Origin of the sequence: Bradyrhizobium lablabi, from assembly GCF_001440475.1 — a bacterium.
Classification (GTDB): domain Bacteria; phylum Pseudomonadota; class Alphaproteobacteria; order Rhizobiales; family Xanthobacteraceae; genus Bradyrhizobium; species Bradyrhizobium lablabi.
Map to the genome: position 1 here is coordinate 66,932 of NZ_LLYB01000090.1, position 56,746 is coordinate 123,677.

A 56,746-nucleotide genomic window follows, 5' to 3' on the forward strand; every position below is an offset into this window, starting at 1 on the left:
ATTGCCGAAATCGCGCAGCAGGATTTGACCGAGCAGACCGATAATTCGCCGCTGACTGCGACGATCCCCGTGACCTTCACCGATGTCGACCTGACCGACACCGGCCACACTGCCGATATCACCGGCGTGGTGGCGTCCGGCACCACGTCAGGCCTTGCGCTCGACAATGCGGCGCTGATCGACTTGGTCACGCCGGGCACGGTGGCCAAGGAGGCCGGTTCGTCGTCGGGCTCGGTCAATCTGTCGTTTTCGGCGGCCTCGACCGCGTTCGATTACCTGGCCGCCGGCGAGCAACTGACGCTGACCTACACGGTCGCGATCGACGATGGCCACGGCGGCGTGACGCCGCAGACCTTTGTCGTCACTGTCACCGGAACCAACGACGCCCCGGTGTTCACCGGCGCCGATCTTGCGCCGACCTATCAGGCGGGCGAGGCGGCGGTGGCTCTCGCCGGCAGCGTCTCGGCCAGCGACGTCGACAGCAGCAATTACGCCGGCGGATCGTTCACCGCTGCAGTGACGGATGGCGGACACCAGGGCGACACGCTCACTATCGCGAACGGCGACCTCATTTCGGTCAGCGGCACCGATATCCTGTACGACGCTGACGGGGCTGCCGGTCCGGGCAGCGCGCATGTTATCGGAACGCTCTCGGACTACGACACCAACGGCCTGAAGGTTACGTTGAACGGCAGCGCCAATGATGCGGCCGTCGCCGCGCTGGCGCAGGCGATCGAATTCTCGAACCTCACGCGCGACCCTGTCGCCGGCGAGCGCACCGTGACCTTCACGCTCCAGGACGGCGGCGGAACCGCCAATGGCGCGCAGGATTCGGCCTATTTCACCACGAAGGTTGACGTCGAGGCCGCCGCAAATCCGGCTGCCCCAGTCCTCAGCGCCGAAAGCATCAGCGTTGTGGAGAACAACGACACCGCACTCACCACCACCGTGTTTGGCATCCAGTTGTCCGATGACGACCAGGACTCGGACGTGACGATCACGGCGAGCGCCGTGCACGGCACGCTCTCCTCGGTGCAGGCGGGCACCGTTTCGGAAATCAATACCCAGTTTGCCAACGGCATCATTTATACGCCGACGGGCTACAACGGCGATACCCATCAGAACGACATCGTCACGGTGACCGCAACGGACGTTAATGGCCACAGCGACACCCTGAACTTCGTGTTCCAGCAATCCGGATGGGATGGCGCCACGCTCGAAGGCACAAATGGAAAGGACGTCATTTTCGCAACCGAGGGCAACGACACGCTGACCGGCAACGCCAAGGCCGATCAGTTTGTATTTGCGCCGGCACGCCAATACGACGACCCGAGCGCCGATAAGATTACCGACTTCAAGCCGGGCGAAGATCATATCGACCTGCGCGCGTTCTCCGAGGTGGATTCGTCCAATATCGAGACGTGGCTCAGTGCCCATGCGAAGGCGAGCCCGACAGATGACGGGGACACGCTGATCACGCTCACTCACGGCGAAACCATCACCCTCAAGGGGGTCGCGGTCGCCAGCCTGCATGCGAGCGACTTCATCGTCTCGCCGCACCACTAGCATGGCTCTTCGCCATTTGGGCCGGCTCGTGGATGCCGGTGCCATCTTCCGGCTTGTCTGGCGCCCCGAGTTAGCGAACAATCCAGTGCCATGAAGCGATTACGGGCCTTACCGAGGTGGTTCAAGCGGCGCATCGGCTATGCCCGGCTGCTGTGCCTTGTGCTGCTGATCGGGTTCGCCGCGCTACGCGTCGCCGATCCGGCGCCGGTCGAGGAACTCCGCGTCCGCACTTTTGACGCCTTCCAGCGCATCGATCCGCGCAAGAAAACGGCAAGGCCAGTCACCATCGTCGATATCGACGACAAGAGCCTGGAGAAGCTCGGGCAGTGGCCGTGGCCGCGGACGCGGATCGCAGCGCTCGTCAGCGAGTTGACCGGGCTGGGCGCCGTGGTGATCGCCTTCGACGCGGTGTTTTCGGAGCCCGACCGCCTCAATCCCGGCGTCGCGGCCGATGCGATCCCGCAGCTCGACGAGGAAACCCGCGCCAAGCTGCGTTCGTTGCCGAGCAACGATCAGATCTTCGCCGATGCGATCGGCAAGTCGCGCGTCGTGCTTGGCGAGTCCGGCCTGCCGGAGGAAATCGTAGCGCTCGACAAGACGCTGCCGGTCACGGGCCTTGCGATGCTTGGCGAGGAGCCGCAGCGCTTCATGTTCGAATTTCCGGGCCTGCTGCGCAACGTGCCGGTGCTGGAGCACGCCGCCGCCGGCCGCGGCCTGTTCACCATCAAGCCCGAGCGCGACGGCATCGTGCGGCGGGTGCCGATGATCATGCTGGCGCAGGGCCAGACCATGCCCTCGCTGACCTTCGAGATGCTCCGCGTCGCCACCGGCTCCGGCACCATCCTGGTCAAGGCCGAAAAGGCCGGCATCAAGAGCCTCGGCATCAAGGGCGTCCAGATTCCGACCGACCATAACGGCCAGCTCTGGGTCCACTATGCCCGCAACGATGCCTCGATCTACGTTCCCGCCGTCAACGTGCTGGAGAAGAACGTCGCGCCCGACATGATCGCAGGCAAGCTGGTGCTGATCGGCACGTCGGCGGTCGGCCTCAACGACATCAAGACCACGCCGGTATCGCGCGCCATGCCCGGGGTCGAGATCCATGCCCAGGTGCTGGAGAGCGCGCTGACCGGCACGGTCATTTCGCAGCCGATCTACGGTATCGTCCTCGAATTTACGGCGGCGATGTTGTTCGGACTGCTGGTGATTGCGTTCGCGCCGCTGTTCGGTCCGATCTCGCTGGTCATCGTCGGCGGCGCGTTTGCAACCGTGTTGGTCGGAACATCGGCGTATTTCTACGCGCAGCACCGCTTGCTGATCGATTTCACCTATCCCCTGATGTCAACTACCGCGATCTATCTCACGCTGATCTTTTCCTCCTTCGTGCGCGAACAACAACAGCGCAAGCAGATTCGTGGGGCCTTCGCGCAATACATGTCGCCAGTGCTGGTAGAGCAGCTCGCGCAGTCGCCGGAAAAGCTGGTGCTCGGCGGCGAGGAGCGCGAGATGACCATCATGTTCTCCGACATGCGCGGCTTCACCTCGATTTCGGAGACCTACAAGAACGATCCGCAGGGCCTCACCGCGCTGATGAATCGTTTCCTGACGCCGCTAACCAACGCGATCCTCGCGCGCAAGGGGTACATCGATAAGTATATGGGCGACGCCATCATGGCGTTCTGGAACGCGCCGCTCGACGACAAGGATCATGAACTTAACGCCTGCGAGGCAGCGATCGACATGCTGGAGCATGTCGACGCGCTCAATCAGGCACGTGAGCAGGAGGCAAAGGAAGAAGGGCGGCCATTCATTCCGCTCAATGCCGGCATCGGGCTCAATACCGGCATCTGCGTGGTCGGCAACATGGGGTCCGATCTCAAGTTCAACTATTCCGTGTTCGGCGACAGCGTCAATCTGGCGTCTCGCCTGGAAGGGCAATCCAAGGAATACGGTTTTCCGATCATCGTCGGGTCCAGGACCGCGCTGGCGGNTGAAGGACAAGTTCGCCATCCTCGAACTCGACTTCATCATGGTGAAGGGCAANGAAGGAGCCGGAGGTGATCTACGCCATCGCCGGCCGCGAGGACACCGCGCGGTCCGGCCGCTTCCAGCGCCTGCGCAACCTGACCATCGAGATGCTCGCCTGCTATCGCACCCGTGACTGGGACGGCGCGCTGGCCGCGATCGATCGCGGCCGCAAGACCGACGAGGCAAATTCGCTGGAGCTGCTCTACAATTTGTACGAAGTCCGGATTCGCGACTATCTCGAAAACCCGCCGCCGGAAGACTGGAACGGCGCGTTCGCGCTGCTGACGAAATAATTCACTCGCTGTCATCACCCGCAAAAGCGGGTGCTCCGAGACGTTAGAGAATTAACCGGAAGGTCGCGGCGTACTGGATACCCCGCTTTCGCGGAGTATGACGATCTTTGTGAGGGCGCGATCGCCTTATTCAACGAAGATCCGTAGGGTGGACAAAGCGACTTGTCCGCCGTAGCTCGAAGAGCGAAGGCGGAAGCGTGCCCACCATCACGAGCGTGGAACGGAATGGTGGGCACGGCGCTGCGCGCCCTTGCCCACCCTGCAATTCCCGCTACTCCAATCCGATCTGCGTCAGATCCTGGAACCAGTGCTGCGCCTGCACGAACTTCTTCACCTTCGGCGACAGCGCGTGCGGGTTGGTGTCGTGTACCACCCAGACCAGCGTGGCGTCGTCGACGATCTCGGCATGCGCCTGCGCCAGCAGTTCGTCCTGCTTGGCGACGTCGAAAGTCTGCTTGGCCTCGTCGATCAGCGCGTCGACCTTGGGGTTCTTGTAGCCGCCCCAGTTGACACCGACGGGCGCGATCTGGCCGGAGTGGAAGAAGCGCACGATGGCGTAGAGCGGATCTGACGTGACATAGGCGATGTTGTTAGAGGTGATGCCGGCGTTCATCTCGTCGGCCGCGCCCTTGCGCCATGCCGTATATAACGTCTCGAGCTCGACCACCTTGAAGTCGATCTCGATGCCGATTTCCTTGAAACTCTGCTGCAGGAATTCGTTCATCGGCAGCGACAGCATCTGCCCGGTGCCGCCCTGTGCGATGACGAACGTGGTCTTCAGCGGCTTCTCCTTCGAGTAGCCTGCCTCCTGGACCAGCTTCTTCGCCGCCGCGACATCGTATTTGAGCTCGAACGACGGCTTGCCGAACCACGGGCTCGACGGGTCGACCTGGCCCTTGGCGGGCTTGGCCAATCCGTTCATCAGGCCGACCACCGCCTCGCGGTCGATCGCGAGATTGAGCGCCTTGCGCAGGCGAATGTCGGTCCAGGGCGAGCCGGGCAGCACGCTCAAATGATAATTCCAGACATGCGGCGTGACATTGTCGACGATCTTCATGCCGGCGGATTTGAGCTGCGGCACCGCATCAGGCGCCGGCGTTTCGATCAGGTCGACCTGGCCTGCCAACAGCGCGTTGGTGCGCGTCAGCGCCTCCGGCATCGGGATCAGCACGATCTTGTCGGCCTTCGGAAGCCGCTTCTTGTCCCAATAGTCGGCGTTCCTGGTCAGTTCCGCGAGTTCGCGCGGCACGAGCTTGGTGAGCTTGAACGGCCCGGTGCCGGAGGGCTGGCTGGCAAACTTGTCCCAGTCCTTGCCGAGCTTTTCATACTGCGCCGGGCTGGAGACCAGGAACCAGAGCATCTGGTACGGGAAGAACGAGTCGACGGTTTTGGTCGTGATCTCGACCGTGTCGTCGTCGATCTTGGCGTAGCTGGCGACCGAGGGCAGGCGGGTTTTCACCTGCGCACTCTGCCGCTTGTCGAACTGCGGTGCCTTGTCGTTGAGCACCTTGTCCAGATTCCAGATCACCGCGTCGGCGTTGAACTCGCTGCCATCATGAAACTTGACGCCCTTGCGCAAGGTGAAGCGCCATTTCTTCTTGTCCGCCTCGTCGACCTTCCATTCGGTTGCCAGCCCCGGCACCAGTTTGCCGGGCCGGTCGGACACGTCCATCTCCCAGGCAACCAGCGGATCGTAGATCGTATAGGCCGAGAATTGATAGGCGCCGGCGCCGCGGTCGGGCTGGCCGGTGGTCAGCGGAATGTCCGCCATCGATATGCCGTAGCGCACAACGGTTTCCGCCTGCGCCGAAATCGTGGGCAAGCCAAGAGGGAATCCGAGGGCTATTGCCGCGGCAGCAAGAAGCATCGAATATCGGGTGCACATGATTTAAGCTCCATCGGGCAGGGGTGGAGCTAAAAAATGCAAACTTGGTGCCAGATGGAGCATGGAAGGCGCACTTGCATGCGCACGCTCACGGGAGTTGTGCGGCTAATGGCCTCCTGCGAAGCACCATCCTTGGCACAGGCGTTGCATACCTTTGCATAAGAATTAGTCACCCAAGTAGTCGAGAAGGGATCGCTGCATATGCGTAACGAGACATCGAAGAAGACGGCCACCGCTTGGCTGCTGGCGACCGCCCTGGTGGTCGGGCTGCCGCAGCTCGCGAGCGCGGAGACCGTGCTGCGGATCGGCATGACCGCTGCCGATATTCCGCGCACGCTCGGGCAGCCCGATCAGGGGTTTGAGGGCAACCGTTTCACCGGGCTGACCATGTATGATGGCCTGACGATGTGGGACCTCTCCTCGGCCGACAAGGCGAGCGTCATGATTCCCGGGCTCGCGACCGAGTGGAAGGTCGATGAGGCCGACAAGAAGAAGTGGACCTTCAAGCTGCGTCCCGGCGTCAAATTCCATGACGGCAGCGACTTCAATGCCGACGCCGTGGTCTGGAACGTCGAGAAGGTGCTGAAGCAGGATGCGCCGCATTTCGACGCCAGCCAGGTCGGCGTCACCGCCTCGCGCATGCCGACGCTGGCCTCCGCGCGCAAGATCGACGACCTGACGGTGGAATTGACCACCAAGGAGCCGGACAGTTTTCTCCCCATCAACCTGACCAACTTGTTCATGGCGAGCCCCGCCAAGTGGCAGAAGTTCTTTGATTCCGCCGAGGGCGCCGACGCCAAGGCCAAGTCGCAGGCCGCGTGGGCGGCGTTCGCCAAGGACGCTTCGGGTACGGGCCCGTGGAAGATGTCGAAGTTCACACCGCGCGAGCGGCTCGAACTCGTGAAGAACGAAGGCTATTGGGACAAGGCGCGCGTGCCGAAGGTCGACCGGATGGTGCTGCTGCCGATGCCGGAGGCCAACGCCCGCACCGCAGCGCTGCTGTCCGGACAGGTCGACTGGGTCGAGGCACCGGCGCCGGACGCGGTCAAGGAAATCAAGCAGCGTGGCTTCCAGCTTCAGGCCAATGAATCGCCGCACGTCTGGCCCTGGCAGTTCTCGCGCATCGAAGGCTCGCCCTGGAACGATATCCGCGTCCGCAAGGCCGCCAATCTCTGCATCGATCGCGAGGGCCTGAAAGACGGCCTGCTCGCCGGCCTGATGGTGCCGGCATCCGGCACGTTCGAGGCCGGCCACCCCTGGCGCGGCAAGCCGACCTTCGAGATCAAGTATGACCTGAAGGCCGCACAGAAGCTGATGCAGGAAGCCGGCTATGGTCCGAGCAAGAAGCTGACGGTGAAGACGCAGACGTCTGCCTCGGGATCGGGCCAGATGCAGCCCTTGCCGATGAACGAATATCTGCAGCAGGCGCTGGCCGAATGCTACTTCGACGTCCAGCTCGACGTCATCGAGTGGAACACGCTGTTCACCAACTGGCGCCGCGGCGCCAAGGATCCGACCGCGAACGGCGCCAACGCCACCAACGTCACCTATGCGGCGATGGACCCGTTCTTCGCGCTGGTACGCTTTCTGCAGTCGTCGATGGCGCCGCCGGTGTCGAACAACTGGGGCTATATCAACAACCCGAAGTTCGACGAGCTGGTGACCAAGGCGCGCCAGACCTTCGACCCCGCTGCGCGTGACGCGGCGCTGGCCGATCTGCATGCGGCTTCCGTCGATGACGCGGCATTCCTCTATGTCGCCCACGACGTTTCTCCGCGCGCCATGAGCCCGAAGGTGAAAGGCTTCGTGCAGCCGAAGAGCTGGTTCGTCGACTTCTCGCCGGTGACGGTGGCGCCGTAAGAAAGACGTTTCCGCTCGCTCGTTTCCCCTCTCCCCTTGTGGGAGAGGGTGGATCGAATGAGCGAAGCTCATTCGANCTTTGTATCCGCGGAGACAGACCCCTCATCCGGCGCGGACGTTGTCCGCGCCACCTTCTCCCACAAGGGGAGAAGGAAGAAGAGAAGGTGACCTGTGCTCGTCTACGTTGCCCGGCGTATCGTCTACGTCATCCCGATCGTGATCAGCGTCGCGCTGGTGTGTTTCCTGCTCGTGCATATCACGCCCGGCGACCCGCTCGTCGCGGTGCTGCCGGCGGATGCCTCGCAGGAACTCGCCGCGCAAATGCGCACGGCTTACGGCTTCGACCGGCCGCTGCCGGTGCAGTTCGGGCTGTGGATTTGGCGCGCGCTCCATGGCGATCTCGGCGCCTCGATCGCTACCGGCCGCCCGGTGCTGACGGAAGTGTTGCGCGCCGTCGGCAACACCGTGACGCTCGCGATTGCGGCAGCGCTGATCGGCTTCACGCTCGGGCTGTTGTTCGGCTTGATCGCCGGCTATTTCCGCGACACCTGGGTCGACAAGGTCGCGACCTCCGTCGCCATCGCCGGCGTGTCTGTGCCGCATTACTGGCTCGGCATGGTGATGGTCATCATCTTCTCGGTGCAGCTCAACTGGCTGCCCGCGGTCGGCGCCGGTCCCGGCGGCTCTGGCTCCTGGGGCTGGGATTGGGAGCACATGAAATATCTTATCCTGCCGGCGATCACGACCTCGGTGATCCCGATGGGCATCGTCACCCGCACGGTGCGCGCACTCACCGGTGACATCCTTTCGCAGGATTTCGTCGAGGCGCTGCGCGCCAAGGGCCTCCGCGAACTCGACGTGTTCAAGCATGTCATCAAGAACGCCGCGCCGACCGCGCTGGCGGTGATGGGCCTGCAACTCGGCTACATGCTCGGCGGCTCGATCCTGATCGAGACCGTGTTCTCCTGGCCCGGCTCGGGCCTGCTGCTCAATTCGGCGATCTTCCAGCGCGACCTGCCGCTGCTGCAGGGCACCATCCTGGTGCTGGCGCTGTTCTTCGTCACCCTCAATCTCCTGGTCGATATCGCGCAGGCCGCAATCGATCCGCGCATCAAGCGGGGCTGATCATGGCTGTGATGTCGGATACCGCACTGCAAGCCGCACCCATCACCAAGGCGCGGGGCTATTGGGCCACCGTCGGGCGCCGCATCGTGCGCGACAAGGTCAGCATGGTCTGCGCACTTGTGCTGGTGCTGATCTTTGCCTCCGCGCTGCTGGCGCCCTGGCTGGGCCTCGCCGATCCCTATCAGGGCTCGATGATCCGAAGGCTTCGCCACATCGGCACGCCGAACTATCCGCTCGGCACCGACGAGCTTGGCCGCGACATGCTGGCCCGGCTGATCTATGGCGGGCGGCTGTCGCTGATCATCGGCATTCTTCCGGTAATCTTCGCCTTCGTGATCGGCACCTCGCTCGGCCTCGTCGCCGGCTATGTTGGCGGCCGGCTCAACACCGCGATCATGCGCACGGTCGACGTCTTCTACGCCTTCCCCTCGGTGCTGCTCGCAATCGCGATCTCGGGCGCGCTGGGCGCGGGCATCGTCAACTCCATCGTGTCGCTGACCATCGTGTTCGTGCCGCAGATCACCCGCGTTTCCGAAAGCGTCACCACCGGCGTGCGCAACATGGATTTCGTCGAAGCCGCGCGCGCCTCTGGCGCCGGGCCCTTCACCATCATGCGCGTGCACATGCTGGGCAATGTGCTGGGACCAATCTTCGTCTACGCAACAGGGCTGATCTCGGTGTCGATGATCCTCGCGGCCGGTCTGTCGTTCCTTGGTTTGGGGACAAAACCGCCGGAGCCGGAATGGGGCTTGATGCTGAACACGCTGCGCACCGCGATCTATGTCAACCCATGGGTGGCGGCGCTGCCGGGCGTCATGATCTTTGCGGTGTCGATCTGCTTCAACCTGCTTAGCGACGGCATGCGCAGTGCCATGGACATCAGGAACTGACGTGATGAGTGAAGCAAGCCCGTCAGTCGAGCTACTGGAACAGGTCGAGGACGTCGGCGGCGCGGCGCAGCCGCTGCTGCAGGTCACAGGCCTCACCAAGCATTTCCCGGTGCGGGGCGATCTGTTCAGCCCCCGCAAAACCGTGCGCGCAGTCGATAACGTCTCGTTCTCGATCGCGAAGGGCGAGACCGTCGGCATCGTCGGCGAGTCCGGCTGCGGCAAGTCGACGACCGCGCGGCTGCTGATGCACCTGATGAAGCACGACGCCGGCGATATCGTCTATGACGGCATGCAGGTCGGCCGCGCGCTGTCACTGCGCGAATTGCGCCGCGGCATGCAGATGGTGTTTCAGGACAGCTACGCCTCGCTGAATCCGCGCCTCACCATCGAGGAATCGATCGCGTTCGGCCCTAAGGTGCACGGCATGGCGGATGCCGCCGCGCGCACGCTGGCGCGCGAACTGCTCGGCAAGGTGGGCCTGCGGCCGGAAAACTTTGCCAACCGCTATCCGCACGAGATTTCCGGCGGCCAGCGCCAGCGCGTCAATATCGCGCGTGCGCTGGCGCTGTCACCGCGGCTGGTGATTCTCGATGAAGCGGTCTCGGCGCTCGACAAATCGGTCGAGGCGCAGGTGCTCAACCTGCTGGCCGATCTCAAGCGCGAATTCGGCCTGACCTATCTGTTCATTAGCCACGACCTCAACGTCGTCCGCTACATCTCGGACCGCGTGCTCGTGATGTATCTCGGCGAGGTGGTCGAACTCGGCCCGGTCGACAAGGTCTGGGACGCGCCGGCCCATCCCTATACGCGGGCGCTGCTGGCCGCGATGCCCTCGTCCGATCCTGACAACCGCACCAAGACGCCGCCGATCTCGGGCGATCCGCCCAACCCGATCGATCCTCCGTCCGGTTGCCGGTTTCACACCCGCTGTCCGTTTGCGGAGCCGCTCTGCGCAAATGCGACGCCAGACCTCAGCGATGTCGATACAATGGGCCATCAGGCGGCGTGCTACATGGCCATACCGGGCTCAGGGCACAGCCGCGCACCGACCAATAAAAGCGAGGGAGCAAGCGCCGCATGACAAGACCCGATCCCAAACAGGTCAAGGTAATGACCGACGTCGCGGGTGTGCCGCAGGATGTGGAAGTATCCGCCCGCATCGCCAATTCAATCGGACCAGCCTTCGACGGCTTTGCGCCGGTCGCCGGAACGCTGCCGATGGATCTCGAGCCTGCAAGCTTTCTTCTGGTGCAGAACGCCAAGGTGTCGAAATGAGCGGCGAACCGGCCCTGATGTCGCTGGTTGCGGTCGCCAAGGCGATCGGGGCCAGGAAAATCTCCTCGCGCGAGGCAACGCAGTCCTGCCTCGACCGGATCGCGCAGTGGCAGCCCCGCGTCAACGCCTACATGGCGATCGAGGCGGAGGCGGCGCTTGCCGCGGCCGATGCCGCCGACGCCGATCTCGCCAAGGGCAAGATTGCCGGGCCGCTGCACGGCGTGCCGATGGCCCACAAGGACATGTATTACGAGGCCGGCAAGGTCGTGACCTGCGGCTCAAAGATCAGGCGCGAATTTGTGGCGACGACGACCTCGACCGCTTTGCAGCGGCTGAAGGACGCCGGCTCCGTCAGGCTCGGCTCGCTGCAGATGGTCGAGTTCGCCTACGGTCCGACCGGCCACAATGTGCATTACGGCGCGGTGCGTAACCCCTGGAACGTCGATCACATCACCGGCGGCTCGTCATCCGGCTCGGGCTCCGCGGTCGCGGCGCGACTGACCTTTGCGGCGCTGGGTTCGGATACCGGCGGCTCGATCCGGATGCCCGCGCATTTCTGCGGCGTCACCGGTTTCAAGACCACCGTCGGCCTGATCAGCCGCGCCGGCGCGATGCCGCTGTCGCAATCGCTCGATACCGTAGGTCCGCTCGCGCAGACCGTCGAGGACTGCGCACTGTTGGTGGGGCTGATGGCGGGCGCAGATCGCGAAGACCCGACCACGTCGACGCGGCCGGTGCCGAACTACATGGCCGCGACCACAGGCTCGATGAAGGGCTTGAAGATCGGCGTGCCGACCGCCTTCTATGTCGACGATCTCGATTCCGAAGTCGCGCGGGCGCTCGACGAGACCATCGCTACGCTGAAAAAAGAAGGCGCCGAAATCGTCAAGGTCGAGTTGCCGGACCAGCGTCAGCTCACCGCCGCCTGCCAGATCGTGCTCGCAACCGAGGCTGCGGCCTTCCACAAGCGCTGGATGATCGAGCGTCCGCAGGATTACGGCGCGCAGGTGCTGATGCGCTTGCAGAACGGGCTTGCCATTCCGGCCGTGACCTATCTCGAAGCGATGCGCTGGCGCGGCCCGGCGCTTGCCGCTTACCTTGCGGCGGTCGAAGGCACCGATGCCGTGATCGCGCCGGTGGCGCCGATGCCGGCAGTGACCATCGCCGAGAGCGACGTCGGCAACAGCCTCGATGCGGAAGCCGTGATCCAGCGGATCACGCGCTTCACGCGGCCGATCAATTATCTCGGCCTGCCGTCGCTCTCAATTCCCGCGGGCTTCACCAACAAGGGCCTGCCGGTCGGCATGCAGTTGATCGGCCGTTCCTTCGACGAGGCCGGACTGGTGCGGATCGGCGCGGCGTTCCAGCGCGCCACCGACTATCATCAAAAGGTACCCAAGCTGGCATGAGCAATCTCGTCGACATTCGCGACCTCAACATCCGCTTCACCGGCGAGCGCACGGTTCATGCCGTCAACGACATCTCGCTTTCGCTGGGCGAGGGCGAGGTGCTTGGTCTGCTCGGCGAGTCGGGCTCGGGAAAAAGCGTGACCCTGCGGGCGCTGATGCGGCTATTGCCGAAGAAGCGCACGCAGATTTCGGGCACGGTGAAGGTCCTGGGCCGCGATGTGCTGGCGATGAACGACGAAGAGCTCTCGGCGTTTCGCGGCCAGACCGTCTCGATGATCTTTCAGGAGCCGGCACTGGCGCTCGATCCCGTCTACACGATCGGCCGCCAGATTGCGGAAAGCGTGATCCGACACGAGGGCAAAAGCGAAAAGGAAGCCATGGCGCGCGCGCTGGAAATGCTGGAGGTGGTCCGCATCCCCTCCGCCAAGCGCCGGCTTGAGGCCTATCCGCACGAAATGAGCGGCGGCATGCGGCAGCGCGCGATGATCGCGCTGGCCTTGGCCTGCAAGCCGAAGATCCTGCTGGCCGACGAACCGACCACGGCGCTCGACGCCACCGTGCAGATCCAGATCCTGCTGCTGCTCCGTGAACTGCAGCGTGAGTTCGGCATGTCCGTGATCTTCGTGACCCACGATATCGGCGTCGCCATTGAAATCTGCGACCGCGTTGCGGTGATGTATGCCGGACAGATCGTGGAGCAGGGCCGTTTGCGCGATATCGTCCGCACGCCCGTGCATCCTTACGCCAAGGGCCTGCTGGCCTCGACCGTCCACGGCGCTAAGCGCGGCCAGCGCCTTGAAACCATCCCGGGCACGCCGCCCTCGCTGGACAAGGCGCCCGCCAGTTGCTCCTTTGCGCCGCGCTGCAGCGTCGCTCAGCCACGCTGCAGCGAGCGCCTGCCGCCGAACGTGCAGGTGTCGTCCGACAGAACGGCGCGATGTGTTTTGGCGGAGCCGGCTGAAGTCGCTGCTTCGACCTAGGAGTTGAAGGAATTCTGCTTACCCGCCCAGCCCCGGATCGGCCCATTGCTCGATCTGGGCCGGTCCCACCACCTGCTTCGGCTGATGCGGATTGAGCGTGCCGGCGCTGGCGGACCAGCCCTTGGCCAGGATTTGCATCGCAAACAATTTGGCGTCGATCTCGGATTTGAAGGTGCGCGTCGAGCGGGCCATGCTCTCCGCAGTCTCGTCCGTCTTGTCCGGACCAAAGGTGACGTACCAAATATCGCTCTGTTTCATGCCGACATAACGCGCGTGACATAAAAAAGTTTCACTTCGCTGGCCGCATATGGAAGTCGCGCGGACGGCTCGTCACATCGGACCATGATGGACAAGCCGTCGGTGGCGTGCGCTGCGAAACCGGGGGCTTAACATGGTGATTTCCAACGAGGGCATTCTCGTCATTCTCTTCGTCGGCCTGGTGGCCGGCTGGCTTGCCGGCAAGATCGTGCGCGGCACCGGCTTTGGCATCATCGGCGATATTCTCGTCGGCATCGCCGGCGCGCTGCTTGCGAGCCTGCTGTTTCCCAAGCTCGGCATTCGTCTCGGCACCGGCCTGGTGTCCGAAATCGTCTATTCCACCATTGGCGCCATCATCCTGCTGGTGATCGTGCGGCTGCTCCGAACCGGCGGGCGGTGGTAGCGCCCATTATTTCGCGCGGCTGACCGCCTCGACGATGCAGCGCCGGACCGCGGCGATCCGGCGGTCGCGCGCCTGCTCGGTGCGGGAGACGAGATAGATCGTCTCGCTATGCGCGGCCTCGAACGCGAACGGCGCCATCAGTTTCCTGCCGAAGGAGGGCCGTGCCTTGATCAGCGGCGACATCGCGAGCGTCACGCCGAGGCCCTGTTCGGCGGCCTCCAGCATCGCCGGCACGCTGTCGAGCCACAGATGCCCGCGCGGGGTGAGGTGTTGAAGGCCGGCCTCGCGCAGCCAGACCGGCCAGGCGCGCGGCTGCGTCGTCAAGTGAATCAGGACTTCGCGCGACAGGTCCTCGGGTGCCTTCAACCCGCCCTTGACCAGCGCAGGCGCGCAGACCGGCAGGCCCTTCACCGCAACCAGCGGTTCGAATTTCAGGCCGACGGAATGTTCGCGGCCATAGCGGATGGCAACGTCGACGCGCGAGGCGTTGAAATCGGCATATTGATGCGTGGCCTCGATGCGCAGCGTAAGCCCGGGGTGGCGACGCTTGAACTCGGGCAGGGCCGGAAGCAGCACGGCCGAGGNACGGCAGCGAGCTGATCCAGAGCTCGGCGTTGGCGTCGCGGCGATGCCGCTGCATGTCGCGGCTGGCCTCCTGCAGTGCCAAAAGCGCCGCTGAGACCTTTGCGAGATAACGCTCGCCGTCGGCGGTCAGCCGCACCGAACGCGCGCCGCGCACGAACAGCTTTGTGCCGAACTGCTCTTCAAGTCCGCGGATCTGGTGGCTGATCGCCGACGGGCTGAGCGAGAGATCGCGCGCCGCGCGGCGAAAACTTAATTGCGTGGCGGCGCGCTCGAATGCCAGCAGCGCCGGCAGCGGAGGAATCGCGCGCAGCGACGCGCCGGGCGCATCATAGGGGTGAATTATACTCATCTGAGGTGACGAATTCCCTTTTGTTGCAGGCCCAAGTTTCCGCCAGATTGGCCCGACGCTCAACCCTGCTCATCTCTGGAATCCGAGCCATGGCCATCTTCGAACCCACAGGCCCCAACCGCTGGCAGCCCACCGCCCTTGCCGCCGGTCCGTTCGCGGGCCTGCAGGGCGGGGCGGTCGCAAGCCTTCTGACGGCGGAAGTCGAGGCGATGGCCGATCAGCGAAACTGGGGAACGGCGATCGCGTCGTCGGCCTGGTTCCTGCGGCCGACCCCGATGACCGAGTTGCGAACCGCGCTGTCGGTCGTGGCCGAAGGCGGCCGCGTCAGCGTGATCGACAACACGCTGTGGCCGGTCGGTGATGACCAGCCCTGCGCCGCCGTCCGGGTGACGCTGTCGCGCGAGCGTGCCGTTGAAGTGCCCGGCTTTGCCGACCCCTCGACTGAGGTTGCCGACCTCACGCAGTCGCCGATTCGTACCCGGCGGGCGGCGCATGGCAAGCCGTGGTTCATGGAGGCGATGGAGGCTCGCGAAAGCCATGGCGTCGCCTGGTTTCGCATGAACCATCAAATTATCGGCGGCGCAGGATCCTCGCCGAAGTTGCCGCTCTCCTCGGTGCTCGGCCCGGCGGACTGGACCCACGGCATCGCCCGCCCGATCCAGGATGTGGTGGCGGACCCGAACCCGAATCTGACGGTTCAGCTGTTTCGCCGGCCCAAGGGGGAATGGATCGGTATTCGCGCACAGGCCCGCTGGCGGCCGGCGGCCGGCCTTGGCGTCGGAAGCGGCGTCCTGCTCGACATCAATGGCGAGATCGGCCGGGTCTCGATGTCGGTCATTCTGGTGCCGTTCCCGGGGCGGGCGAAGGCAGAACCCGCCGCAGGGCTGGAGGCGGCGTCAAATTAGCTGCCCAACCTCCCGCAGCTCGCCTCTCCCCCCATTTTTACGGGGGTGAACTGGATCGGGGTTAACGTGACTTAAATGGACGGTGTCCAAAAACATCGGTAAAACCAGCACGTAGCCTCATCCGTTTGAAGAGATACGCATTTATGGCAGCCGCTCCCGGCGTCCGGAAATCCGAGCTCGGCGAGGCGCTGCGCGCCTGCCGCAACGCCTTTATCGGCGTCGGCGTCATGAGTTGCATGATCAATCTGCTGTACCTGACCGGCTCGATTTTCATGCTGGAGGTCTACGACCGCGTGCTGCCGAGCCGCAGCGTGCCGACGCTGGTCGGCCTCGTGATTCTCGCCGCCGGTCTCTACATCGCCCAAGGCGGCCTCGATCTGATCCGCGGCCGCATCCTCGGCCGCATCGGCACCGCGCTCGATGAAGCCATCAATGCCCGCGTGTTCGAAACCGTGGTGCGGCTGCCGCTGATGGTCGGGAGCCGCAACGAAGGCCTGCAGCCGTTGCGCGATCTCGACAATGTCAGGTCGTTTCTCGGCAGCATGGGGCCGGGCGCGTTCTTCGACCTGCCGTGGCTGCCGTTCTATCTGGCGATCTGCTTTGCGTTTCACTGGCTGCTCGGCGTCACCGCGTTGGCCGGCGCCATCATTCTGGTGACGCTAACGCTGATCACCGAGTTCCTGTCGCGGACGCCGGCCAAGGAGGCGATGACGCTGGCGGCGCGGCGCAACGATCTCGCCGCCACCAGCCGGCGCAACGCCGAAGTGCTGGTCGCGATGGGCATGTCCGGGCGGCTGATGAAGCGCTGGGGCGAGGCCAACGAGACCTATCTGGCCGGCAACCAGCGCGCCAGCGACATCGCCGGCGGTTTGGGCGCCATCGCCAAGGTGCTGCGCATGATGCTGCAGTCGGCGGTGCTCGCGGTCGGCGCTTATCTAGTGATCCATCAGGAAGCCACCGCCGGCATCATCATCGCGGGCTCGATCCTGAGCGCCCGCGCGCTGGCACCGGTCGATCTCGCCATCGCGCACTGGAAGGGCTTTGTCGCCGCGCGGCAGAGCTGGCATCGCCTTTCCAAGCTGCTGGAACGGATACCGGCGTCGAACGCGCAGACGATGCTGCAGGCGCCGACCAGGCGGCTGTCGGTCGAGGCCGTCAGCATCGTGCCGCCGGGCGAGCAGCGCGTCATCGTGCAGGACGTCAATTTCGCGGTCGAGGCCGGCACCGGCGTCGGCGTCATCGGTCCGAGCGGCTCGGGCAAGTCGTCGCTGGTGCGCGCGCTGGTCGGCGTCTGGATGCCCGCCCGCGGCAAGGTGCGGCTCGACGGCGCGGCGCTCGACCAGTGGTCGTCGGACGTGCTCGGCCACCACATCGGCTATCTGCCGCAGGATGTCGAATTGTTCGCCGGCACCGTGGCGCAGAATATCTCCCGCTTCGATCCCGAGGCGAAATCGGACGCCATCATCGCCGCCGCCAAGGAAGCCGGCGTGCATGAGATGATCATCAAGATGCGCGAGGGTTACGATACCCAGATCGGCGAGCAGGGCGCTTCGCTCTCGGCCGGGCAGGCGCAGCGCGTGGCGCTGGCGCGCGCGCTGTATGGCCATCCGTTCCTGATCGTGCTCGACGAGCCGAACTCCAACCTCGACAGCGAGGGTGACGAGGCGCTGACCCGTGCGGTGCGCGCCGCCCGCGAGCGCGGCGCTATCGTGGTGGTGGTGGCGCACCGGCCGATCGGCATCGAGGCGGTCGATCAATTGCTGGTGTTGAAGGAAGGCCGCATGCAGGCGTTCGGCCCGAAGGAAACCGTGCTCGGCCAGGTGCTGCAGCGGGTGCCTGCGCCGCCGCCGATCAAGATCGTATCCGAAGCGGGAGCCGCGAAGAAATCATGACCGTCGAGCTGAAAGGCGCGCGCCGTTCGATCCGCTCACACCTCATCCTGGGTCTGGCGCTGATGCTGGTGCTGGCCGGCGGGTTCGGCGGCTGGGCCTCGACGGTGCAGATTTCGGGCGCGCTGATCGCGCCGGGTTCGGTGGTGGTCGATTCCAACGTCAAGAAGGTGCAGCACCCGACCGGCGGCGTGGTCGGCGAGGTCCGGGTGCGCGACGGCGATATCGTCAAGGCCGGCGACGTCGTGGTGCGGCTCGACGAGACCGTGGTGAAGGCGAGCCTTGCCATCGTGGTCAAGACGCTGAACGGCCTGTGGGCGCGCGCCGCGCGGCTGGAAGCGGAACAGCGCGGCCTCGACCAGATCAAGTTTCCGCCGCAGCTGACCGATCGCGCCGACGATCCTGATGTCCGCGACGTCATGGCGAGCGAAACCAAGCTGTTCGAGGTCCGTGTGTTCGGCCGTGCGGGGCAGAAATCGCAGTTGCGCGAGCGGGTGGCGCAGCTCAACGAGGAAATCGCAGGGCTGACGGCGCAGGAACAGGCCAAGGAAAAGGAAGTCGCGCTGGTCGAGAAGGAGCTGGTCGGCGTCCGCCAGCTTTACGAGCAGCGCCTGATCCAGATCTCGCGCCTGACGGTGCTGGAGCGCGATCTCGCCCGGCTGTCGGGCGAGCGTGCGCAATACATCGCCGCGCGGGCGCAGGCGAGGGGCAAGATCACCGAGACCGAACTGCAGATCATCCAGGTCGACAAGGACGTGGTCAGCGAGGTCTCCAAGGATCTGCGCGAGACCAACGACAAGATCGGCGAGTTCGTCGAGCGCAAGGTCACCGCGGAAGATCAATTGCGCCGTATCGACATCCGCGCGCCACAGGATGGCGTCGTGTTGCAGTCGACCGTGCATACGATCGGCGGCGTCATTACCGCGGGCGACGCCATCATGATGATCGTGCCGAAGGCCGACGATCTCTCGGTCGAGGCCAAGGTCAATCCGCAGGACATCGACAAGCTGCAGATCGGCCAGAAGACGCTGCTGCGGCTATCGGCCTTCAACCAGCGCACCACGCCGGAATTGAACGGCGTCGTCACCCGCGTCTCCGCCGATGTCACCACCGACCAGCGCACCGGCCAGAGCTACTACACTATCCGCGTCTCGATGCCGCCGACCGAAGTCGCCCGCCTTGGCGACAACGTCAAGATCATCCCGGGCATGCCGGTCGAAGCCTTCGTGCAAACCGGCGACCGCACCATGATGTCCTACCTGATGAAGCCGTTCAGCGACCAGCTGATGCGTTCGTTTCGGGAGCGGTGAGGTCTGGTGCTGGCGCAATCTCGGCCTCGTGGTTCGAGACGCGCGGCGTTGCCGCGCTCCTCACCATGAGGGTNTAGACCTCATCCTGAGGAGGCGCGGAGCGCCGTCTCGAAGGATGCAGCCCCCGCTGTTGGAGACACTCCCGGGCCCATGCGCAATGTCCGCAGGCCCGAACCCCTACCTTCTGTCATACTCATCCGGCCCCATCGCCCACGCCCACTCCTCATGCCCCGGCGCGTAGGTACGGTTGGTTTCGGCCGGGTTGCGGTTGACCAGCGGCCGCATGAACATCGGGTGGGTGGCGCTACGCACCTCGTGCTCGACGGTGAACAGGTGCTTGCCGCTGTCGAGATCGACGATGTCGCGGAAGCGGTACTGATACTGGTTGTCTTCCTGCGAGATCAGGCCGCGCTCGCCCAGGCGTCGGTAGGGACCCGAAAAGTCCGTGATGTAGATCTGCACGTGATGCCCGTCGTAATCCGGCTGCACGCGGTCGGTCTCGCGGAACTGCAGATATTGATTCTTGCCGGCCTTGACGCGCGCCACGGTGCCGTCGCCGTTCACAAGCTCGGCCTGCATGCCCATGATCGCGGGATAGAAAGCAGAGATTGCCTTTGCCGTCCCGACCGGCACGTCGAACTCGACATAGGGAATGCCAAGCGTGATGCGCCCGAAGCGCGCCGCATCCGGCTCATAGCAGCGCACGCGGTTGCCCCACGGACAGACGGCTTCGACATGGTCGTTGCGTTCGCGATACGCAAACGCGGTGCCTTCGAGCTTCTTCGCGACCGACGCCAGCCGCTCCAGCAGCGCTGCGCGGCCCGTGATGACGATGCCGGTATGGCCGCGCAGCACCTGTGCGCCCCCATGCGGCAGATGAAACTGGCTCCGCCCGGCATTGACCCACATGTTGCTGTCGGAGACCATCAGATAGGGGTCGCGGGTCAGCCCGAGCCCCGCGACATAGAACAGCGTCGCCAGTCGCTGATCGGGAATGGTGACGTTGACATGCTCGAAATGGATCGAGTTGCCGAGATCTTCTGCTGCGCGGTCGAACTGTTGTTGCATGGGTAGGGGTCCCGGATGCGTGATGGTCGATCATAGCCCGTAGCCCGGATTTCGCTTCGCTCCATCCGGGCTACGATCTTACTTCGACAAATTCTCCAGCAGCAAATTCAACGCCGTCTTCGCAAACGCCTGCATGTTCGCCTGGCGGTCGGCAATACCGGTTTCCAGCGTGAATACTTCGTTCTGCGGACCCGCCACCGCTGTGCAGCAATGGCCGGCCGCATCGCCATACCGGTTGCCGGTCGGTCCCGTCGCACCGGTCTCCGACAAGCCCCAGTCGGTCGCAAAGCGCTGGCGAACCTGGCTCGCCAGCAATGATGCATAAGGCTCGGATGCCGAACGAAGGCCTTTCATCGCCTCGTCCGGAATATCCATCAGCAGTCGCCGCGCATCGCGCGTATAGACCACGGCGCCGCCGAGGAAATAGGCGGATGCGCCCGGCACCGACAACAGCGCGGCCGAGATCAGCCCGCCGGTTGAAGATTCCGCCACCGCAATCGTCTGTTTGCGCGCGACCAACTGAGTGGCAATCTTTTCGGCTATTGTTATGAGTTCTGTCATCTCACCTCCCAAAATCCCACCAGTCATGTCTCCCTAGCACAGGAGGTCCACGCTTGCCGAGTTGCGGGGCGCATGCGGCCCTGATTGAATACCTCCAACAAACTGCGTCGTGCGGGCATACGAGGAAACATCATGACGTCGCCGATCCCGGGGGGCGTGGATTGCGATCTGCATCCCGCCGTTCCTCATCTGACCAGCCTGCTGCCCTACATGAACGACTACTGGCGCGACCAGGTGACGACGCGCGGCATGACCGATCTGGTCTCGCAATCCTATCCGACCAATTCGCCGATCTCCTCGCGGCCGGACTGGCGGCCCACGCAGGGCAAGCCGGGCGCCGATCTCGCCGACATGCAGAAGCAGGCGCTCGACCGGTTCGCCGTAGCTTACGGCATCTGCAATCCGCTTTACGGCGTGCAGATGGTGTTTTCCGAGGACATGCAGGACGCGTTCTGCCGCGCGCTGAACGACTGGCTGGCCAAGGAATGGCTCGACAAGGACGACCGGCTGCGCGGCTCGATCGTGATCCCGACCCAAAGCGTCGAGAAATCCGTCGCCGAGATCGAGCGCTGCGCCAAGGACAGGCGCTTCGTCCAGGTGCTGATGCTGGTCATGGGCGACATGCCGCTGGGAAAGCGCGCCTATTGGCCGATCTACGCCGCCGCCGAACGGCTGGGTCTTGCGGTCGGCGTCCATGCCGGCAGCGCCTATCACAACCCGCCGACTTCCGTCGGCTGGGGTTCCTACCACATCGAGGATTATGTCGCGCAGGCGACCGCGTTCCAGACCCAGCTCACCAGCCTGATCGTGGAGGGCGTGTTCGCCCGGCACCCGAAGCTGAAAATGGTGATGCTGGAATCGGGCTTCACCTGGCTGCCGGCCTATCTGTGGCGGCTGCACAAGTTCTGGCGTGGCATCCGGATGGAAACACCGTGGGTCGATCGCGCGCCGCTGGAGATTGTGCGCAGCAACATCCGCTTTTCGCTGCAGCCGGTCGATGCGCCGCCGGATCCCGCAACCCTGAACCGCCTGTTTGACCATATGCAGTCGGACGAATTGCTCCTATTCTCGACCGACTATCCGCACTGGCAATTCGACGGTGACGAGGTGCTGCCGCCGGGCCTTTCGGGCGATCTTGTGCGCAAGATCATGATCGATAACCCGCTCGCGACATACGGCCGGTTGCAGACGGTGAAGGAGAAGACGCCATGAACGTCCAGTTCCGCCCAGAGTCTTCGGCTTCCGTCAGCATCAAGACTGCGATCGCCGATTGCGACATCCATCCGGCGCGCGCCACCAACGACGAACTCTTTCCGTTCATGGCCAAGCGCTGGCACTCGCATCTCGAGACCTACGGCAAGCAGGCTTATCACGGCATGATGGAAGGGCCGCCCTATCCGAAAGCGCAGCCAAATGCCTCGCGCCGAGACGCCTGGCCGCCGGAAGGCGGTCCGCAAGGTTCCTCGCTGTCCTTCATGCAGAAGCAACTGCTCGATCCCTACAACGTTGCGCTCGGCGTGCTCAATCCGCTCAACAGCGGGCAGGGGTTGCGCAACCAGGATATGGCCGGTGCGATCTGTTCCGCGATCAACGACTGGCAGATCGAGAAATGGACGAGCAAGGACAGGCGTCTGAAGGCCTCGATCGTCGTCCCCACCGAGGACGGTGTCACCGCCGCCGCCGAAATCCGCAAGCGCGCGGGCGATCCCAACTTCGTGCAGGTGCTGCTGCTCTCCCGCAATGTCGAGCCGCTTGGCCAGCGCCGCTACTGGCCGATCTACGAGGCCGCGCAGGAAATTGGACTACCGGTCGGCGTCCACGCCTTCGGCTTTGGCGGCAATCCGCTGACACCGTCGGGCTGGCCGAGCTTCTACATCGAGGAGATGGTCGGCCATGCGCAGTGCCAGCAGACCGTGCTGGCAAGCCTCGTGCTCGAAGGCGTGTTCGAGCGGTTCCCGAAATTGAAGATGGTGATGATCGAGGCCGGCTTCGGCTGGGCGCCGTCGCTCGCCTGGCGCCTCGACAAGAGCTTTGAGAAGCTGCACAGCGAGGTGCCGCATCTGAAACGCAAGCCGTCGGAATATATCCGCAACCACGTCTGGTGGACCACGCAGCCGATGGAAGATCCCGAGCGGCGCGAGCACCTGTTCCAGGTGATCGAGTGGATCGGCTGGGACAAGCTGTTGTTCGCGACCGACTATCCGCATTGGGATTTCGACGAGCCGTCGCGCGTGCTGCCGCCCGGCGTCAGCGACGCCAACCGCGAAGCGTTCTATCTCGGCAATGCGAAGAAGCTGTACGGAATCTCTTGATGGTTCGTCACGTCATTGCCCCGGTGGACGAGTTGCCGCCGGGGACACGAAAATTCCTCGACATCGACGGCCGGCCGATCGCGATCTTCAACATCAAGGGCGAGTTCTTCGGCCTGTTGAACCGCTGCCCGCATCAGGGCGCGGCATTGTGCGAAGGGCCGCTGATCGGGCTGGCGCAATCCTCTGATCCTGGCGAGATCGAATACACCAAGCTTGGCGAAATCATCCGCTGCCCCTGGCACGGCTGGGAGTTCGACATCCGCACCGGGCAATCCTATTGCGACCCGAAGCGTTTTCGCGCCCGGGCCTATCCGGTGAACGTCGAGCCGGGATCGGCCGTGGTGAAGGGGCCGTATGTCGCCGAGACCATCGCAGTCTCGGTCGAGAGCGACTACGTCGTGGTGGATTTGTAGCTTTCAGCCGTCATTGCGAGCCATCGGGCGCGCATTCGCGCGACCTGTTGGCTCGCAATGATGAGGATGCAGCGTGGGGTGGGCAAAGGCGCACGTGCGCCGTGCCCACCATTCATCGCTTGCCTTCGCACATCCCGATCACGCTGGCATATGAGAAGCTTCTACTCGTCCATCGGGCCGCCAAGCGTGCGACGAAGCTGCTGAGCTTCACGCCAGGTCTCAAGAGCCTCTTTCCCGATACGAGCGAGCTTGTTCGCCAACTGTATGATGATGAGTGTGACCATGGCTATTGCCCCGCCTTGATCAGCAAGCGACTGATCTGTCGTTCTGCATCGTCCGACAGCTTTTGCAGGCCATGGGTAGCAATGTAGTCGTCGACGACACGATCAGCCCGCCGCTGATGGGATTCGACGAAGACGCGCAACAATCGTTCGAAAAATGAGGGTTTTTTGATCGGGGCAGAAAGCCAGGCCCCAGTGGTTAATACGTTCGCCATTGGATGGCTCCTTTAATCGGAGTTGTCCTTGGGGCGAATTTCCTACCTGAATCCGAAATAGGTATTGGTGAGCGTCAATGCCAGTCCAAATAATATGCATGGCTGCATTGATTCATTGCGCAGGGAATAACGACTGTGGGGTGGGCAAAGGCGCGTCAGCGCCGTGCCCACCTACGCTTCGTTAGCGACCACCGCCGCCACCTCCGCCGCCGCCTCCGCCACCACCGCCATCACGCAGCGCCTGGTTTTCGCGCGGGTCGAGATTCTTCATGTAGCTGAGCGAAGTGTCGCGGCGGGTGCGAAGCTGCGCCACATAGTTCATGTGATCTCCGCAAGCCTGCCGCGATACCGCCTGATCGCAATAGCGCGATGCCACGAACGCGGGAGCGGCCATGCTGCTCGTCGCACTGAGAGCGACCAAAGCTGCGGCCGACAGGATTAGCTTCACTGACATCTGTACTCTCCATTCCCAGGTTGGGCGAAGCCGGAATGGCTCGCATGAGAGTTCGACGGTGCCAGAGGAAAACCGGTTCGGAAGGGCATGTGATCTGGGTCACTCACACTCAGGTGTCATCGTCCGCGAAGGCGGACGATCCAGTATTCCAGAGACAGCGGTGATTGAGCCGGGAAGCCGCGGCGTACCGGATCCCCCGCATGCGCGGGGGACGACAGTCGAGTGTTGCGTCGCTATCTCCGCGTCATTGCGAGCGAAGCGAAGCAATCCATCTATCCCCGCGCTGAGGCGTAGATTGCTTCGCGGAGCCTGTCATCGGGCGCGCATTCGCGCGACCCGTTGGCNCGGAGCGTCGGCTTACTCCGGTGCCCCCTGCGCCATCGCGTTGCGCTCCCGCGCGTAACGCACCAGCGCGGTAAAGCGATAGATGCCGTGCACGAACTTGCCATAGGGCATGGTGACGAACAGCGAAAACACCACGCCGAGGTGCAGCGCCAGCAACGGACCCATCGCCGCGGTCTCGCGCAGGATCAGCAGCGCCATGCCCGTGAGGCTGGTCATGAACAGCATCACGATGAATGCGACATCCATGCCGTAGTGTGCCTCGTCGACCAACACCGAATCGCGCTTCCATCGCTCAGTGAGCAAGCCGATCGGCCCGATCAACAACCCGATGCCGCCGAGCGTGCCGAGCACGATCGGCAGATCCCACCACGGATACGGCGCCTCGCGTGCGAAGAGATAGTGATAAAGCGTCGCGACTGAGGTCGAGGCGAAGCACAACGCAAAACCGTAGAACGTCAGGTGGTGATAGAGCCGGCGGCGGTCGGTCGGGCGATCGTCCTCGTTGAAGCAGCCGACGCCGCCGCCGTCGAGATAGCGTAGCTCGCCGGCATCGCGGATCGCCTGAAACAGCGCGGCCGCATCGGTCTTCATGCCGACGGGCTCGCCGATATCGCGCCAGAACGCGCGCACGCCCATCACCAGCGCGACGATCGCATAGAGGAACGCTGCGCCGAACAGCGCTGCCATCGCGTTGTGCGGCATCAACTTGTAGAACGCGCCCGGGCCGGTATGGACGCCGAACAGAATTTGCCGGTCGTGCAAGGCCGCGAAACCGAAAATGAAGGCGGCAACGCTCAGCGCTGCAACGAGGCTGATGACGAGCCCGTTGCGCGCGAACGCGCCCGCAAACGCACGAGGCCAGACGTAGGCCGCCCAGGATTCCGCGCGCGCCACCGCGAGCGTCTTCGGCACGTTGACGTCGAATTCATGCGGCGGCGAGAACTGGCAATCGGTGTAGCAGGCGCCGCAGGCGTGGCAGAGATTGGCGAGATAGTTGAGGTCGCCGTCGGAGAAGGCGCGGCGCATTTCCATCGCCGGAAATACCGCGCACAGCCCCTCGCAATAGCGGCAGGAATTGCAGACCGTCATCAGGCGGTCGGCTTCATCAAGGATTCGCGTTCCGTGCATCCGCTGCTTCCTGCCTCCTTCGACCCAATTACTTCGTCAGGCCCTTGCCTTCGAGCCACTTCTGGATCAGCGCGGCGACCTCGGCGTTGTTCTTGTCCATCATCACCATGTGCGAATTGCCCTTGATGCCGGCCTGCGGCAGGTCGACGACATCGACGCTGCCGCCGGCCGCCCTGACGGCTTCCGCGAAGGCAAGGCCGTTGGCGCGAATCTTCGGCCAGCGCGAATCCTTCTCGATGTAGTCGCCATAGATGATCAGCGTCGGAATGTTTTTCAGCAGATCGGCCTTGGCGGGATCGCCGAGGCCGGCCGGCTCGACCGCGATCAGCGCCTTGACCTTGTCGGGCCGCGCCTGCGCCACCTTGAAGCCGAAACTGCCGGCCTGGCTGTGGAACAGGATGATGGATGGGCCGACGCGGTCGATCTCGGCCAGATAGGCGGCGATGATGGCGTCGTCGGTCGTGGTCCAGCGCGGCACGTTCTGCTTGACGAAGTTCTCATAGCCCTCGTTCGGAAACTGGCTACCCGGCATCAGCTTGCGTTTGGCCGGGTCGGGATCGTAGGCGCCTGCGCCGTCGCCGATGCGAAAGCGCTCGAACGGATTGGCCGTGGTGAGGAACACTGGCTCGCTCTTGAAGATATCTGGATATTGTGCCCAGCCGGCGCGGCCGCGCTCGACCGCATCCGAATTGTAGACGGCCCAGCCCTTGCGCAGAAAATAGTTCAGCCAGCCCTCGCGTCCGTCCGGCGTCGTCTCATAGGTGACGCCGGTCAGCCCGCCGCCATGCCACATCAGAAGCGGATACGCGCCCTTTTCGTTGGCGGGCAGAAAATACTGCACATACATCTGCTCGACCTGATAGGTGCCGTTCGGATCGACCTTTGCCGGCACGCCGCCCGGCGTGAAGGTGACTTCCTTCACCGGCTTGCCGGAAATTTCGACCAATCTTCCGCCGACATGGAACGAACCCATGTCGCGCAACGCGATCGGCTCGGCGGCGTTCGCCAACGTCGCGCCCATCAGAACTGCCGCAGCAGAAACAATCGCAAGCCGCATCACTAATCCTCCCATCGTCGTTGTTATCTTCCTCTCCCCGCTCTTCGCGGCGAGAGGGCAGGGGTGAGGGGCTCTCTCCACACGCCGTGTCCGTGCGGAGTGGACCCCGTCCTAATTCCTCGCATTCTTCGCCGCCTCGCGCCCCGCCACCCGGCCAAACACGCTGCCGATGGTCATGCCGATGCCGGCCGCATAGCCCTTGCCCAGCACATTGCCGGCCATGATCTCGCCGGCCGCGAACATGTTCACCGATGGCTTGCCGTCCTTCATCACCATCCGCGACTGCCTGTTCACGCGGGTGCCGAGATAGGTGAAGGTGATGCCGGGCCGCACCGGATAGGCGAGATAAGGTGCCGTCTCGATTCGGCGCGCCCAATGCGTCTTCGGCGGCGTGATGCCTGCGGTGCGGCAATCGTCCAGAATGGTGTGATCGAAAGTGCCGGGCTGCACGGCGGCATTGAATTCGGTGATCGTCTTCTCCAGCGCCGCCGGATCGAGTTCGAGCTTGCCGGCGAGCTCGGCGATGCTGGCGCCTGCGATCGGCGGAAAAAGCGTCGGCATGAAGCTGGTCACCACAGTGGAATCGAAAATGATGTAGGCGATCTGATCCGGCTGCGCGGCCACCAGCCGTCCCCAGATCGCGTAGCGCTTCGGCCAGATGTCCTCGCCCTCGTCGTAGAATCGCTGCGCGTGCTTGTTGACGACGATGCCGAATATCACCGAATCGTGCCGCGTGATGATGCCGCCGTCGAACTTCGGCGCGCGGGCGTCGATCGCGACCGCATGGCATTGCGTGGGATCGCCGATGTCCTGCACGCCCTTGTCGAGCAGCATCTTCAGGATCGAGCCGCGATTATAGGGCGTTCCCCGGATCAGGAAATTGTCGGCCGCCTCGCCCCAATACTCCTTCAGCCATTCGATGTTGGCTTCAAAGCCGCCGGCCGCTGCGACCAGTGCGGAAGCACGGATTTTGCTCGCGCCATCGATCGGCTGCTTCAGCTGGGCGGCGAGGAACATGCCGTCCTGGATTTCGAGATCGATGACCTCGGCATCGTAGGCGATCTCGACGCCGAGTTTCTCCGCGGTGAGATAGAGCGCGTTCAGCATCGCGCGCCCGCCGCCGAGGAAGAACGAATTGGTGCGGCCAAGGCTCAGCGTGCCGCCCAGCGAAGGCTGCCAGCGCACGCCCTGTTCGACGATCCAGTTCAGGATGTCCTTGGACTCCCGGATCATGAATTTTGCGAGTTCCTCATCCGTCTGCCCGCCGGTCAGTCGTAACAGATCGTCCCAGAACTCTTCCTCGGTGTAGGGGCCGGTGAGAATTTCTGTGGCCGCATCGTGTGCGCAGCGCATGTTGCGGGTGTGGCGGGTATTGCCGCCGCGATAGAATTTCGGCGCGCCTTCCAGCACCAGCACGGATGCGCCGGCGCGGCGGGCGCTGATGGCGGCGCAGAGAGCGGCGTTGCCGCCGCCGATCACCAGTACATCGAATTTCCGATTCAAGTCGGCCATGCGCTCTTGTTGTCGTTGTTGGCCTGGAAAATCAAACCGGCGCTCGGCCAGGCAACTCCATCCGCCCCTTAAAGATTTTCTAGCCTGATGCAACGGCCGCGTCACGCCTCTCGTGCGCCGCACAGTGCAGGGCCATGCGACGATGTCGCATGCAACGCGCGATGCGGAATATCTGCCAAGCTCAGGGCTTGTTTTGCACGGAGGCGAGCAGCCATTGCCGGAACGCCGCCAGCTTCGGCGGATCGGCCCTTCCCATAGGCGAGACCAGATAGAATCCGGCATCGACAGGCAGCGTAATCTTGAAGGGAACCACGAGCCGGCCCCGCGCGATGTCTTCCTCCACATAGGCGGTACGTCCGAGCGCGACGCCGAAGCCGTCGATCGCTGCCTGCACAGTCATGAAGATCATGTCGAAGGTCACACCCGGTTGTTTCGACAGATCGGGCGGCAGCCCGGCCGCCGTCAGCCACAGCCGCCAATCGTCGCTGTTCATACTGCTGGTATGGAGCAGCACGTGGTCCCTGAGGTCTTCGGGGCATCTCAGCGGCTTGTTGCCCTTGAGCAGCGCCGGGCTGCACACCGGGAAAAGCTCGTCCGCCATCAGCCAGTCGGCGCGGACGCCGGGCCACTGGCCGCGGCCATAGCGGATGCCGGCATCGACATTGTCGCGCTGGAAGTCGACCAAATTGGTCGAGGTGGTGATGCGCACGTCGATGCCGGGATGGGCTTCCTGGAATGCGGTCAGCCGCGGCAGCAGCCATTTGGCCGCGAGCGAGGCCAGCGTCGATACCGTCAGCACATGGTCGTCGTCCTTGCGCAGCAGGCGGTCGGTCGCAAGGCGCAGATCGTTGAAGGCGGCGCGGATGCCCGGGAGATAGTCCTGCGCTTCCGCCGTCAGGGACAGCGAACGGTTTTGCCGGATGAACAGGCGAACGCCGAGCTCTTCCTCCAGCCGCTTGATCTGGTGGCTGATCGCGGTCTGCGTGACGTTCAGCTCGGAGGCGGCCTGCGTAAAGCTCAAATGCCGGGCGGCGGCCTCGAACGCGCGCAGACCATTGAGTGACGGCAGCCTGGCGGTCATTCCGCATCCCCCTGATGCATGAGTTTATATCATCCGAAACGGTACAAAGTGTCGTTTGTGGAAGGCTCAAACAAGGCAGATATTAGCGCCAACAGATTACTACAGGAGCCGAAAATGTCCACTTACACGCATGAATCGATGATAAATCATCATGGACCGGGGTTTTTGAGCCAGTTGGCCGAGACGTTCCATGTCTGGCGGCAGCGCTACCAGTCGCGCCGCGAACTGGCGAACTGGTCGGACCGGGAACTGCACGACATCGGCATCTCCTGGAGCGACGTCGCCTACGAGGCCGATAAACCGTTCTGGCGGGCTTGAGTGGCAGCCGGCTGGCGCCGCCTCATCAGAGGGGCGCCGGCCATCTTCTTTGAGGCAGGCGGGAGCGCGCCATGACTACGCTGCGTTTTGACGATCTCAGGCAGTATTCGGACGTGCTGCGTTCGCGGCACGGCCAGGCCGTGACCGTGCGCTTCATCGAACCGCGCGATGCCGAGGCGTTGCAAAACTATTTCCGCGCGCTCTCGACGCGTTCCCGTTACAGCCGCTTCCTCGGCGCCGCCAGCGAACTGCCGCCGTCGGTGCTTGAGGATTTCATTCACATCGGCGAAGCGGACAGATTCAGCGTGATCGCGACCATGCTGGTCGACGGCCGCGAGACCATTGTCGGCGAGGCTCGCTACGCCTTCGATAGCGAGGCTGCTTCCATCGAGTTCGGCCTGTCGATCGACGACCGCTGGCAGGGCCACGGCATCGGCAAGGCGCTGTTGAAGAATCTCGAATGCCGCGCGGCGGCCCTCGGCGCCGAGCGCATCTTCGGCGACACGCTGCGTTCCAACGACGTCATGATCGCGCTCGCCCGCAAGGCCGGCTACGCCTTCACCAATACGCCCGGCGACTGGAAGCTGACGCGCTTCCAGAAACCGATCCATATCGAGCCGCAGGAAATCCCATGCGCCAGTTGGCGGCTTGCCGCCGTCTCTCCCAGCGCGATGTCCTCGCTTGCGGTTTGATCACTGAGCCCGGTTCTGGCCGCACCAGAACCGGGCTTTTTTCGTAAGCCTTATGCCGCTTCCTCGGTGAAGTCGGTCGAGGTTGCCAGCGTGCGCCATTCGGCCAATTCCCTTGCAACGAACGCGTTCTTGGCTTCGATTCGCTCCACCGTGTCGCTGCCGAGCGGCAGCCGCAGCGGCGGATTCTTGGCATTCACCAGCGCGATGAAGGCGCTCGCCAGCTTGCGCGGGTCGCCGCGCTGGCCATGGTTGACGTCGGCAGCATGCGCCCGGGTGTTGCCGACGCTTTCGCGGTAATCATCGATGTGCTGCGCGGTGCGCGCCAGCGACGTCTCGTCGAGGAAGTCGGTACGGAAGAAGCCGGGCTCGACCACGGTGACCTTGATGCCGAGCGGGGCCACTTCGGCTGACAACGCCTCGCTGATGCCTTCGACAGCGAACTTGGTCGCGCCATAGACGCCCCAGCCGGGATAGCCGGTGTAGCCGCCGACCGAAGAGATGTTGATGACATGGCCCGAGCGTTGCCGGCGCATGTGCGGCAACACCGCCCTGGTAACCCCGAGCACGCCGAACACATTGGTGTTGAACAGCTTGGCCGTCTCGGCGGCGCTGGCCTCCTCGATCGCGCCCAGCAGGCCGTAGCCAGCATTGTTGACGAGGATATCGATCCGGCCGAACTTTTTCACCGCTTGTCCCGCCGCCTCATGGGCCTCGGCCTCGCTGGTGACGTCGAGCCGCGTTGCCAGCAGCCGGTCATGCTGACCGAGGCGAGCGGTGACGGTATTGGGATCGCGCGCAGTGGCGACCACCGCATCGCCCGCTTTCAGTGCGGCTTCCGCGATCAGCGCGCCAAAACCCCGGGAAGCTCCTGTGATGAACCAGACACGCATTTTCTTGCCTTTCGATTGGGCCCGGCGGGATCGCCCGGCCTGATGGGCAAGGAATAGCGGCTCGCCATATCTGAGATAATCCGCTAAATACTCCACAAGTTACTGAGAAAAATTCATCAATGCGGATTGACCCTTCCGACCTAGCGACCTTCCTGGCCATCGCCCGGCACCGCAGCTTTCGTGCGGCCGCGACCGAGCTTGGGGTTTCGGCCTCGGCGCTGAGCCACGCGCTGCGCAATATCGAGGAGCGGCTGGATCTGCGGCTGATCAATCGCACCACGCGCAGCGTCGCGCTGACCGAAGCCGGCGAGCGACTGTTCTCGCGGATCAGCCCGGCGTTCCGCGACATCGACGACGCGCTGGAGGATCTCAATAATTTCCGCGGCAAGCCGGCCGGCACGCTGCGCTTCAACGCCGCGCGGCAGTCGACGCAACTGGTGCTGCTGCCGATCGTGACGCGTTTCCTGAAAGAGTTTCCCGACGTCAGCGTCGAGATCGTCATCAACGACGCGCTGATCGATACGGTCGCGGCCGGCTTCGATGCCGGCGTGCGATTCGGCGAAACCATCGCCGCCGACATGATCGCGGTCCCGATCGGCCCGCGGCATCGTTTCGCGGTCGTGGGCTCGCCCGGCTATTTCAAGACCCACAAGCCGCCGATCACGCCGCATGACCTCAAGGGCATGCCGTGCATCCGTTACCGCTTCACCAGCGGCGCGATGTATCGCTGGGAGTTCGAGCGCGGCGGCATCGAGGTCGATATCGACGTCGAGGGGCCGCTGACGCTGAACGACCAGGACCTGATGGTCGACGCGGCGCTGGATGGCGCCGGTCTCGCCTTCGTGTTCGAGGCGCAGGTCGAGGAGCTGATCGCCAAGCGCAAGCTGGTGCGCGTGCTGGCCGACTGGTGTCCGGCCTATCCCGGCTTCTTCCTGTATTATCCGAGCCGGCGGCAATTGCCGGCGGCGCTGCGCGCGTTCGTCGATTTCGCGCGCGGGGGCGGGGCGGTGGTCGATTGATAATGCTTCCACCGAAGTCTAGCCTTCCCTGGGTGACTTCGCAGGGGAGAGCCGATCATGGGCGTCGATCCAGGATCCGTGCGGAAGATCTTTGCCGGCCTCGAGCATGGCGATGGTGCCGGCTTCTTTGCCCATGTCGCCGATGACGTCGACTGGACCGTAATGGGCACGCATCCGCTCGCCGGTCGCTATTTGTCGAAGGCCGATTTCATCGCCGGCACGTTTGCCAAGCTGGGCAAGGTGCTGCCGAACGGCGCTCAATTGCACGTCGACAATCTGATCGTGAAGGACGATGTGGCGATTGTCGAACTGCATTCCGAGGCGATCGCGAAAAACGGTTTTCGCTTCGACAATCATTATTGCTGGGTCTGCTACTTCAAGAGCGATACCATCGTGCGCGTGCGCGCTTATCTCGATTCGGTGATGGTGGCGCGGCTGTTCGCCGAGAACCCGATCTAGTTTCGTAGCCCGGATGGAGCGAAGCGTAATCCGGGACCGGTCCACCCGCATTGAGAGCTGCCCCGGATTTCGCTTCGCTCCATCCGGGCTGCAAGGCGCCTCACTTGCCCCTGAATACCGGCTTGCGCTTCTCGATGAAGGCCTGCACCGCTTCCTTGTGATCGGCGGTCACCTGGGTTCGGATCATGCGCTCCGCCTCATGGTCGCGCGCCGTGGCGAAATCGAACATCAAGGCTTCGTCCAGATTGTCCTTCATGTAGCGGATTGCGATCGTCGGCCCTTCGGCGATCGATTTGGCGAGCGCGAAGGCTTCCGCCTGCAGCCTGTCGTCGGGGACCACGCGGTTCACCAGGCCGATGGCCTCGCACCTGGCGGCATCGACTCTGTCGCACGTGAACATCAATTCGCGTGCCCGCGACGTGCCGACCAGGCGGGTCAGGAGCCAGGCGATGCCATAATCGCCGCTGAGGCCGACCTTGAGGTAGCCGGTGGAAAGGAATGCCGATTGCGCTGATATTCGGATGTCGCAGGCCAGCGCCAGAGCGAGGCCGGCGCCGACCGCGGCGCCGGGCAGGGCGGCAATGGTTGGCTTCCGCACCGCGACCAGCGCGCCGGTTAGCAGGCGCTGCCGCTCCTGCAGATCGGCGACGCGCTCGTCATGGGACATTGCGAGCTTGGTCTTGTCGCGGTTGGCCCCCATGCCCTTGACGTCGCCGCCGGCGCAGAACGCGGTGCCGGCGCCGGTCAGCAGCAGCGCGCCGACCTCGGGATTCTCACCGCAGGCCTTGATCATGTTGCGCAGGGCCGGGGTCAACGTGTCCGAGAACGCGTTCCGCGCTTCGGGGCGGTTCAGCGTGATGATGGCGACACGATCGCGGATCACGCAGAGCAGTTCGTCGGTGCCGGTATCGATTTTGGTTTCGGTGGTCATGTGTCCCCCTGTTGTTGTTTGTTTCGTCATTGCGAGCGAAGTGAAGCAATCCATCCTGCGGCGAGGAAGCGTGGATTGCTTCGTCGCTCCGCTCCTCGAAATGACGGTGGTGGTCGCCTCAAAACTTCTCCACCCACGGCCGCAATTCCACTTCCCAGGTCCAGGCGCTGCGCGGCTGTTGCAGCACGTTCCAGTAGCTCAGCGCAATCGCGTCGGGATCGAGCATCGAGTCCGGCTTATCGGTGGGCTCGGTGCGGGCAGCGCTGCGGATGCCGCCGTCGATGACGAAATGCGCGACATGGATGCCCTGCGGCGACAATTCGCGCGCCATGCTCTGGGCCAAGCCGCGCAGCGCGAATTTTCCCATCGCGAACGGCGCCGACTGCGCGTAGCCCTTGACGCTGGCGGACGCGCCGGTGAACAGGATTGCGCCGTGCTTGTTCGGCAGCATGCGCGTTGCCGCCTGCTGCGCCACCAGAAAGCCGCCGAAGGCGGAAACCGCAATCGCGTTTGCAACCTCGGCCGGAACCAGTTCGGTAAAGGCGCCGCGTGCCCGTCCGCTGGCATTGTAGACGACGAGGTCGGGCGTGCCGATCTCGCGCTCGACCATGCCGAACAGACGCTCGACTTCCTCGGCCTCGGTGGCGTCGCAGGCAAAGGCGCGGGCGCCGGTTTCGGTGCAGAGCGCGCCGAGTTTTTCGATCTTGCGCGCGGCAAGCGCAACCTTGATCCCTTCGCGCGCGAACAGCCGCGCCAGCGATGCGCTCAATCCCTCGCCGACGCCGACGATCAGGGCAATCTTGTACTTTGGAGTTTCCATGGGGCGGTCCTCGGATGGTGGGACTTAAGTATCTAGGAACCCGTTTCCGACTGGCAATCGTCTGTCATGGGGCGGCCCTCCAATTATGCGTGTTGACGGCGCGTCCGCCTGCGTTATCGGTAGATGATCAAGATCGGGCGGAACGAACAAGGGCCAAAAATGCATCCACTCATGCAAGATCGCGGAGCGGCGTCTGCCAACCAGCCGGGATTGCTCGCGCCTGACACGACAGGGATGAATTTCTACCGCGCCGATCCGGCGTTGACGGATCTGCTGCGGTTGCACTTGCCCGATGCGCTGTTCCGCCATATCGAGCCGCATCTCGATCGCCTCGGCGAACTCGCCGGCGGCTATCTCGACGAATGCGCGCGGCTTGCGGACCGCCACACGCCGGTGCTGCATCAGCGCGACAAGTTCGGCCGCGATACCCAGTATATCGAATACCACCCGGCCTATCGCGAGCTCGAAAAGGCCGCGTTCGGCGAGTTCGGCATTCACGCGCTGTCGATCCGCAAGGGCATCATGGGCTGGCCGGACAAATATCCCGTCGTTGCCAAGCACGCCTTCACCTTCCTGTTCAATCAGACCGAGTTCGGCATGGGTTGCCCGATCAACGTCACCGACGGTTGCGCCAAGCTGCTCAACAATTTCGGAAGTGACGCGCTGAAGGCAAAATATCTCGACGGGCTGACGCAGACCGACATGCGCAAGCTGACCCAGGGCGGCCAGTTCATGACCGAGAAGGAAGGCGGCTCCGACGTCGGCACGCTGACGACGCGGGCCGTGCAGGACGGCGACCACTGGCGGCTCTATGGTGAAAAGTGGTTCTGCTCCAATGCCGATGCCAAGGTGGTGATGCTGCTGGCGCGTCCCGAGGGCGCGGGCCCCGGCACGCGCGGCGTCGGCCTGTTCCTGATGCCGCGCTTCCTCGACGACGGCTCGCAAAATCACTACCGGATCGTGCGCCTGAAGGACAAGCTCGGCACCCGCTCGATGGCCTCGGGCGAAATCAAGTTCGAAGGCGCGATTGCGTATGCGGTCGGCAAGCTCGATCGCGGCTTCGTGCAGATGGCCGAGATGGTCAACTCATCGCGGCTGTCCAACGGCGTCAAATCGACCGCGCTGATGCGGCGGGCGCATCACGACGCGATGACGGTGGCGAAGAACCGCGTGGTCTTCGGCCAGCGCATCATCGACCTGCCGCTGGCGCAGCGGCAATTGATGAAGATCATGCTGCCGACCGAGCAGGCGCTGTCGATGAGTTTTCTCACCGCGGATGCGCTCGATCGCGCGGAAGCCGGCAGCCAGGATGCGGCGGCGCTGCTGCGTATTTTGACGCCGACGCTGAAATTTCGCGCTACGCGTGACGCTCGCAAGGTCTGCGGCGATGCTTTGGAGATGCGCGGCGGCATCGGCTATATCGAGGAGTTCGCCACCGCCAGGCTGTTGCGCGATGCGCATCTCGGCTCGATCTGGGAAGGCACCGGCAATATCGTCGCAATCGATGCGCTGACGCGCGCGGTCGGCCGCCACGGCGCCGATGCCGCGCTCGCCGCCGATCTGCATGCGCGCCTCGACGACAGCGCCAGCGTGCCGCAGGCGTGGCGCGACCGTTTGCGGGAATTGACCGATTGTGCCGTTGGCTTTGCCCGCGAAGTCGCCGCTAGGCGCGACAATGAGGGCGATGCGCGGCGCGCCACCAGCCTGCTCTATCAGGTCGCGAGCGCCGTCGCGCTGGCCTGGGAGGGCGGACGCATTCACGAAATGCGTGGCGACGCCAAACGGCTCCTGCTCTCGCGGATGGTGATCGACCATCGCGTCGCGGCGGGCGATCCGTTCCGCTTAACGGAAAATGCCACCCAGCGCGCGATCACGGATCATCTGCTCGGCGAACGCGATGTCGGCATTGCCGAGGTTGGCGAATTGCTCGTCGCAGCGTAGGCTGATTTCAATACTGGTTCAAAAATAACAGAAATATAGAGGGAGCACCCGATGAAGGCCGCCGTTCTGCACGAAGTCAACCAGCCGCTGGTGATCGAGGATGTCAGCGTGCCGAACCCCGGCCCGCGCGAAGTCCTGATCCGCACCCGCGTCGCCGGCCTCTGTCATTCCGACCTGCATTTCATGGAAGGGCTCTACCCGCATCCGCTTCCTGCGGTGCTCGGGCATGAATCCGCCGGCGTGGTCGAGAAGGTCGGCTCCGACGTCACCTATGTAAAGCCCGGCGATCACGTCGTGACGTGCCTTTCGGTGTTCTGTGGCACCTGCGACAACTGCACCACCGGCCGCACCGTGCTCTGCACCGACACGACCGTGAAGATGCTGCCCGGCGCGTCCAACCGCCTGTCCTGGGCGCGGTCGGAGAAGCTCAACCAGTTCCTCAACCTGTCGTCCTTTGCCGAGCAGATGCTGGTGCACGAGAACGCCATCGTCAAAATCCGCAAGGACATGCCGCTGGAGCTGGCGGCCTTGATCGGCTGCGGCGTCATCACCGGCTATGGCGCGGTTGTGAACACCGCAAAGGTTCAGGCCGGCGAAACCGTGGCGGTGATCGGCTGCGGCGGCGTCGGCATGGCCGCGATCAATGGCGCCGCCATCGCGGGCGCCGGCCGCATCATCGCAATCGACACCAATCCCGCCAAGCTACAGCTGGCGACCAAACTAGGCGCCACCGACATCGTCGATCCCGCCCGCGGCGACGTGGTGCAGCAGGTCCGCGAGCTCACCGGCGGCGGCGTGCATCATTCCTTCGAGGTGCTGGGGCGCAAGGAAACCGCCGAGCAGTCCTTTGCAATGCTGGCGGCCGGCGGCACCGCGACCATCGTCGGCATGATCCCGTTCGGCCAGAAGATCGAGCTGCACGGTTTTGATTTTCTCAGGGAGCGCCGCATCCAGGGCTCGTCGATGGGCTCCAACCATTTCCGCGTCGACATGCCCCGCCTCGTCGAGTTCTACATGCGCGGCAAGCTGCATCTGGAGGACTGGATTTCGGCCAAGCTGAAGCTCTCCGAGATCAACGAGGGCTTTGCCAACATGAAAGCCGGCAAGACGCTGCGCAGCGTGATCGTGTTTGATGCGTAAGACGCGCCCAACTTGTCATGCCCGGGCTTGACCCGGGCATCCATCAATCTTCACAAGAGGCCTTCCTTCGAAGTGGATGGAGTGCCGGGTCAAGCCCGGCAATGACGTCGCTGGCTTATCGCGACACATGCGCCGAGACCGGCTCTCGCTCTGCCTGACACGCTCCCGCCATGGATTGTCCCTAAACCGTTGACGATAGGTGAAGGCTTTACAGGGCCATGGCAGTACGCAGTTGGTCGAAAGTCGCCGCGGTTTTGGCTGTCATGCTCACGCATGGCGCCATCGCGCAAGACAAAGCACCAGACCTGACGCCAGCCGGCAGAGTTGTTCTCGAGAGCATGCTCTCGCCGCCAGCCTCTTCCGGTTCAGGCAATTCCACGACTTTTCCGCTGGCGACGTGCATGTTTCCCGGCGGTCTGTGCGGTGCGGTTCGTCGTGACGGCACGGTTGCCGTACCTCCGCGCTACGATTGGGTTGGAAAGTTCTCGGACGGCCGCGCCGCTGTGCGCCTCGGTGGCCTCTACGGGTTCGTCGACGAAGAGGGGCGCGAAGTCGTCAGGCCGCAATACCATATCGTCGACGACTACAGTTTTGGTTTCGTCCAGGTCGATGTCGCCGGCAAGTCTGGCTTGATCGACCGCGACGGCAAGATGGTCATTGAACCCAAATATGGATTCATCCGTGCCATAGGTCCCGATCGTTTTGCTGTTGCGGATCGTCGGCAACTGCACGGAATGATCGGCGCTGAGGACTTTTCCGGTACCTGGGCCGAGTTCACGCCCGCCGGCGGCGTGAGAGTCGGTGTCGCCGGGCTGTCCTTCGAACCCGGGAATGGATTTGTCCCCATCAACCTTGCGACCGAAATCATCGACATGGCGGGGCAGCGGATCGAAGCGCGCCGCACCGCGCAGGCTCCCGCATTTGACAAGGACGATCCGTCGATCCGTTGGATGAACAAGGATGGATTGTGGGGGCTGGCGCGCGCCGACGATAGCTGGCTCATCGAGCCGAGATTCTCGTCCGCAAGTTCGCTGATAGATGGCCTGGCGCGCGTGTGGGTCAACGGCAAGGCCGGCTTCATCGATCGGGCGGGCAATTTCGTCATTCCGCCCGTCTTCGATAGGGCAGAAGAGTTCAGCGCGGGTGTCGGGCGCACATCGGTCGAACGAGAGGGCATTGTCGGTGTGATCGACAAGACCGGGAGCTGGCTGTTCCGAACCGACTACCAGCGGATCCATCTTGCGACCAGCTTCGGCAAGGATCGCGATCCGGCATCCATGTTCGGCTGGTACTTCAAGAAGGCCGAGCGATGGGGGCTTCTCGACCTCGATGGCCGCGTGGTGCTCGACGCGGATTTCGACCAGACGGTCCAGCGATGCGACGATGGACGGCTGGTCGCGTACAAGAACAAGGAATGGCTCTACTTCAAGGCGGACGGCAGCCCTCTGCAGCCGCCGGACGGCCGGCTCATCGACGCGTCATGCGGCAGCATTCCGCCATACACGATGAAGATCGGCGACAAGTTCAGGCTGGTCGATGCCGCCTCAAATCCTTTGACACAGCTGCAATTCGATGAAGTTCGCTGGGCTGGACCGGGGGTCAAGAACGTCAAGGTCGACGGCAAGTGGGGGCGCATCGGCGCCGATGGCCGTTGGCTGCTCGAACCAAGGTTCGACTACCTTTCGGCCGGTCTTGATATTTTCGTCGCATCAATCGACGGCAAGCGCGGCTTCATACGATCGGACGGCAGTTGGCTGATCGAACCGAAATTCGACGCAGCCGCGCGGCGGCGAAACAGCGACACAGCTTTCGTGACGTTCTCCGGCTCGACCGGCGTGCTGCGGCTCAATGACCAGACCTGGGTCGCCCCACCGCGGCCCGGCGTCATGTGCGATGTCGTCCATACGCTCGTGTCGGAAGCCGGTGGCAAGCGCAGCATTCTGTCCCCGACCGGGGAGACCTGGATCGATATCGACGCCGAGCGGATCGGCGCCAATCTCGAATTCGGTTTGCTGACATTCCTCAAGAACGGCAAATGGGGGCTGGTGGATACCGCCGGTCAAGTAATGGTCGAGCCGCAGTTCGACGATCCCGTCTATTTCTCCTCCGGTTTTCGCGGTATCGCCTGGGCCAGGCGTGACCACAATTGGTGCGCCATCGATCGGCGTGGCCGTGCTGTCTCGGGCATTGCATGCGTCGATGCCAATCCCACGCCGGGCGGTCGATTCGAGTGCAAGGTCGAGCCGTGACTTCTGTGAGCTTCCAACGGATGCTGGCCGGCTAAGACAGTCGGGTCCTATCGCGATACATGCGCCGACACGGCGAGCCATTTGCCGTTCCGCTTCGCCCAGCAATCGGTATAACGGCCATGGGCCTGCTGACCGTCGGCGGTCGTGTAGCTGGTGGCGGCGTGGATGATGGCGAAGTCGCCGAGCACGCGGATCTTGACGTCGTGCGCGGTGAGATTCTTGAGCGTCACCGGCTTTGCGGTCTGTTGCAGAAACGCCGCCCGGTCGACCAGCGACTTGTCGGGATTGGAGCAATAGAAGTCGGGGCTAAGGATTTCGTCAAAGCGTTTGACGTCGGAATTCTGCACGGACGCGACATAGTCGTGGTTGAGCTCTGTCAGCTCGGCGAGGTCGTTATTCATGATTTCCTCCGGTTCTTGTTCGTCAATGCAGAGCGGCCTTTACACTGTTCTCGGCGAGCGTTTGATCACGACGCGGACGAGCGAACCAAGCACGTAACCCGCAAGCGAGAAGGCGACTGGCGGCAGAAGCTGCTTGAGGTCAAAGATGGCTCGAGACAGGAATTGTTCAAGCGCCGGTGGCGCCAGCAGAAGGTCCAGGTTCAGGAAAACAAGCGGCGATATCGCGAGCAGCGCCAGCCGGAGCCGGTGTTTGGCAAAGATGCATAGTGCTGCAACGATAACGGTCGTGGCGCCGAGCAGGCCATAGGCGACCTGGAAGCCGAGCGCGTGGCGGATGTTGAAGCCGGTGGCCAGCAACAGACCCCAAGCAAGGCCGGCGATCAGAAGCGCCGTGTCGTCGATGCGCCGGAAAGGCGGCAGATACCCCAATGCCAGGAAAGCCAGGATCGACAGGGTAGGCCAGGCCGCGACAAAAGTGCCATGCATCAGCCCCCACGAGTGGAATGTTGGCCAGCCGAGCGCGGCATAGGCATAGCCAAGCGGCCACATCAGCAGGAAGCCGGCGATCACCGATATGACGATTTGAACAAAGGTCCTCATGACGCGTCAATACCATTACAGCTTGTCCCCTCATGCTGAGGAGGCGCGCCAGCACCGTCTCGAACGATGAGGCCCGATTACGCCTCATGCTCCGCGCGCACGCAATGACGTCGCAGGTAAGTTTTCGCCTCTCAATCGTCAAACATCGGCGGTGGCTTGAAGCCGCCGAATTCGCGCTCGATCAGTTCGGCGAGTTTTAGCGGCGTGCGGTCTTCCAGCCAGGGGCCGACGATCTGCACGCCGATCGGTAATCCTCCCGGAGAAAATCCGGTGGGAATTGCGGTCGATGGCAGGCCGGGCAGTGTCGCGATGCCGGGCCAGGAGAGCATGTCGGGATAGACGTGGTCCTTGCCGTCGATCTTGATGCGGCGCTTCTCCTGATCATCCGAATGATCGTGCGGATAGGCCGGTGTCGGCATGATCGGGCAGATTACGACATCATAAGTCTTGAACAATTCGCGCCATTGCGCGCGCAGGCGGGCGCGCGCGCCGTCGTCCATCAGCCAATTGCGGTGGCTTTGCGCTATGCCGCGCAGGCGTTCGGCGGCGAGGCTTGTCGCGCTCGCCGGCAGCGCGGCGACGGCGGCCTGCGCGCCGGCATAGACCTCCGGCGGAAACGATGCGCCGAGGAACGACATCAGCATCCGCATGTAGAGGCGGGATGTCTCGGCAAAGTTCGGCAGCAGCGGGCTCTGGCGATCGACCTTGACGCCGGCCTTTTCGAGATCGGCGGCGAGCTTGTGGATCGTGCCGCGCACCACTTCGTCGGTCGGCATCACCGGATCGGTATCGACCACCAGCACGCGAAAATCCTTCAGCGCGGTGTGACGTGGAGCCGGCAGTGCGAGCGTGTAACCCTTGCCGGCCTCCAGCGGATCGGGGCCGGCAATGGTGTCGAGCAGCAGCGAGAGATCGGCGGCGCTGCGGGCCATCGGGCCGATCACGGCGAGGTCACGGTCGAGCGGCAGCGGCTGGAACGGCGGCGGTGTGTGGCCGCGGCCGGGCACCAGCGCAAAGGTCGGTTTGTGCGCGTAGACGCCGCAATGAAAGGCGGGCACGCGCAAGGAGCCGCCGATGTCGGAGCCGAGTGACAGCGGGCCGTAGCCGGCCGCGAGCGCGGCCGAGGATCCGCCGGACGAGCCGCCCGGCGTGCGGCCGAGATCGAAGGGATTGTTGGTGGTGCCGTAGATATCGTTGTAGCTCTGCCAGTCGCCGAGCCCGAGCGGGACGTTGGTCTTGCCGAGGATGACGCCGCCGGCGTCCTTGACGCGCGAGATCGACAGCGCATCCTCCACAGGCCGGAAATCCTTTTGCGCCGGAATGCCCCAGGTCGTCGGCAGCCCCGCAATATTGTAGGATTCCTTCACGGTCAGCGGGATGCCGAGCAGCAGCTTCCTGACGCCGCGCGCCAGTTCGGCGTCGGCGGCGCGGGCGGCGGCCAGGCCGCGCTCGAAATCGCGCACGCAAATCGCGTTGATTTTCGGGTCGTGCCGTTCGATACGGCCGATCGCATCCTCGGCGAGTTCGACCGCGGACACCTTTTTCGCGGCAAGTGCGGCCGATAGTTCGACGGCGGTCTTGAAGCTCCATTGCGATTTGGCCAAGGCGTGCTCCCGGTCTGTCGTTCGATGCAGGCCGCGGATGATGCTCAGTTTGGGCGCACGCGGCAAGAGCAATGGTTGTACAGTGGCGGCTCGGTCGCGCTGCTACCCCTTGGCGAAGCCGCCGTTTGCGCGCTAGTCTGCCGATCAACAAAAAATGAAAATAACGGGAGGCTCCGATGAGATCGGCGTGGATCGCAGGCGCGGTGATTGCCGTCACGATCGGCCATGCGACGATGGCGGCGCACGCCGCGGAAATCAGGTTGGCCGAACAGTTCTCGATGGGCTACCTGCAATTCAACGTCATGAAGCGCGACCGGCTGATCGAGAAATACGCCAGCCAACGCGGCCTGAAGGATTTCAAGGTTTCCTGGCAGCGCTTCAACGGGCCGGTGGCTATGAACGAGGCGTTGCTGTCCAATTCGACCGACATCGTCAGCGGCGGTGTGCCCGGCCTGATCACGCTGTGGGACAAGACGCGCGGCACCTCGTTCGAGGTCAAGGGCATCTGTGCGCTGAGTTCGCAGCCGTTCCTGCTCAACACCGCCAATCCCGCGATCAAGTCGATCAAGGATTTCACCGAGCAAGACCGGATCGCGGTGCCCTCGATCAAGGTGTCGGTGCAGGCGGTGCTGCTGCAGATGGCGTCAGCCTTAGCCTTTGGCGATGAGAACTACGCCAAGCTCGATCCCCTTACGGTGTCGATGTCGCCGCCGGACGCGACGATTGCGCTGTTGAGCGGCGCGGGCGGCATCAGCGCGGCCTTCAGCGTGCCGCCGTTCCAGTTCCAGCAATTGGAGCAGAACAACATCCGCACGGTGCTGTCGTCGTTCGATGTGCTGGGGCCGCACACGTTCACGGTGGCCTGGACTTCGGCGCGGTTCCGGAAAGAGAATCCCGAACTCTACGCCGCCTTCCTCGACGCGGTGAAGGAAGCGACCGCGATCATCGCGGCCGACCCAAAGGGGACCGCGCAAAGCTGGATCAACGACAGCAATTCGAAGCTGCCGCTGGAGATGGTGACCAAGGTGGTGACGGCTTCCAATGTCGAATGGACGATGACGCCGGCGGCGACAATGAAATTCGCAAAGTTCATGCGCCGGGTCGGTACCACGAAGAACGAGCCGGCGTCGTGGAAGGAGATGTTCTTTCCCGAGATCGGCGATCTGAACGGGAGTTGAGGAGTCCGGGAAATTTTATGTCACCGATTGCGAAGCGAAAATTCCCCGAGCTGTCCACCCAGCGGCTGACGTTGCGCGCCGCGATGCCGAAAGACGTCGCTGCGTTTCAGGCAATGCTGTCGATTCCCGACGTCACCCGATTTTCCAATTGGCCGGATGCGCCGACCAAGGCGCAAGTCGAACGTTCGTTGCGCTGGATGTCCAAGGTCCACGGCTCCGGCAAGGGCTGCGCCTGGATCATCGAGGTCAGCGCTTCCAAAGCACTTGCCGGCGCGATCCGTTTCAACAGTTTTGAAAAGAAATGGCGCTGCGGCGAGATCGGATACGAATTGCATCCGGATTACTGGGGCAAGGGACTGATGACGGAAGCGGTCAAAGCCGTGGTGGCATGCGGCCACCAGACCTTCAAGCTCAATCGTATCGACGCCTGGACGTTGCCCGGCAACAACGCGTCGGACCGCGTGCTGGAAAAGTCAGGCTTTCAATATGAGGGAACGCTGCGGCAGAAAGCCTGGTTCAAGGGCGCCTTCCACGACTTTCGCATGTTTGGCAGGATCGCGGGAGACGCGGCCTAGAGCATGATCCGGAAAAGTGCGTAGCGGTTTTCCCTCGCGACAAACGCGAACGCGTTTGCGCGGAGATCATGNTGGGATGACGATTCGAAGAAAAGTCATCACGGCTTTAAGCCGCGCCGATCAATATCCCGACTGCCAGCACGATCGCGCCGCCGAGCACGATCTGGAACACCGCCTGCAGGAACGGCGTGTCCATGTAACGTGCGCGGATGAAGGCGATCGCCCATAGCTCGAAGAACACGATGATGCAGGCGATCGCGGTCGCGATCCAGAATGCATTCGGCCAGGAGTCCGGAACGAGATAGGGCAGAGTATGGCCGATGCCGCCAAGCGTCGTCATCAGCCCGCAGGTGATGCCGCGCAGCCAGGGCGAGCCGCGCCCGGTCAGCGAGCCGTCATCCGACAGCGCTTCGGCAAAGCCCATGCTGATGCCGGCGCCGATCGAGGCTGCCAGTCCGACCAGAAACGTCTGCCAGTTCTGATGCGTGGCAAAGGCCGCGGCGAACAAGGGCGCCAGCGTCGAGACCGACCCGTCCATCAGGCCGGCCAGCCCCGGCTGCACATATTGCAGTACGAACATGCGCCGCCGTGTCTTGTCTTCTTCGGCGCGCACATCGGGGCTGAGGATCTCGCCCGTCAGTTTGACCGCCAGCCTCTCGTGGTGCTTCTCCTCCTCGGCAAGATCCCCGAGCAAGCGGCGGACGCCGACGTCGTCCGCCTTCTCGCTGGCCTTGGCGTAGAAGCGCTCGGCCTCGAGTTCCATCGTCTCGACCTCCTTGCGGATGGTGTCGAGCGACAGGTTCTTGGTCAGCCAGATCGGGCGCCTTCGCAAAAATCCCTTGACGTCCTCGCGACGGATCGGCGGCAGATGCGCGCCGAACCGCTGCTCGTACATTTCCAGCAGGCGGTGACGGTGGCCCCGTTCCTCCTCGGCCATCTCCTCGAACACTTTTGCCGAGTCCGGATAGCGCTCCGCGAGATCTTCCGCGAAGGTCATGTAGATGCGGCTGTCCTCTTCCTCGGACGAGATCGCAACAGCCAGCACTTCGCGCTCGGTCAGATCGGCGAAATTCTTCACGGGACGCCTGCCTTTTCTTAATTTAGAATTATTCTAATCTTGGCGTCTGCCGTGGTCAATTGTGGGGTGTGACCTGGCTGGCCTTCGTCCCGCGCAGGAATTGCACCAGCAACCAGCTCACTTTGTTAGCCTGCTCCTGCTGCACCCAATGGCCCGCGCCATCGACGAGATGGCTGCCGATCATGTTTGTGCAGGCCTTTGACTGCATCGCCTCATAGACGCCGGGGCGCTGGTAGGTGCCCCAGTCCTGCTTGCCCGAGATGAAGGCCGAGCGCACGTCGATGGTGCGGCCCGACCACGTCTGCAATTCCGGTGTGAACGCGCCCGAGGTGCCGCAGCGATACCATTGCAGGCCGCCCTGGAATCCGGTGCGTTCATATTCGGCGCTGTAGAAGGCCAGCTCGCTGTCGGGCAGCCATTTATTCCCGGCGATTTCTTCCGGCGAGGGCATTTGCTCGGCGACGGTGGCGGCCATGTCCTTGGCGTGGTCCATCACATAGTAGGTCGGCAGCTTTTCGATTTCGCCCGCGGTCCATGATTTGAGCGGATAGGGCTTGTTGTCTTTCCAGTCCGCGCTCTTGTGGTGGTAATAGGCGCGCAGGAAATCATGCACGCCCTGCGGCGCATGGTGCATGTCGTCATTCGCCTCGCGTGTCGAGTAGTACCACTGGTAATGCTTGCGCGGCCGCGGCAGCGCCGCGAGATCGCGGTGTATGGGATCGTCGATGCGCCCAGCAGGTTCGTTCACCGTGTTGAACGGCAGCGCCGGCGGGCCGCTGAACGGCGCGCTCATCATGACGACCGAGCGGAATACGTCAGGCCGGATCAACGCGCACCAGGCGGCGACCGACGAGCCGAAATCATGCCCGATCACGGCATCGACGCTTCTGTAGCCGAACGCCGACACCAGCCCGAGCATGTCGCGCACCAGATTGGGGAGCCGGAACGAGGCGAGATCGCCGTCGTAGCCCGGATCCCATCCGGTGGTGCGGCCATAGCCGCGCTGGTCGGGCGCGAGCACGTGGTAACCGGCCTCAGCCAGAATCGGCATCACCTTGCGCCAGGAGAAGGCGAGTTCGGGGAAGCCGTGCAGCAGCAACACGCAGGGCCGGCCGCGGGTTTCGAAGCCGGCCTCCAGCACATGCATGCGCAGGCCGTTGATGCCGTCGACATAGCGCGAGCGGATGGAGGCGGGCAGCGGGATATCGGGGAGGGTGGGCATAATGGATTCGCCTTTCTCCCCCTCTCCCCTTGTGGGAGAGGGTGGATCGAATGAGCGTAAGCTCATTCGAGACGGGTGAGGGGTTGTTTCCGCGGAGACAGACCCCTCATCCGCCTTCCCTGCGGGAAGGCACCTTCTCCCACAAGGGGAGAAGGGAAGGAAGGACGAAAACGATTGCAGCATTCCGTAGGGTGGGCAAAGCGCAGCGTGCCCACCATTTTTCGCGCGTTGCATTCGAAGGTGGGCACGGCGCCTCGCGCCTTTGCTCACCCTACGGTTTCTGTCGTTGGTGACGTCCCTGGGTACGTGGCGGGCGTCATGACGTTGAGAAGGCGGAAACCGGCGTTCACGGTGACCCTTGGCGAACTCATGGCTGCAAATTCAACTGAGCGGCTTGAACCTTCGCCTCCTCAGGATCGTCTAACGGCGACAACATTTTCTTAGAGGATGAATGCCACATGAGTTGGCTGCGGATCGCAAATTTTCACGGCTTGTCTTTGCGCATCGGTGTGGCGATCGCGGCCGCAAGTCTGCTCCTTGCTTCCGTCGCCCACGCGGCAGAGATGGAAGATCTGGCCCAAAATATGCCGCGTGGGTATTCTGGTGAATTCCGCTGGGATGGTGACAGGACGGTGCAGAACGTCGTTATCACCTTCGAGTCGGTGCGGGCCCTCAACAGCCAGAATGCCGAAGCGCTCGGATGCGGTACGTACGAGGTCGGTCGCCAGGTGACGAAGATAAAGGTCCGGATGCTTGTCCGCCTGTCGGATCTGCAGGTGGAGATTTTCGAGCTGTCGCCCGAAGGCAATACGGCATTCACGACGGATGGCAGCCATCGTGGAAAGCTGTCGAAAGACTTGCAGCAGATCGATGCTCAGTGGACTACGGCGACCACTGGACAGCGGGGGCAACTGCAGATGCGCGCATTGCCATCCGTGGCCTGCGCGCCGGCTGGCACTGCGTAAAATCGGGTGGCGCGAACGGACAGGTGGCGGGCGCAATCCAAACGCGCGTTTTATCCGCCGCCAGCCCGTATTCGTCCGGACTCGCATCTCTTCGACTGGGGCCGCATACTCGCTGCCATCCTAGGAGTGTGTATTTTTACGAGTGTGTATTTGCGTTCGCCCGGCCCTCCTTGACTGGGGGCCGGGCTTTTGCATGGCCGCCTCACTAAAGCGCGCTGCGCGTGCCGGGCGCGACCCATTTCTCCCTATCTCTATTCCGTCGTGCGCGACTGCTGGACCCACACGTGCTTCGCGGCAGATAGGGATGTTTCACGCCTTCGCCGGCTTCGGCCAATATTTGTCGCGCAGATGCCGCTTCACCAGCTTGCCGGTCGGCGTGCGCGGCAACTCCGCTTCGAAGTCGATGCTCTTCGGGCATTTGATCGGTGACAGATGCTTGCGGCAGAACACGATCAGTTCGGCCTCCAGTTCCTTGCCGGCCTTGGCCATGTCGTGCGGCTGCACCACGGCCTTGACCTCTTCACCCATTTCCTCATTAGGCACGCCGAAAACGGCAACGTCCGATACGGCGGGATGGGTGATCAACACGTCCTCGGTCTCCTGCGGGTAGATGTTCACGCCGCCGGAGATGATCATGTAGCTCTTGCGGTCGGTGAGGTAGAGATAGCCTTCGTCATCGAGATAGCCGACATCGCCGAGCGTCGACCACCCTTTTTCGTTGTAGGCCTTCTTCGTCTTCTCGGGATCGTTGTGATAGGTGAAAACGGGCGCGTCGGCGAAGTAGACCGTACCGATCTCGCCCACCGGCCGCTCCTCGTCATTCTCGTCCAGGATTTTCACCTTGCCGACCACGGCGCGGCCGACGGTGCCGCGATGGGTCAGCCATTGCTGCGAGGTCGAGACCGTGACGCCGTTGCCTTCGGAGCCGGCGTAATACTCGATCAGGATTGGTCCCCACCATTCGATCATCTTGGCTTTCACGTCGACCGGGCAGGGCGCTGCGGCATGGATCGCGCCTTTCAGTGTCGCGACATCATAACGCGCCCGCACCTCGTCGGGCAGCTTCAGCATGCGCACGAACATGGTCGGCACCAGTTGCGACTGCGTGACCTTGTACTTTCCGACCAGCTTCAGGAACTCCTCGGCGTCGAAGTGCTCCATGATGATGGAGGTGCCGCCGAGCGTGATCGCCATCATGTTGAAGCGAAGCGGAGCCGCATGATAGAGCGGCGCCGGCGACAGGTAGATGCTGTCGGAATTCATCCCGCACATGTCGGCGCAGAGAATTTTCAGGAACGCGTTCGGTTCGTCGATCCGCTTGCCCTCGAACTCCTTCTTGATGCCCTTGGGCCGTCCGGTGGTACCAGACGAATACAGCATATCATAGCCGGCGACCTCGTCCGCGATCGGCGTCACCGGCATCGCCACCGCTTCCCTGTCGAAGGAGCGGAAGCCGGGCACGGGCTCGTCCACCATGAAGAATAGCGGCTCGCCGGGCTCGCCCTTGATCAGGCCTTTGACCTTGTCGGCGCATTGCGGCGTGGTGATGAAAACCTTGGCGCCGCAATCCTTGACGATGTAGGCGATCTCCTCCTCGGTGAGGTAGCGGCTGATCGCGGTGTAATAGAGACCCGCACGCTGCGCAGCCCAGCAGATTTCCATGAACGCCAGGCGATTTTCCATCAGGAAGGCGATGTGATCGCCGGCCTTCAGCCCGAGTGAACGGAACAGATGCGCGCCCTGGTTCGAGAGCTCGTCGAGTTCGCGATAGGTGATCGCCTTGCCGGTCGCCGCCATCTGATAGGCGATCTTGTTCGGCTGGGTGCGGGCGTAGACGGAGGGATGAGTCATGGGTGTTTCCTCAATAAGAAAATGGCGAGCAGGAAGCGGACTCCCTGCTCGCCAGTCGCCGATCGCCTTTGTTGTTCTTAGAGTCGCTCGACGATCGTAACGTTGGCCATGCCGCCGCCTTCGCACATGGTCTGCAGGCCGTAGCGCTTGTTGTTCTGCTTCAGCGCGTTGACCAGCGTGGTCATCAGCTTGGTGCCAGAGCCGCCGAGCGGATGGCCGAGCGCGATCGCGCCGCCATTGACGTTGAGCCTTGCGGGGTCGGCGCCGGTCGTCTTCAGCCATGCCACCGGCACGGCAGCAAAGGCTTCGTTGACCTCGAACAGGTCGATGTCGTTGATCGACATGCCGGCCTTTTCCAGCGCCCGCTTGGTGGCGTGCAACGGGGCATCCAGCATGATCACGGGGTCGCCGCCCATCATGGTCATGTGATGGATGCGCGCCAGTGGCTTCACGCCGAGCGACTTCAGTCCCTTCTCGTTGACCACCATGACGCCGGACGCCCCGTCGCAGATCTGGCTGGCGCTGGCGGCGGTGTGCTTGCCGTTTTCCGCGATCAGCTTGACGCCCTTGATGCCGTCCAGGCTGGCGTCGAAACGGATGCCTTCGTCGATATGATGGGTGTCGGTCGTATTGTCGGCGCGGGTGATCTGCACCGGCACGATCTCGTCCTTGAACTTGCCGCCCTGTGTCGCGGCAATCGCGCGCTGGTGGCTGTTGTAGGAGTATTCGTCGAGCTGGTCCTTGGAGAGGCCGTACTTCTCCGCCATCATTTCCGCGCCGGTGAACTGGCTGAACACGATGTTCGGATATTTCGCTTCGATACCCGGGCTCTTGTAATGACCAAAGCCGTTCTTCGCCGGTAATGACGAGGCAAGGCCCATCGGCACCCGCGTCATCGATTCCACGCCCGCGGCGATCACGATGTCCATGCTGCCGGCCATCACGGCCTGAGCCGCGAAATGTAACGCCTGCTGCGAGGAACCGCACTGCCGGTCGACCGAGGTCGCGGGCACGCTCTCAGGAAGTTTCGAGGCCATCACCGCGTTGCGGGCGATGTTGTTGGATTGCTCGCCGGCCTGCATCACGCAGCCCATGATCACGTCTTCGATCTGGGCTGGATCGACGCCGGAGCGGTCGACCAGCGAATTCAGCACGGAAGCGGCGAGATCGGCCGGATGCCAGCCTGCGAGACGTCCCCCCTTGCGGCCGCCCGCGGTGCGCGCAGCGGCGACGATATAGGCCTCGGCCATTCCTGTTCTCCCTGATCGTTGTTGGTGGATTTTTCGAAGATGGGCCGGATTAAAGGGGCGCTCCGGGATTTAGTCAATCAATCAATTAACTCTTGAGTGCAGCCGCGGCATGCGCTTATGTGAGGTCAGATTTCCCGCCCTCAGCCGTGATGAGATCGCCGTTGAATACCAGCGTACCGACCAGGCTTGCGAACGGCAAAAATACCACCGCCGAGAAGCTGCTTGTCGCCGCGAGCGAACTGATGATCGAGCGCGCCTCGATAGAGGTTTCGCTGTCGGACATCGCGCAGAAGTCGGGCGTCAACGCCGCGCTGGTGAAATATCATTTCGGCAACAAGGACGGGCTGTTGCTGGCGCTTTTGGCGCGCGACGCCGCGACCGAGATGTCGCAGCTCGAATACCTCATCAGCCAGCCGATCACGCCGACCGCAAAGCTCCGTCTGCATATCGGCGGCATCATCCGCGCCTATCACCAGTTCCCCTATATGAACCGGCTGATCCACTATCTCCTGCACGAGAGCAGCGCGGAAGCCGCCGACGAAGTCTCGCAATTCTTCGTCGCGCCGCTATTGAACTTCCATCGCCGCCTGCTCGCCGAGGGTGTCAAGGCCGGCGAGTTCCGCGATATCGATCCGGTGCTGTTCTATACCAGCCTGATCGGCGCCTGCGATCACCTGTTCTTCGGCCGCCACGCGATGTCGCGCGCGACCGGGGTCGGGCCCGTCACCGACGAAGTCTGCCGCGATTACATCAAGCACATGGAAGCGCTGATCTTCGGCGGCATGCTGAACGGGAATGAAAAGGGTGCCGCCGCCGGATGACGAAAGCGACACTTCAGTAGCCTGCAAATCCAGAGAAGAAACGCACCAAGGAAAGGTAGTTACCATGCAGTTGCAAGACGTAGCCGTTCTCATCACCGGCGGTGGCTCGGGCCTGGGCGCCGCGACCGCCCGCGCTATGGCCGCCAAGGGCGCGAAAATCGGCGTCATCGACCAGAACAAGGAAAACGCCGAGAAGGTGGCCGCCGAAGTGAAGGGCATAGCTCTCCATGCCGACGTTACCGACGAGGAAGCGATCAAGGCGGCGATTGCCAAGGCCGAAGCCGCGCACGGCATCGCCCGCGTGCTGATGAACTGCGCCGGCATCGGCGGATCGCAGCGCACCGTCGGCAAGGACGGCGTCTATCCGCTGGCGAAGTTCGTGCGCATCATCAATGTCAACCTGATCGGCACCTTCAACGTGCTGCGCCTGTTCGCCGAGCGCCTCGCCACCGCGCCGCCGATCGGCGAGGAGCGCGGCGTCGCCATCAACACCGCGTCTGTCGCCGCCTATGAAGGCCAGATCGGCCAGATCGCCTATTCGGCGTCCAAGGGCGGCGTCGTCGGCCTCACGCTGCCGGCTGCGCGCGACCTCGCCAGCCTCAAGATCCGCGTCAACACCATCGCGCCCGGCCTGTTCCTGACGCCGCTGCTGATGGGTCTCAACGAAGAGGCCCGCAAGAGCCTCGGCGCGCAGGTGCCGCATCCGGCCCGCCTCGGCGATGCCTCGGAATACGGCAACCTCGCGGTTCACATCGTCGAGAACCCGATGCTCAACGGGGAGACCATCCGCCTCGACGGCGCCATCCGCATGGCGCCGCGGTAAGCGACTCTCTTCCCTTCTCCCCTTGTGGGAGAAGGTGGCTTCGCGGAACGCGAAGACGGATGAGGGGTTCTCTCCGGCTGGCAACCCCTCACCGCATCGAATGCACGGCGAATGCCGGCGTAGCCCTCTCCCACAAGGGGAGAGGGCGCAATACCAAGCATCGCGCCCGTGGGAGGAAGATGTGACAAGCCCGCTGCTGATCGCACATCATGACGGGGTCGATTGGGTCACCCTCAATCGCCCGGACAGCCTCAACGCGCTCGATCCTTCGTTGATCGACGCATTGAATACCTATTTCGAAGGCCTGCAGCGCAACCGTTCCACCCGCGTCGTGGTGCTGAAGGGCGCCGGCGCCTCGTTCTGCGCCGGGCTCGATCTGAAGCACGCGATGAAGCGCCGCGCCGGCCAGCAGGAGCCGCCCGGCGTCACCGAGTCATTGGACTCGCAGCGGCGCATCGCCGACATCGTGATGCTGATGCGGCGCTGTCCGCAGCCGATCATCGCGCTGATCCAGGGTGCGGCCGCCGGTGGCGGTTTTGCGTTGGCGCTTGCCGCCGACATCCGCATCGCCACCCGTTCGGCGCGGATGAACTGCGCCTTCATCAAGCTCGGGCTCGGCGGCTGCGACATCGGCACGTCCTATTTCCTGCCGCGCCTCGTCGGCGTGTCGGTCGCGTCCGAATTGATTCTGACCGGCCGCTTCATCTGCGCCGAGCGCGCGCTCGCGGTCGGTCTCGTTTCTGAAGTGGTCGAGGAAGGCGGGCTCGATGCCGCGGCCGAGCCTTACGTCGATGCGATGATGACGGCCTCGCCGGTGGGCTTAAGGCTGTCCAAGGAATGCCTCAACATGAGCGTCGATGCCGGCTCGATCGAAGCCGTGATTGCGATGGAAGACCGTAATCAGGTGCTGTGCAGCCGTTCCGAAGAATTCAGCGAAGGCATCAGGGCCTTTCTCGAAAAGCGAAAGCCTGTCTATATCAGGCGATGACGACAAGATCCGCAAAGGACCGAATTCCGGGAGACGCAATATGGGTGGGAGTGCAGCGAAGGTGCTGACAATGCCGGCCTTCCGCAAGATCGAGTGGCTGCCGCGCGACATCGCCGTCGAGCGTCGCGCTGACGGCGTCGTCATCCTGAAGTCGCGCATTCCGCTGCAGCCTTATGAAAAGCATATTCCGGCGTCGCTTGCGAAATGGGCGAGAGAGGCGCCCGAGCGTATCTGGCTGGCGCAACGCGGCGGCGCCGACCGGCAATGGCGGAAAGTTTCCTACGGCGAAGCCAAGCGCATCGTCGACGGGCTGACGCAGGGCTTGCTTGATCTCGGCCTTGGCGAAGGCCGCCCCGTCGCGATCCTCTCGGGCAACTCCATCGAGCACGCGCTGATGACGCAGGCTGCGATGCAGGCGCGCGCTCCCGCGGCGCCGGTGTCGCCGGCTTACTCGCTAATGAGCCAGGACCATCTCAAGCTCAAATATCTCTTCAACCTGATCAAGCCTGCAGTCGTGATGGTGCAGGACGGGCCGACCTTCGAGAAGGCCTTGAAAGCGCTCGATCTCACCGGCGTCGCCGTCGTGCACGTGTTGCGGCCTTGCGAGGGCATCAAGAGCGTGTCCTTTGCCGATCTCGCGGCCACACCGGTAACGCGTGCGGTCGAGGAATCGATTGCGAAGATCACGCCCAAGACGATCGGCAAGCTGCTGTTCACCTCGGGCTCGACCGGCATGCCGAAGGCCGTCATCAACACGCAGGAGATGATGTGCGCCAATGCGGCGATGATGATGCAGGTGCGCCCGCGCGATCCCAGCGGGCCAATCGCCACCGTGCTCGACTGGATGCCGTGGAATCACACCATGGGCGGCAATGCCGCGTTCCATCCGATTCTGGTCGATGGCGGCACGCTCTATATCGACGACGGCCGGCCGATGCCCGGCCAGCTCGAAGAGACCATCCGTAACCTGCGCGAAGTGTCTCCGACCTATTACGCCAACGTACCTGCCGGCTATGCGGCGCTGGCATCCGCAATGGAGAAGGACGACGCGCTCTGCCGCAGCTTCTTCAAGAACCTCTCCATCATGGCCTATGGCGGCGCGCGGCTGCCGGATGATCTTTACGACCGCATGCAGGCGCTGGCGGTGAAGGCCACCGGCGAGCGCATCGTCTTCTATACGGGCTGGGGCTCGACCGAGACCGCGCCGACCTCGACCGGCACCTATTGGGACACCGAGCGCGTCGGCCTGATCGGGCTGCCGTTCCCCGGCGTCGAGCTGAAGCTGGTGCCGTGCGGCTCGAAATACGAGCTCCGCCTGCGCGGCATCAACGTCACGCCTGGCTATTTCGGCCAGCCTGATCTGACGAAGAAGATGTTCGATGAGGAAGGCTTTTACTGCATCGGCGATGCCGGCGTGTTCGTCGATGACAGCGATCCGCTGCAGGGCATCATCTTCGCCGGTCGCGTCGTCGAGGACTTCAAGCTGACGACCGGCACTTTTGTGCACGTCGGCTCGCTGAGGACGGACGCGATCGCAGCCGCCACGCCGGTGGTGCACGATGCGCTGGTCGCCGGTCAGGACCGCGAATTTATCGGGCTGCTCGCCTGGCCCAATCTGCACGCCTGCCGGCAAATCGTTGGCAATCCCGATGCGAACTTTGAAGACGTGATCACGCATCCCGAAGTAATCGCCTGTCTGAAGCGCGGGCTGGAAGCGCATAACGCCTCCACTACCGGCAGCAGCATGCGGATCGCCCGCGCGATGCTGATGGCCGAGCCGCCCTCGATCGACGGCAATGAACTCACCGACAAGGGCTACATCAACCAGCGCGCCGGCCTCGAACGTCGCGCGACGCTGGTGGAGAAGCTTTACGCCGGCAAGCCGGGAGACGACGTGATTATTTTGAACTGACCGTAGGATGGGTAGAGCGCAGCGAAACCCACCAGACGCAACCAAGCCATCGATGGGTATCGCTTCGCTCCACCCATCCTACAGAACCAATAACCAACGCGAGTAGAGCGCCATGAACTTCGATTTCTCCGACGACCAAAAACAGATGCGCGACGCGGCGAGGAAGTTCCTCGCCGAACAGTGCCCGCCGAAAGCCGTGCGCGAGGTGCTCGACGGCAAGGCGGCCTATGACAAGAAGCTGTGGCAGGGGCTCGCCGAGATGGGCTTCCTCGGCGTCGCGATCCCCGAAGAATTCGGCGGCGCGGGTGCGGGCCATCTCGAGCTCTGCGTGATCGCCGAAGAAATGGGCCGCGCCAACGCGCCGGTGCCGTTCTCCTCCACCGTCTACCTTGCCGCCGAAGCGCTGCTGCTCGCAGGCTCCGACGCGCAGAAGCGGAAATGGCTGCCGAAGATCGCCTCGGGCGAGGCGATCGGCACGCTGGCGCTGTTCGAGGGCAAGGGCAATCCGTCGCCGAAAGCGATCAAGCTGCAGGCCTCCGGCGGCACGCTGTCGGGCGTAAAGAAGCCGGTGCCGGATGGCGCGATTGCCGATTTCGCCGTCGTTGCCGCGCGCACCGGTTCGAGCGGGCGCGATTCGGACATCTCGCTGTTCCTGATCGACCTCAAGGCCGGCGGCGTCGAAGCGAAGTCGCTGACCAATGTCGATCCGACCCGCGGTCAGGCTGAACTCACCTTCAAGAACGCCAAGGCCGAGCCGCTTGGAGCTGCCGGTGAAGGCTGGAGCATCCTCACGCAAGTGCTCGACCGCGCCGCGGTGCTGCTGGCGTTCGAGCAGGTCGGCGGTTCCGACCGCGCACTGGAAATGGGCCGCGACTATGCGCTCGACCGTATCGCCTTCGGCCGGCCGATCGGCTCGTTCCAGGCGGTGAAGCACATTCTCGCCGACATGTATGTCTCGGCGACGCTGGCGCGCTCGAATTGCTATTACGGCGCCTGGGCGCTCTCGACCAACGCGTCGGAATTGCCGGAAGCCGCAGCAGCCGCGCGCATCAGCGCGACGCAGGCGTTCCAGCACTGCTCCAAGAACAACATCCAGGTTCATGGCGGTATGGGCTTCACCTGGGAGTTCGACTGCCACATGTACTACCGCCGCGCCAACACCACTGCGCTGACGCTCGGTAGCCTGTCATATTGGGAAGATCAGTTGATCGACCGCATGCGCAAGAAGAACGCGGCGTAAACAACAAGTGGTGTCGTCCCCGCGAAGGCGGGGACCCATACTCCGAGAATTCTCGATGAATCGATGGTGCCAAACTTGGGCACAACGCCGGTGCCGGTGGCTATGGGTCCCCGCCTTCGCGGGGACGACGGCAGGATTTGAAGGATAAAGCCGATGAACTTCGACGACACCCCGCAGGAAGCCGCATTCCGCGCCGAAGCCAAGGCGTGGATACAAGCCAACGCGCCGAAGCAATATGAGGAAGAACTTCGAAAATCCTCGCTCGGCCGCAGCGTGCTGAAAGGCGCCAACATTCTCGAGGTCGCAAAGGCCTGGCAGAAGAAGAAGGCCGATGCCGGCTGG

At 63.4% G+C, this 56,746-nt stretch carries 54 protein-coding genes and 2 pseudogenes (1 of these 56 only partly in view); 33 read left to right on the forward strand and 23 right to left on the reverse strand.

Translation table 11 applies throughout. The features are described from left to right. The 3 genes and pseudogenes from CQ14_RS44810 to CQ14_RS46785 all read left to right on the forward strand — a co-directional run. Positions 1-1,566 (forward strand): VCBS domain-containing protein (locus CQ14_RS44810; protein ID WP_199805619.1); only part of this gene is annotated, 1,566 nt, incomplete at its 5' end. A 90-nt stretch (positions 1,567-1,656) separates the two neighbouring features. Continuing rightward, positions 1,657-3,556, forward strand: a 1,900-nt coding sequence (locus CQ14_RS26210; protein WP_245320521.1) for a CHASE2 domain-containing protein, incomplete at its 3' end; no start/stop codon positions are given. 54 nt (positions 3,557-3,610) lie between these two features. Then, positions 3,611-3,887, forward strand: a pseudogene (locus CQ14_RS46785) (CHASE2 domain-containing protein); the annotation flags it as partial. Positions 3,888-4,158: 271 nt separating this feature from the next. Here the strand turns inward: CQ14_RS46785 and CQ14_RS26215 are convergent. Next, on the reverse strand, positions 4,159-5,754 hold the full coding sequence (locus CQ14_RS26215) for an ABC transporter substrate-binding protein (protein ID WP_156435444.1): 1,596 nt from the start codon (positions 5,752-5,754) through the stop codon (positions 4,159-4,161). A 219-nt stretch (positions 5,755-5,973) separates the two neighbouring features. Between CQ14_RS26215 and CQ14_RS26220 the strand changes: the two genes are divergently transcribed. The 7 genes from CQ14_RS26220 (at position 5,974) to CQ14_RS26250 (ending at position 13,311) form a co-directional block, all read left to right on the forward strand. Further along, the gene (locus CQ14_RS26220) at positions 5,974-7,632 is read left to right on the forward strand and encodes an ABC transporter substrate-binding protein (RefSeq protein ID WP_057860720.1); all 1,659 of its coding nucleotides are present in this window, start codon (positions 5,974-5,976) and stop codon (positions 7,630-7,632) included. A 171-nt stretch (positions 7,633-7,803) separates the two neighbouring features. Further along, positions 7,804-8,757, forward strand: coding sequence for an ABC transporter permease (locus CQ14_RS26225; RefSeq protein ID WP_057860721.1), 954 nt, complete (start codon positions 7,804-7,806; stop codon positions 8,755-8,757). Between the two features lie 11 nt (positions 8,758-8,768). Next, complete coding sequence (locus CQ14_RS26230) at positions 8,769-9,647, forward strand: ABC transporter permease (protein ID WP_057860779.1); 879 nt, start codon at positions 8,769-8,771, stop codon at positions 9,645-9,647. A 4-nt stretch (positions 9,648-9,651) separates the two neighbouring features. Beyond that, positions 9,652-10,728, forward strand: coding sequence for an ABC transporter ATP-binding protein (locus CQ14_RS26235; RefSeq protein ID WP_057860722.1), 1,077 nt, complete (start codon positions 9,652-9,654; stop codon positions 10,726-10,728). After that, a complete protein-coding gene (locus CQ14_RS26240) occupies positions 10,725-10,922 on the forward strand; it encodes a hypothetical protein (RefSeq protein ID WP_057860723.1) in 198 nt (65 codons plus the stop codon). Before CQ14_RS26235 ends, CQ14_RS26240 begins: the two co-directional genes overlap by 4 nt. Continuing rightward, positions 10,919-12,331 (forward strand): Asp-tRNA(Asn)/Glu-tRNA(Gln) amidotransferase GatCAB subunit A, encoded by a 1,413-nt coding sequence (locus CQ14_RS26245; RefSeq protein WP_057860724.1) that lies wholly within the window; start codon positions 10,919-10,921, stop codon positions 12,329-12,331. Before CQ14_RS26240 ends, CQ14_RS26245 begins: the two co-directional genes overlap by 4 nt. Next, positions 12,328-13,311, forward strand: coding sequence for an ABC transporter ATP-binding protein (locus tag CQ14_RS26250; RefSeq protein WP_057860725.1), 984 nt, complete (start codon positions 12,328-12,330; stop codon positions 13,309-13,311). Before CQ14_RS26245 ends, CQ14_RS26250 begins: the two co-directional genes overlap by 4 nt. A gap of 18 nt (positions 13,312-13,329) precedes the next feature. Here CQ14_RS26250 and CQ14_RS26255 read toward each other — a convergent pair whose 3' ends face one another. Continuing rightward, positions 13,330-13,569 (reverse strand): Sec-independent protein translocase family protein, encoded by a 240-nt coding sequence (locus tag CQ14_RS26255; RefSeq protein WP_057860726.1) that lies wholly within the window; start codon positions 13,567-13,569, stop codon positions 13,330-13,332. 133 nt (positions 13,570-13,702) lie between these two features. Here CQ14_RS26255 and CQ14_RS26260 point away from each other — a divergent pair, with 133 nt between their 5' ends. Further along, positions 13,703-13,972, forward strand: coding sequence for a GlsB/YeaQ/YmgE family stress response membrane protein (locus CQ14_RS26260; protein ID WP_057834089.1), 270 nt, complete (start codon positions 13,703-13,705; stop codon positions 13,970-13,972). Between the two features lie 6 nt (positions 13,973-13,978). Here CQ14_RS26260 and CQ14_RS46790 read toward each other — a convergent pair whose 3' ends face one another. Then, positions 13,979-14,548 carry a LysR substrate-binding domain-containing protein gene (locus CQ14_RS46790; protein WP_245320526.1) on the reverse strand — a complete coding sequence of 190 codons (570 nt, stop codon included), beginning with the start codon at positions 14,546-14,548 and terminating at the stop codon, positions 13,979-13,981. Between the two features lie 9 nt (positions 14,549-14,557). Next, positions 14,558-14,906 (reverse strand): annotated as a pseudogene (locus CQ14_RS46795) (LysR family transcriptional regulator); the annotation flags it as partial. Between the two features lie 89 nt (positions 14,907-14,995). Between CQ14_RS46795 and CQ14_RS26270 the strand changes: the two are divergent. The 3 genes from CQ14_RS26270 (at position 14,996) to CQ14_RS26280 (ending at position 19,010) form a co-directional block, all read left to right on the forward strand. Then, a complete protein-coding gene (locus CQ14_RS26270) occupies positions 14,996-15,811 on the forward strand; it encodes an acyl-CoA thioesterase domain-containing protein (RefSeq protein ID WP_057860727.1) in 816 nt (271 codons plus the stop codon). 143 nt (positions 15,812-15,954) lie between these two features. Next, entirely contained in the window at positions 15,955-17,703 is a 1,749-nt protein-coding gene (locus CQ14_RS26275) for a type I secretion system permease/ATPase (RefSeq protein WP_057860728.1), read from the forward strand. Continuing rightward, a complete protein-coding gene (locus CQ14_RS26280) occupies positions 17,700-19,010 on the forward strand; it encodes an HlyD family type I secretion periplasmic adaptor subunit (RefSeq protein ID WP_057860729.1) in 1,311 nt (436 codons plus the stop codon). Before CQ14_RS26275 ends, CQ14_RS26280 begins: the two co-directional genes overlap by 4 nt. A gap of 177 nt (positions 19,011-19,187) precedes the next feature. Here the strand turns inward: CQ14_RS26280 and CQ14_RS26285 are convergent, their stop codons facing one another. Then, entirely contained in the window at positions 19,188-20,078 is an 891-nt protein-coding gene (locus CQ14_RS26285) for a hypothetical protein (protein WP_057860730.1), read from the reverse strand. Between the two features lie 78 nt (positions 20,079-20,156). Then, complete coding sequence (locus CQ14_RS26290) at positions 20,157-20,639, reverse strand: CinA family protein (protein ID WP_057860731.1); 483 nt, start codon at positions 20,637-20,639, stop codon at positions 20,157-20,159. 132 nt (positions 20,640-20,771) lie between these two features. Here CQ14_RS26290 and CQ14_RS26295 point away from each other — a divergent pair, with 132 nt between their 5' ends. From CQ14_RS26295 to CQ14_RS26305, 3 genes are read left to right on the forward strand one after another with little or no spacing between them, the layout of a single operon-like run. Further along, a complete protein-coding gene (locus tag CQ14_RS26295) occupies positions 20,772-21,851 on the forward strand; it encodes an amidohydrolase family protein (RefSeq protein WP_057860732.1) in 1,080 nt (359 codons plus the stop codon). Further along, positions 21,848-22,951 carry an amidohydrolase family protein gene (locus CQ14_RS26300; protein WP_057860733.1) on the forward strand — a complete coding sequence of 368 codons (1,104 nt, stop codon included), beginning with the start codon at positions 21,848-21,850 and terminating at the stop codon, positions 22,949-22,951. Before CQ14_RS26295 ends, CQ14_RS26300 begins: the two co-directional genes overlap by 4 nt. Beyond that, positions 22,951-23,364, forward strand: a complete 414-nt coding sequence (locus CQ14_RS26305) for a Rieske (2Fe-2S) protein (protein ID WP_057860734.1) — start codon at positions 22,951-22,953, stop codon at positions 23,362-23,364. Before CQ14_RS26300 ends, CQ14_RS26305 begins: the two co-directional genes overlap by 1 nt. A 161-nt stretch (positions 23,365-23,525) precedes the next feature. Here the strand turns inward: CQ14_RS26305 and CQ14_RS47675 are convergent, their stop codons facing one another. The 7 genes from CQ14_RS47675 to CQ14_RS26330 form a co-directional block, all read right to left on the reverse strand. Continuing rightward, a complete protein-coding gene (locus CQ14_RS47675) occupies positions 23,526-23,648 on the reverse strand; it encodes a hypothetical protein (RefSeq protein ID WP_283807273.1) in 123 nt (40 codons plus the stop codon). 2 nt (positions 23,649-23,650) lie between these two features. Next, positions 23,651-23,860 (reverse strand): hypothetical protein, encoded by a 210-nt coding sequence (locus CQ14_RS43895; RefSeq protein WP_156435432.1) that lies wholly within the window; start codon positions 23,858-23,860, stop codon positions 23,651-23,653. 181 nt (positions 23,861-24,041) lie between these two features. After that, positions 24,042-24,314, reverse strand: a complete 273-nt coding sequence (locus CQ14_RS26310) for a hypothetical protein (protein WP_156435434.1) — start codon at positions 24,312-24,314, stop codon at positions 24,042-24,044. 357 nt (positions 24,315-24,671) lie between these two features. Beyond that, positions 24,672-25,787, reverse strand: a complete 1,116-nt coding sequence (tcuB, locus tag CQ14_RS26315) for a tricarballylate utilization 4Fe-4S protein TcuB (RefSeq protein WP_057860735.1) — start codon at positions 25,785-25,787, stop codon at positions 24,672-24,674. Positions 25,788-25,815: 28 nt separating this feature from the next. Beyond that, entirely contained in the window at positions 25,816-26,847 is a 1,032-nt protein-coding gene (locus CQ14_RS26320; protein ID WP_057860736.1) for an alpha/beta hydrolase, read from the reverse strand. 108 nt (positions 26,848-26,955) lie between these two features. Next, positions 26,956-28,347, reverse strand: a complete 1,392-nt coding sequence (tcuA, locus tag CQ14_RS26325; protein ID WP_057860781.1) for an FAD-dependent tricarballylate dehydrogenase TcuA — start codon at positions 28,345-28,347, stop codon at positions 26,956-26,958. Between the two features lie 190 nt (positions 28,348-28,537). Further along, positions 28,538-29,437, reverse strand: a complete 900-nt coding sequence (locus CQ14_RS26330; RefSeq protein WP_057860737.1) for a transcriptional regulator GcvA — start codon at positions 29,435-29,437, stop codon at positions 28,538-28,540. A 114-nt stretch (positions 29,438-29,551) separates the two neighbouring features. On the opposite strand from CQ14_RS26330, the gene CQ14_RS26335 reads away from it, so the two are divergent. After that, the gene (locus CQ14_RS26335; protein ID WP_057860738.1) at positions 29,552-29,755 is read left to right on the forward strand and encodes a DUF1127 domain-containing protein; all 204 of its coding nucleotides are present in this window, start codon (positions 29,552-29,554) and stop codon (positions 29,753-29,755) included. Between the two features lie 71 nt (positions 29,756-29,826). Further along, entirely contained in the window at positions 29,827-30,447 is a 621-nt protein-coding gene (locus CQ14_RS26340; RefSeq protein WP_057860739.1) for a GNAT family N-acetyltransferase, read from the forward strand. A gap of 50 nt (positions 30,448-30,497) precedes the next feature. On the opposite strand, the gene CQ14_RS26345 is transcribed toward CQ14_RS26340, so the two are convergent. After that, positions 30,498-31,337, reverse strand: a complete 840-nt coding sequence (locus tag CQ14_RS26345; RefSeq protein WP_057860740.1) for an oxidoreductase — start codon at positions 31,335-31,337, stop codon at positions 30,498-30,500. A 119-nt stretch (positions 31,338-31,456) separates the two neighbouring features. Here CQ14_RS26345 and CQ14_RS26350 point away from each other — a divergent pair, with 119 nt between their 5' ends. Both CQ14_RS26350 and CQ14_RS26355 read left to right on the forward strand, forming a co-directional pair. After that, positions 31,457-32,356 (forward strand): LysR family transcriptional regulator, encoded by a 900-nt coding sequence (locus CQ14_RS26350; protein ID WP_057860741.1) that lies wholly within the window; start codon positions 31,457-31,459, stop codon positions 32,354-32,356. 57 nt (positions 32,357-32,413) lie between these two features. Further along, on the forward strand, positions 32,414-32,815 hold the full coding sequence (locus tag CQ14_RS26355; RefSeq protein ID WP_057860742.1) for a nuclear transport factor 2 family protein: 402 nt from the start codon (positions 32,414-32,416) through the stop codon (positions 32,813-32,815). Positions 32,816-32,915: 100 nt separating this feature from the next. Here CQ14_RS26355 and CQ14_RS26360 read toward each other — a convergent pair whose 3' ends face one another. Both CQ14_RS26360 and CQ14_RS26365 read right to left on the reverse strand, forming a co-directional pair. After that, positions 32,916-33,746: an enoyl-CoA hydratase gene (locus CQ14_RS26360; RefSeq protein WP_057860743.1), complete on the reverse strand. Its 831-nt coding sequence runs from the start codon at positions 33,744-33,746 to the stop codon at positions 32,916-32,918. Positions 33,747-33,864: 118 nt separating this feature from the next. Next, positions 33,865-34,566, reverse strand: coding sequence for an SDR family NAD(P)-dependent oxidoreductase (locus CQ14_RS26365; protein ID WP_057860744.1), 702 nt, complete (start codon positions 34,564-34,566; stop codon positions 33,865-33,867). Positions 34,567-34,737: 171 nt separating this feature from the next. Here CQ14_RS26365 and CQ14_RS26370 point away from each other — a divergent pair, with 171 nt between their 5' ends. From CQ14_RS26370 to CQ14_RS26385, 3 genes are all read left to right on the forward strand, one after another. Beyond that, a complete protein-coding gene (locus CQ14_RS26370) occupies positions 34,738-36,507 on the forward strand; it encodes an acyl-CoA dehydrogenase family protein (RefSeq protein WP_430650219.1) in 1,770 nt (589 codons plus the stop codon). 51 nt (positions 36,508-36,558) lie between these two features. Continuing rightward, complete coding sequence (locus CQ14_RS26375; RefSeq protein WP_057860746.1) at positions 36,559-37,647, forward strand: Zn-dependent alcohol dehydrogenase; 1,089 nt, start codon at positions 36,559-36,561, stop codon at positions 37,645-37,647. A gap of 401 nt (positions 37,648-38,048) precedes the next feature. Then, on the forward strand, positions 38,049-39,896 hold the full coding sequence (locus CQ14_RS26385) for a WG repeat-containing protein (protein WP_057860748.1): 1,848 nt from the start codon (positions 38,049-38,051) through the stop codon (positions 39,894-39,896). A gap of 47 nt (positions 39,897-39,943) precedes the next feature. Here the strand turns inward: CQ14_RS26385 and CQ14_RS26390 are convergent, their stop codons facing one another. The 3 genes from CQ14_RS26390 to CQ14_RS26400 all read right to left on the reverse strand — a co-directional run bounded on the left by CQ14_RS26390 (position 39,944) and on the right by CQ14_RS26400 (position 42,501). Beyond that, the gene (locus CQ14_RS26390; RefSeq protein WP_057860749.1) at positions 39,944-40,297 is read right to left on the reverse strand and encodes a nuclear transport factor 2 family protein; all 354 of its coding nucleotides are present in this window, start codon (positions 40,295-40,297) and stop codon (positions 39,944-39,946) included. 39 nt (positions 40,298-40,336) lie between these two features. After that, on the reverse strand, positions 40,337-40,867 hold the full coding sequence (locus tag CQ14_RS26395) for a hypothetical protein (protein ID WP_156435438.1): 531 nt from the start codon (positions 40,865-40,867) through the stop codon (positions 40,337-40,339). A 161-nt stretch (positions 40,868-41,028) separates the two neighbouring features. Next, positions 41,029-42,501: an amidase gene (locus tag CQ14_RS26400; RefSeq protein ID WP_057860782.1), complete on the reverse strand. Its 1,473-nt coding sequence runs from the start codon at positions 42,499-42,501 to the stop codon at positions 41,029-41,031. 176 nt (positions 42,502-42,677) lie between these two features. Between CQ14_RS26400 and CQ14_RS26405 the strand changes: the two genes are divergently transcribed. Next, on the forward strand, positions 42,678-43,679 hold the full coding sequence (locus CQ14_RS26405; RefSeq protein WP_057860751.1) for an ABC transporter substrate-binding protein: 1,002 nt from the start codon (positions 42,678-42,680) through the stop codon (positions 43,677-43,679). A gap of 17 nt (positions 43,680-43,696) precedes the next feature. Beyond that, entirely contained in the window at positions 43,697-44,254 is a 558-nt protein-coding gene (locus tag CQ14_RS26410) for a GNAT family N-acetyltransferase (RefSeq protein WP_057860752.1), read from the forward strand. Between the two features lie 106 nt (positions 44,255-44,360). Here CQ14_RS26410 and mbfA read toward each other — a convergent pair whose 3' ends face one another. Together mbfA and CQ14_RS26420 are read right to left on the reverse strand one after the other, a co-directional pair. Then, positions 44,361-45,332, reverse strand: a complete 972-nt coding sequence (mbfA, locus tag CQ14_RS26415; protein WP_057860753.1) for an iron exporter MbfA — start codon at positions 45,330-45,332, stop codon at positions 44,361-44,363. A 55-nt stretch (positions 45,333-45,387) separates the two neighbouring features. Then, on the reverse strand, positions 45,388-46,554 hold the full coding sequence (locus tag CQ14_RS26420; RefSeq protein WP_057860754.1) for an alpha/beta fold hydrolase: 1,167 nt from the start codon (positions 46,552-46,554) through the stop codon (positions 45,388-45,390). A 458-nt stretch (positions 46,555-47,012) separates the two neighbouring features. On the opposite strand from CQ14_RS26420, the gene CQ14_RS26425 reads away from it, so the two are divergent. Then, positions 47,013-47,519 (forward strand): hypothetical protein, encoded by a 507-nt coding sequence (locus CQ14_RS26425; RefSeq protein ID WP_057860755.1) that lies wholly within the window; start codon positions 47,013-47,015, stop codon positions 47,517-47,519. Positions 47,520-47,828: 309 nt separating this feature from the next. On the opposite strand, the gene CQ14_RS26430 is transcribed toward CQ14_RS26425, so the two are convergent. Next, positions 47,829-49,370 (reverse strand): acyl-CoA synthetase, encoded by a 1,542-nt coding sequence (locus CQ14_RS26430; protein ID WP_057860756.1) that lies wholly within the window; start codon positions 49,368-49,370, stop codon positions 47,829-47,831. A 77-nt stretch (positions 49,371-49,447) separates the two neighbouring features. Next, entirely contained in the window at positions 49,448-50,620 is a 1,173-nt protein-coding gene (locus CQ14_RS26435) for an acetyl-CoA C-acetyltransferase (RefSeq protein ID WP_057860757.1), read from the reverse strand. 149 nt (positions 50,621-50,769) lie between these two features. Here CQ14_RS26435 and CQ14_RS26440 point away from each other — a divergent pair, with 149 nt between their 5' ends. The 6 genes from CQ14_RS26440 to CQ14_RS26465 all read left to right on the forward strand — a co-directional run. Then, complete coding sequence (locus CQ14_RS26440; RefSeq protein WP_057860758.1) at positions 50,770-51,441, forward strand: TetR family transcriptional regulator; 672 nt, start codon at positions 50,770-50,772, stop codon at positions 51,439-51,441. Positions 51,442-51,505: 64 nt separating this feature from the next. Continuing rightward, a complete protein-coding gene (locus CQ14_RS26445; protein ID WP_057834117.1) occupies positions 51,506-52,264 on the forward strand; it encodes an SDR family NAD(P)-dependent oxidoreductase in 759 nt (252 codons plus the stop codon). Between the two features lie 181 nt (positions 52,265-52,445). Next, positions 52,446-53,252, forward strand: coding sequence for an enoyl-CoA hydratase/isomerase family protein (locus CQ14_RS26450; protein WP_057860759.1), 807 nt, complete (start codon positions 52,446-52,448; stop codon positions 53,250-53,252). A gap of 40 nt (positions 53,253-53,292) precedes the next feature. Further along, entirely contained in the window at positions 53,293-55,164 is a 1,872-nt protein-coding gene (locus CQ14_RS26455) for an AMP-binding protein (protein WP_057860760.1), read from the forward strand. Between the two features lie 112 nt (positions 55,165-55,276). Continuing rightward, on the forward strand, positions 55,277-56,404 hold the full coding sequence (locus CQ14_RS26460; RefSeq protein ID WP_057860761.1) for an acyl-CoA dehydrogenase family protein: 1,128 nt from the start codon (positions 55,277-55,279) through the stop codon (positions 56,402-56,404). Between the two features lie 153 nt (positions 56,405-56,557). Next, positions 56,558-56,746, forward strand: the 5' end (the start) of a protein-coding gene (locus CQ14_RS26465) for an acyl-CoA dehydrogenase (RefSeq protein WP_057860762.1). It continues 1,059 nt past the right edge of the window; 189 of the gene's 1,248 nt are visible here — the first part of the coding sequence; its start codon is at positions 56,558-56,560; its stop codon lies beyond the right edge, outside the window.

Coding starts and splice junctions, on each gene's coding strand:
- CQ14_RS26215 (WP_156435444.1), bottom strand. CDS start 5,754: ATGCTTCTTGCTGCCGCGGCAATAGCCCTCGGATTCCCTCTTGGCTTG.
- CQ14_RS26220 (WP_057860720.1), top strand. CDS start 5,974: ATGCGTAACGAGACATCGAAGAAGACGGCCACCGCTTGGCTGCTGGCG.
- CQ14_RS26230 (WP_057860779.1), top strand. CDS start 8,769: ATGTCGGATACCGCACTGCAAGCCGCACCCATCACCAAGGCGCGGGGC.
- CQ14_RS26235 (WP_057860722.1), top strand. CDS start 9,652: ATGAGTGAAGCAAGCCCGTCAGTCGAGCTACTGGAACAGGTCGAGGAC.
- CQ14_RS26240 (WP_057860723.1), top strand. CDS start 10,725: ATGACAAGACCCGATCCCAAACAGGTCAAGGTAATGACCGACGTCGCG.
- CQ14_RS26245 (WP_057860724.1), top strand. CDS start 10,919: ATGAGCGGCGAACCGGCCCTGATGTCGCTGGTTGCGGTCGCCAAGGCG.
- CQ14_RS26250 (WP_057860725.1), top strand. CDS start 12,328: ATGAGCAATCTCGTCGACATTCGCGACCTCAACATCCGCTTCACCGGC.
- CQ14_RS26255 (WP_057860726.1), bottom strand. CDS start 13,569: ATGAAACAGAGCGATATTTGGTACGTCACCTTTGGTCCGGACAAGACG.
- CQ14_RS26260 (WP_057834089.1), top strand. CDS start 13,703: ATGGTGATTTCCAACGAGGGCATTCTCGTCATTCTCTTCGTCGGCCTG.
- CQ14_RS26270 (WP_057860727.1), top strand. CDS start 14,996: ATGGCCATCTTCGAACCCACAGGCCCCAACCGCTGGCAGCCCACCGCC.
- CQ14_RS26275 (WP_057860728.1), top strand. CDS start 15,955: ATGGCAGCCGCTCCCGGCGTCCGGAAATCCGAGCTCGGCGAGGCGCTG.
- CQ14_RS26280 (WP_057860729.1), top strand. CDS start 17,700: ATGACCGTCGAGCTGAAAGGCGCGCGCCGTTCGATCCGCTCACACCTC.
- CQ14_RS26285 (WP_057860730.1), bottom strand. CDS start 20,078: ATGCAACAACAGTTCGACCGCGCAGCAGAAGATCTCGGCAACTCGATC.
- CQ14_RS26290 (WP_057860731.1), bottom strand. CDS start 20,639: ATGACAGAACTCATAACAATAGCCGAAAAGATTGCCACTCAGTTGGTC.
- CQ14_RS26295 (WP_057860732.1), top strand. CDS start 20,772: ATGACGTCGCCGATCCCGGGGGGCGTGGATTGCGATCTGCATCCCGCC.
- CQ14_RS26300 (WP_057860733.1), top strand. CDS start 21,848: ATGAACGTCCAGTTCCGCCCAGAGTCTTCGGCTTCCGTCAGCATCAAG.
- CQ14_RS26305 (WP_057860734.1), top strand. CDS start 22,951: ATGGTTCGTCACGTCATTGCCCCGGTGGACGAGTTGCCGCCGGGGACA.
- CQ14_RS47675 (WP_283807273.1), bottom strand. CDS start 23,648: ATGGTCACACTCATCATCATACAGTTGGCGAACAAGCTCGCTCGTATC.
- CQ14_RS43895 (WP_156435432.1), bottom strand. CDS start 23,860: ATGGCGAACGTATTAACCACTGGGGCCTGGCTTTCTGCCCCGATCAAA.
- CQ14_RS26310 (WP_156435434.1), bottom strand. CDS start 24,314: ATGTCAGTGAAGCTAATCCTGTCGGCCGCAGCTTTGGTCGCTCTCAGT.
- tcuB (WP_057860735.1), bottom strand. CDS start 25,787: ATGCACGGAACGCGAATCCTTGATGAAGCCGACCGCCTGATGACGGTC.
- CQ14_RS26330 (WP_057860737.1), bottom strand. CDS start 29,437: ATGACCGCCAGGCTGCCGTCACTCAATGGTCTGCGCGCGTTCGAGGCC.
- CQ14_RS26335 (WP_057860738.1), top strand. CDS start 29,552: ATGTCCACTTACACGCATGAATCGATGATAAATCATCATGGACCGGGG.
- CQ14_RS26340 (WP_057860739.1), top strand. CDS start 29,827: ATGACTACGCTGCGTTTTGACGATCTCAGGCAGTATTCGGACGTGCTG.
- CQ14_RS26345 (WP_057860740.1), bottom strand. CDS start 31,337: ATGCGTGTCTGGTTCATCACAGGAGCTTCCCGGGGTTTTGGCGCGCTG.
- CQ14_RS26350 (WP_057860741.1), top strand. CDS start 31,457: ATGCGGATTGACCCTTCCGACCTAGCGACCTTCCTGGCCATCGCCCGG.
- CQ14_RS26355 (WP_057860742.1), top strand. CDS start 32,414: ATGGGCGTCGATCCAGGATCCGTGCGGAAGATCTTTGCCGGCCTCGAG.
- CQ14_RS26360 (WP_057860743.1), bottom strand. CDS start 33,746: ATGACCACCGAAACCAAAATCGATACCGGCACCGACGAACTGCTCTGC.
- CQ14_RS26365 (WP_057860744.1), bottom strand. CDS start 34,566: ATGGAAACTCCAAAGTACAAGATTGCCCTGATCGTCGGCGTCGGCGAG.
- CQ14_RS26370 (WP_430650219.1), top strand. CDS start 34,738: ATGCAAGATCGCGGAGCGGCGTCTGCCAACCAGCCGGGATTGCTCGCG.
- CQ14_RS26375 (WP_057860746.1), top strand. CDS start 36,559: ATGAAGGCCGCCGTTCTGCACGAAGTCAACCAGCCGCTGGTGATCGAG.
- CQ14_RS26385 (WP_057860748.1), top strand. CDS start 38,049: ATGTTTCCCGGCGGTCTGTGCGGTGCGGTTCGTCGTGACGGCACGGTT.
- CQ14_RS26390 (WP_057860749.1), bottom strand. CDS start 40,297: ATGAATAACGACCTCGCCGAGCTGACAGAGCTCAACCACGACTATGTC.
- CQ14_RS26405 (WP_057860751.1), top strand. CDS start 42,678: ATGAGATCGGCGTGGATCGCAGGCGCGGTGATTGCCGTCACGATCGGC.
- CQ14_RS26410 (WP_057860752.1), top strand. CDS start 43,697: ATGTCACCGATTGCGAAGCGAAAATTCCCCGAGCTGTCCACCCAGCGG.
- CQ14_RS26420 (WP_057860754.1), bottom strand. CDS start 46,554: ATGCCCACCCTCCCCGATATCCCGCTGCCCGCCTCCATCCGCTCGCGC.
- CQ14_RS26425 (WP_057860755.1), top strand. CDS start 47,013: ATGAGTTGGCTGCGGATCGCAAATTTTCACGGCTTGTCTTTGCGCATC.
- CQ14_RS26430 (WP_057860756.1), bottom strand. CDS start 49,370: ATGACTCATCCCTCCGTCTACGCCCGCACCCAGCCGAACAAGATCGCC.
- CQ14_RS26435 (WP_057860757.1), bottom strand. CDS start 50,620: ATGGCCGAGGCCTATATCGTCGCCGCTGCGCGCACCGCGGGCGGCCGC.
- CQ14_RS26440 (WP_057860758.1), top strand. CDS start 50,770: ATGAGATCGCCGTTGAATACCAGCGTACCGACCAGGCTTGCGAACGGC.
- CQ14_RS26445 (WP_057834117.1), top strand. CDS start 51,506: ATGCAGTTGCAAGACGTAGCCGTTCTCATCACCGGCGGTGGCTCGGGC.
- CQ14_RS26455 (WP_057860760.1), top strand. CDS start 53,293: ATGGGTGGGAGTGCAGCGAAGGTGCTGACAATGCCGGCCTTCCGCAAG.
- CQ14_RS26460 (WP_057860761.1), top strand. CDS start 55,277: ATGAACTTCGATTTCTCCGACGACCAAAAACAGATGCGCGACGCGGCG.